The organism is Mesorhizobium sp. M0306 (assembly GCF_040321655.1).
Taxonomy (GTDB): Bacteria; Pseudomonadota; Alphaproteobacteria; order Rhizobiales; family Rhizobiaceae; genus Mesorhizobium.
On the sequence record NZ_JAMYRY010000002.1, the window covers coordinates 55,867 to 109,734 of the forward strand.

Annotated in this window: 58 protein-coding genes and 1 pseudogene (2 of these 59 cut by a window edge); 29 read left to right on the forward strand and 30 right to left on the reverse strand. The window is 62.6% G+C overall.

Annotated elements, in window-relative coordinates:
• A protein-coding gene (locus NKI95_RS05155) for a P1 family peptidase (RefSeq protein ID WP_352715208.1) crosses the window boundary here: on the forward strand, nt 1–470 show its 3' end. The gene continues 550 nt to the left of window position 1, outside the view; only the last 470 of its 1,020 coding nucleotides appear in the window; its start codon lies beyond the left edge, outside the window; the stop codon is at nt 468–470.
• Between the two features lie 47 nt (nt 471–517).
• Here the strand turns inward: NKI95_RS05155 and NKI95_RS05160 are convergent, their stop codons facing one another.
• Entirely contained in the window at nt 518–772 is a 255-nt protein-coding gene (locus tag NKI95_RS05160) for a DUF2171 domain-containing protein (RefSeq protein ID WP_023674734.1), read from the reverse strand.
• 247 nt (nt 773–1,019) lie between these two features.
• Between NKI95_RS05160 and NKI95_RS05165 the strand changes: the two genes are divergently transcribed.
• Genes NKI95_RS05165 through NKI95_RS05180 form a run of 4 tightly spaced genes read left to right on the forward strand, consistent with a single transcriptional unit; the run spans nt 1,020 to nt 4,196 of the window.
• Complete coding sequence (locus tag NKI95_RS05165; protein WP_352714673.1) at nt 1,020–1,745, forward strand: DUF2259 domain-containing protein; 726 nt, start codon at nt 1,020–1,022, stop codon at nt 1,743–1,745.
• Between the two features lie 11 nt (nt 1,746–1,756).
• Nucleotides 1,757–2,257 (forward strand): hypothetical protein, encoded by a 501-nt coding sequence (locus NKI95_RS05170; protein WP_352714675.1) that lies wholly within the window; start codon nt 1,757–1,759, stop codon nt 2,255–2,257.
• Between the two features lie 59 nt (nt 2,258–2,316).
• Nucleotides 2,317–3,624 (forward strand): adenylosuccinate lyase, encoded by a 1,308-nt coding sequence (purB, locus tag NKI95_RS05175; RefSeq protein ID WP_352714677.1) that lies wholly within the window; start codon nt 2,317–2,319, stop codon nt 3,622–3,624.
• Complete coding sequence (locus tag NKI95_RS05180; RefSeq protein WP_352714679.1) at nt 3,624–4,196, forward strand: RBBP9/YdeN family alpha/beta hydrolase; 573 nt, start codon at nt 3,624–3,626, stop codon at nt 4,194–4,196. Before purB ends, NKI95_RS05180 begins: the two co-directional genes overlap by 1 nt.
• 1 nt (nt 4,197) lies before the next feature.
• On the opposite strand, the gene NKI95_RS05185 is transcribed toward NKI95_RS05180, so the two are convergent.
• On the reverse strand, nt 4,198–5,010 hold the full coding sequence (locus tag NKI95_RS05185; RefSeq protein WP_352714681.1) for a VOC family protein: 813 nt from the start codon (nt 5,008–5,010) through the stop codon (nt 4,198–4,200).
• A 271-nt stretch (nt 5,011–5,281) separates the two neighbouring features.
• On the opposite strand from NKI95_RS05185, the gene NKI95_RS05190 reads away from it, so the two are divergent.
• A complete protein-coding gene (locus tag NKI95_RS05190; protein WP_352715211.1) occupies nt 5,282–5,830 on the forward strand; it encodes an RBBP9/YdeN family alpha/beta hydrolase in 549 nt (182 codons plus the stop codon).
• Here the strand turns inward: NKI95_RS05190 and NKI95_RS05195 are convergent.
• Nucleotides 5,827–6,600 (reverse strand): HpcH/HpaI aldolase family protein, encoded by a 774-nt coding sequence (locus tag NKI95_RS05195; RefSeq protein WP_352714683.1) that lies wholly within the window; start codon nt 6,598–6,600, stop codon nt 5,827–5,829. The genes NKI95_RS05190 and NKI95_RS05195 overlap by 4 nt on opposite strands.
• A 120-nt stretch (nt 6,601–6,720) precedes the next feature.
• Nucleotides 6,721–7,041: a DUF1476 domain-containing protein gene (locus NKI95_RS05200; RefSeq protein ID WP_023674726.1), complete on the reverse strand. Its 321-nt coding sequence runs from the start codon at nt 7,039–7,041 to the stop codon at nt 6,721–6,723.
• Between the two features lie 270 nt (nt 7,042–7,311).
• Between NKI95_RS05200 and purC the strand changes: the two genes are divergently transcribed.
• Genes purC through NKI95_RS05235 form a run of 7 tightly spaced genes read left to right on the forward strand, consistent with a single transcriptional unit; the run spans nt 7,312 to nt 11,089 of the window.
• The gene (gene purC / locus NKI95_RS05205) at nt 7,312–8,106 is read left to right on the forward strand and encodes a phosphoribosylaminoimidazolesuccinocarboxamide synthase (RefSeq protein ID WP_023674725.1); all 795 of its coding nucleotides are present in this window, start codon (nt 7,312–7,314) and stop codon (nt 8,104–8,106) included.
• Nucleotides 8,107–8,146: 40 nt separating this feature from the next.
• Nucleotides 8,147–8,389 (forward strand): phosphoribosylformylglycinamidine synthase subunit PurS, encoded by a 243-nt coding sequence (gene purS, locus NKI95_RS05210; RefSeq protein ID WP_292659850.1) that lies wholly within the window; start codon nt 8,147–8,149, stop codon nt 8,387–8,389.
• 18 nt (nt 8,390–8,407) lie between these two features.
• Nucleotides 8,408–8,662 (forward strand): hypothetical protein, encoded by a 255-nt coding sequence (locus tag NKI95_RS05215; protein WP_352467267.1) that lies wholly within the window; start codon nt 8,408–8,410, stop codon nt 8,660–8,662.
• The gene (gene purQ / locus NKI95_RS05220; RefSeq protein WP_352714685.1) at nt 8,659–9,327 is read left to right on the forward strand and encodes a phosphoribosylformylglycinamidine synthase subunit PurQ; all 669 of its coding nucleotides are present in this window, start codon (nt 8,659–8,661) and stop codon (nt 9,325–9,327) included. Before NKI95_RS05215 ends, purQ begins: the two co-directional genes overlap by 4 nt.
• Before the next feature lie 31 nt (nt 9,328–9,358).
• Nucleotides 9,359–10,024: a glutathione S-transferase family protein gene (locus NKI95_RS05225; protein ID WP_352714687.1), complete on the forward strand. Its 666-nt coding sequence runs from the start codon at nt 9,359–9,361 to the stop codon at nt 10,022–10,024.
• Nucleotides 10,025–10,026: 2 nt separating this feature from the next.
• On the forward strand, nt 10,027–10,437 hold the full coding sequence (locus NKI95_RS05230; RefSeq protein WP_352714689.1) for a hypothetical protein: 411 nt from the start codon (nt 10,027–10,029) through the stop codon (nt 10,435–10,437).
• A 4-nt stretch (nt 10,438–10,441) separates the two neighbouring features.
• Nucleotides 10,442–11,089, forward strand: coding sequence for a Pr6Pr family membrane protein (locus NKI95_RS05235; RefSeq protein ID WP_352714691.1), 648 nt, complete (start codon nt 10,442–10,444; stop codon nt 11,087–11,089).
• A 249-nt stretch (nt 11,090–11,338) separates the two neighbouring features.
• Here NKI95_RS05235 and NKI95_RS05240 read toward each other — a convergent pair whose 3' ends face one another.
• The 3 genes from NKI95_RS05240 to NKI95_RS05250 all read right to left on the reverse strand — a co-directional run bounded on the left by NKI95_RS05240 (nt 11,339) and on the right by NKI95_RS05250 (nt 12,248).
• Entirely contained in the window at nt 11,339–11,521 is a 183-nt protein-coding gene (locus NKI95_RS05240; RefSeq protein WP_352714693.1) for a hypothetical protein, read from the reverse strand.
• Nucleotides 11,514–11,765 (reverse strand): type II toxin-antitoxin system prevent-host-death family antitoxin, encoded by a 252-nt coding sequence (locus tag NKI95_RS05245; protein ID WP_352662547.1) that lies wholly within the window; start codon nt 11,763–11,765, stop codon nt 11,514–11,516. The genes NKI95_RS05240 and NKI95_RS05245 overlap by 8 nt, the downstream gene beginning before the upstream one ends.
• 165 nt (nt 11,766–11,930) lie before the next feature.
• Nucleotides 11,931–12,248 carry a DUF1127 domain-containing protein gene (locus tag NKI95_RS05250; protein ID WP_502909109.1) on the reverse strand — a complete coding sequence of 106 codons (318 nt, stop codon included), beginning with the start codon at nt 12,246–12,248 and terminating at the stop codon, nt 11,931–11,933.
• 27 nt (nt 12,249–12,275) lie between these two features.
• Between NKI95_RS05250 and NKI95_RS05255 the strand changes: the two genes are divergently transcribed.
• The 3 genes from NKI95_RS05255 (at nt 12,276) to NKI95_RS05265 (ending at nt 16,395) form a co-directional block, all read left to right on the forward strand.
• Entirely contained in the window at nt 12,276–13,688 is a 1,413-nt protein-coding gene (locus NKI95_RS05255) for an aminotransferase-like domain-containing protein (RefSeq protein WP_352714696.1), read from the forward strand.
• A gap of 149 nt (nt 13,689–13,837) precedes the next feature.
• Nucleotides 13,838–16,075, forward strand: a complete 2,238-nt coding sequence (gene purL, locus NKI95_RS05260; protein ID WP_352715214.1) for a phosphoribosylformylglycinamidine synthase subunit PurL — start codon at nt 13,838–13,840, stop codon at nt 16,073–16,075.
• A gap of 86 nt (nt 16,076–16,161) precedes the next feature.
• A complete protein-coding gene (locus NKI95_RS05265; protein WP_023798252.1) occupies nt 16,162–16,395 on the forward strand; it encodes a BolA/IbaG family iron-sulfur metabolism protein in 234 nt (77 codons plus the stop codon).
• Between the two features lie 12 nt (nt 16,396–16,407).
• On the opposite strand, the gene NKI95_RS05270 is transcribed toward NKI95_RS05265, so the two are convergent.
• On the reverse strand, nt 16,408–17,214 hold the full coding sequence (locus tag NKI95_RS05270) for a phosphodiester glycosidase family protein (RefSeq protein WP_352714698.1): 807 nt from the start codon (nt 17,212–17,214) through the stop codon (nt 16,408–16,410).
• 162 nt (nt 17,215–17,376) lie between these two features.
• On the opposite strand from NKI95_RS05270, the gene grxD reads away from it, so the two are divergent.
• Together grxD and NKI95_RS05280 are read left to right on the forward strand one after the other, a co-directional pair.
• Nucleotides 17,377–17,712, forward strand: coding sequence for a Grx4 family monothiol glutaredoxin (grxD, locus tag NKI95_RS05275; protein ID WP_023674712.1), 336 nt, complete (start codon nt 17,377–17,379; stop codon nt 17,710–17,712).
• Between the two features lie 207 nt (nt 17,713–17,919).
• The gene (locus NKI95_RS05280; protein ID WP_502908380.1) at nt 17,920–19,119 is read left to right on the forward strand and encodes a multidrug effflux MFS transporter; all 1,200 of its coding nucleotides are present in this window, start codon (nt 17,920–17,922) and stop codon (nt 19,117–19,119) included.
• A gap of 19 nt (nt 19,120–19,138) precedes the next feature.
• Here the strand turns inward: NKI95_RS05280 and NKI95_RS34410 are convergent, their stop codons facing one another.
• From NKI95_RS34410 to rpsD, 4 genes are all read right to left on the reverse strand, one after another.
• A complete protein-coding gene (locus NKI95_RS34410) occupies nt 19,139–19,711 on the reverse strand; it encodes a UCP034077 family protein (RefSeq protein ID WP_502909110.1) in 573 nt (190 codons plus the stop codon).
• The gene (locus NKI95_RS05290; RefSeq protein ID WP_352714704.1) at nt 19,596–20,423 is read right to left on the reverse strand and encodes an inositol monophosphatase family protein; all 828 of its coding nucleotides are present in this window, start codon (nt 20,421–20,423) and stop codon (nt 19,596–19,598) included. Before NKI95_RS05290 ends, NKI95_RS34410 begins: the two co-directional genes overlap by 116 nt.
• The gene (gene ttcA / locus NKI95_RS05295; RefSeq protein ID WP_352714705.1) at nt 20,413–21,300 is read right to left on the reverse strand and encodes a tRNA 2-thiocytidine(32) synthetase TtcA; all 888 of its coding nucleotides are present in this window, start codon (nt 21,298–21,300) and stop codon (nt 20,413–20,415) included. The genes NKI95_RS05290 and ttcA overlap by 11 nt, the downstream gene beginning before the upstream one ends.
• Before the next feature lie 154 nt (nt 21,301–21,454).
• Entirely contained in the window at nt 21,455–22,072 is a 618-nt protein-coding gene (gene rpsD / locus NKI95_RS05300; protein ID WP_023717376.1) for a 30S ribosomal protein S4, read from the reverse strand.
• 380 nt (nt 22,073–22,452) lie between these two features.
• On the opposite strand from rpsD, the gene NKI95_RS05305 reads away from it, so the two are divergent.
• Nucleotides 22,453–22,665 carry a hypothetical protein gene (locus NKI95_RS05305; RefSeq protein ID WP_352714707.1) on the forward strand — a complete coding sequence of 71 codons (213 nt, stop codon included), beginning with the start codon at nt 22,453–22,455 and terminating at the stop codon, nt 22,663–22,665.
• Nucleotides 22,666–22,756: 91 nt separating this feature from the next.
• Here NKI95_RS05305 and NKI95_RS05310 read toward each other — a convergent pair whose 3' ends face one another.
• The 4 genes from NKI95_RS05310 to NKI95_RS05325 all read right to left on the reverse strand — a co-directional run bounded on the left by NKI95_RS05310 (nt 22,757) and on the right by NKI95_RS05325 (nt 25,581).
• Nucleotides 22,757–22,945 carry a DUF3008 family protein gene (locus NKI95_RS05310; RefSeq protein ID WP_023674705.1) on the reverse strand — a complete coding sequence of 63 codons (189 nt, stop codon included), beginning with the start codon at nt 22,943–22,945 and terminating at the stop codon, nt 22,757–22,759.
• 76 nt (nt 22,946–23,021) lie between these two features.
• A complete protein-coding gene (murI, locus tag NKI95_RS05315; protein WP_352714709.1) occupies nt 23,022–23,834 on the reverse strand; it encodes a glutamate racemase in 813 nt (270 codons plus the stop codon).
• A 156-nt stretch (nt 23,835–23,990) separates the two neighbouring features.
• Nucleotides 23,991–24,635: a DUF805 domain-containing protein gene (locus NKI95_RS05320; protein ID WP_352714711.1), complete on the reverse strand. Its 645-nt coding sequence runs from the start codon at nt 24,633–24,635 to the stop codon at nt 23,991–23,993.
• 79 nt (nt 24,636–24,714) lie between these two features.
• Complete coding sequence (locus NKI95_RS05325; RefSeq protein WP_352714712.1) at nt 24,715–25,581, reverse strand: RNA methyltransferase; 867 nt, start codon at nt 25,579–25,581, stop codon at nt 24,715–24,717.
• 206 nt (nt 25,582–25,787) lie between these two features.
• Here NKI95_RS05325 and NKI95_RS05330 point away from each other — a divergent pair, with 206 nt between their 5' ends.
• Both NKI95_RS05330 and NKI95_RS05335 read left to right on the forward strand, forming a co-directional pair.
• Complete coding sequence (locus NKI95_RS05330; RefSeq protein ID WP_096445278.1) at nt 25,788–26,999, forward strand: NADP-dependent isocitrate dehydrogenase; 1,212 nt, start codon at nt 25,788–25,790, stop codon at nt 26,997–26,999.
• A 9-nt stretch (nt 27,000–27,008) separates the two neighbouring features.
• Nucleotides 27,009–27,634, forward strand: a pseudogene (locus NKI95_RS05335) (glutathione S-transferase family protein).
• Between the two features lie 278 nt (nt 27,635–27,912).
• On the opposite strand, the gene NKI95_RS05340 reads toward NKI95_RS05335, so the two are convergent.
• The 3 genes from NKI95_RS05340 to recA form a co-directional block, all read right to left on the reverse strand.
• Nucleotides 27,913–28,707 (reverse strand): PhzF family phenazine biosynthesis protein, encoded by a 795-nt coding sequence (locus NKI95_RS05340; RefSeq protein ID WP_352714714.1) that lies wholly within the window; start codon nt 28,705–28,707, stop codon nt 27,913–27,915.
• Between the two features lie 64 nt (nt 28,708–28,771).
• Nucleotides 28,772–31,438 carry an alanine--tRNA ligase gene (gene alaS, locus NKI95_RS05345; RefSeq protein ID WP_352715217.1) on the reverse strand — a complete coding sequence of 889 codons (2,667 nt, stop codon included), beginning with the start codon at nt 31,436–31,438 and terminating at the stop codon, nt 28,772–28,774.
• A 259-nt stretch (nt 31,439–31,697) separates the two neighbouring features.
• A complete protein-coding gene (recA, locus tag NKI95_RS05350; RefSeq protein WP_023717366.1) occupies nt 31,698–32,795 on the reverse strand; it encodes a recombinase RecA in 1,098 nt (365 codons plus the stop codon).
• 278 nt (nt 32,796–33,073) lie between these two features.
• Between recA and NKI95_RS05355 the strand changes: the two genes are divergently transcribed.
• Entirely contained in the window at nt 33,074–34,006 is a 933-nt protein-coding gene (locus NKI95_RS05355) for a PfkB family carbohydrate kinase (RefSeq protein WP_352714716.1), read from the forward strand.
• 34 nt (nt 34,007–34,040) lie between these two features.
• On the opposite strand, the gene NKI95_RS05360 is transcribed toward NKI95_RS05355, so the two are convergent.
• A complete protein-coding gene (locus NKI95_RS05360) occupies nt 34,041–34,364 on the reverse strand; it encodes a TfoX/Sxy family protein (protein ID WP_352714717.1) in 324 nt (107 codons plus the stop codon).
• Nucleotides 34,365–34,454: 90 nt separating this feature from the next.
• On the opposite strand from NKI95_RS05360, the gene NKI95_RS05365 reads away from it, so the two are divergent.
• Nucleotides 34,455–34,952 carry a GFA family protein gene (locus tag NKI95_RS05365; protein WP_352714718.1) on the forward strand — a complete coding sequence of 166 codons (498 nt, stop codon included), beginning with the start codon at nt 34,455–34,457 and terminating at the stop codon, nt 34,950–34,952.
• Nucleotides 34,953–35,187: 235 nt separating this feature from the next.
• On the opposite strand, the gene sufA is transcribed toward NKI95_RS05365, so the two are convergent.
• From sufA to NKI95_RS05400, 7 genes are all read right to left on the reverse strand, one after another.
• Nucleotides 35,188–35,568, reverse strand: a complete 381-nt coding sequence (gene sufA, locus NKI95_RS05370) for a Fe-S cluster assembly scaffold SufA (RefSeq protein ID WP_006206001.1) — start codon at nt 35,566–35,568, stop codon at nt 35,188–35,190.
• A gap of 110 nt (nt 35,569–35,678) precedes the next feature.
• A complete protein-coding gene (locus NKI95_RS05375; RefSeq protein ID WP_352714720.1) occupies nt 35,679–36,071 on the reverse strand; it encodes an SUF system Fe-S cluster assembly protein in 393 nt (130 codons plus the stop codon).
• Nucleotides 36,072–36,076: 5 nt separating this feature from the next.
• Entirely contained in the window at nt 36,077–37,318 is a 1,242-nt protein-coding gene (locus NKI95_RS05380; protein WP_352714722.1) for a cysteine desulfurase, read from the reverse strand.
• 101 nt (nt 37,319–37,419) lie between these two features.
• Nucleotides 37,420–38,688 (reverse strand): Fe-S cluster assembly protein SufD, encoded by a 1,269-nt coding sequence (gene sufD, locus NKI95_RS05385; RefSeq protein ID WP_352714724.1) that lies wholly within the window; start codon nt 38,686–38,688, stop codon nt 37,420–37,422.
• Between the two features lie 43 nt (nt 38,689–38,731).
• Nucleotides 38,732–39,487, reverse strand: coding sequence for a Fe-S cluster assembly ATPase SufC (gene sufC, locus NKI95_RS05390; protein WP_352528789.1), 756 nt, complete (start codon nt 39,485–39,487; stop codon nt 38,732–38,734).
• A 30-nt stretch (nt 39,488–39,517) separates the two neighbouring features.
• Complete coding sequence (gene sufB, locus NKI95_RS05395; RefSeq protein WP_352714726.1) at nt 39,518–41,035, reverse strand: Fe-S cluster assembly protein SufB; 1,518 nt, start codon at nt 41,033–41,035, stop codon at nt 39,518–39,520.
• Nucleotides 41,036–41,222: 187 nt separating this feature from the next.
• Nucleotides 41,223–42,386: a cysteine desulfurase family protein gene (locus NKI95_RS05400; protein WP_352714728.1), complete on the reverse strand. Its 1,164-nt coding sequence runs from the start codon at nt 42,384–42,386 to the stop codon at nt 41,223–41,225.
• A 273-nt stretch (nt 42,387–42,659) separates the two neighbouring features.
• Here NKI95_RS05400 and NKI95_RS05405 point away from each other — a divergent pair, with 273 nt between their 5' ends.
• The gene (locus NKI95_RS05405; RefSeq protein ID WP_023674683.1) at nt 42,660–43,334 is read left to right on the forward strand and encodes an alpha/beta hydrolase; all 675 of its coding nucleotides are present in this window, start codon (nt 42,660–42,662) and stop codon (nt 43,332–43,334) included.
• A gap of 13 nt (nt 43,335–43,347) precedes the next feature.
• Nucleotides 43,348–43,998 (forward strand): FMN-binding negative transcriptional regulator, encoded by a 651-nt coding sequence (locus NKI95_RS05410; protein ID WP_352714730.1) that lies wholly within the window; start codon nt 43,348–43,350, stop codon nt 43,996–43,998.
• Between the two features lie 41 nt (nt 43,999–44,039).
• Here the strand turns inward: NKI95_RS05410 and NKI95_RS05415 are convergent, their stop codons facing one another.
• A complete protein-coding gene (locus tag NKI95_RS05415; RefSeq protein WP_023717355.1) occupies nt 44,040–44,372 on the reverse strand; it encodes a lipid-A-disaccharide synthase N-terminal domain-containing protein in 333 nt (110 codons plus the stop codon).
• Entirely contained in the window at nt 44,365–45,093 is a 729-nt protein-coding gene (locus NKI95_RS05420) for a glycosyltransferase family 2 protein (protein WP_352714732.1), read from the reverse strand. The genes NKI95_RS05415 and NKI95_RS05420 overlap by 8 nt, the downstream gene beginning before the upstream one ends.
• A gap of 344 nt (nt 45,094–45,437) precedes the next feature.
• On the opposite strand from NKI95_RS05420, the gene tyrS reads away from it, so the two are divergent.
• The gene (gene tyrS / locus NKI95_RS05425) at nt 45,438–46,703 is read left to right on the forward strand and encodes a tyrosine--tRNA ligase (RefSeq protein ID WP_352714734.1); all 1,266 of its coding nucleotides are present in this window, start codon (nt 45,438–45,440) and stop codon (nt 46,701–46,703) included.
• Between the two features lie 377 nt (nt 46,704–47,080).
• Here tyrS and NKI95_RS05430 read toward each other — a convergent pair whose 3' ends face one another.
• Nucleotides 47,081–50,458 (reverse strand): hypothetical protein, encoded by a 3,378-nt coding sequence (locus NKI95_RS05430; RefSeq protein WP_352714736.1) that lies wholly within the window; start codon nt 50,456–50,458, stop codon nt 47,081–47,083.
• A 96-nt stretch (nt 50,459–50,554) separates the two neighbouring features.
• Here NKI95_RS05430 and NKI95_RS05435 point away from each other — a divergent pair, with 96 nt between their 5' ends.
• From NKI95_RS05435 to NKI95_RS05445, 3 genes are all read left to right on the forward strand, one after another.
• On the forward strand, nt 50,555–51,022 hold the full coding sequence (locus NKI95_RS05435) for a peroxiredoxin (protein WP_352714738.1): 468 nt from the start codon (nt 50,555–50,557) through the stop codon (nt 51,020–51,022).
• 115 nt (nt 51,023–51,137) lie between these two features.
• A complete protein-coding gene (locus tag NKI95_RS05440) occupies nt 51,138–52,418 on the forward strand; it encodes a M23 family metallopeptidase (protein WP_352714739.1) in 1,281 nt (426 codons plus the stop codon).
• A gap of 221 nt (nt 52,419–52,639) precedes the next feature.
• A protein-coding gene (locus NKI95_RS05445) for an FAD-binding oxidoreductase (protein WP_352714740.1) crosses the window boundary here: on the forward strand, nt 52,640–53,868 show its 5' portion. Its footprint extends 208 nt past the window's final position; the window shows 1,229 of its 1,437 coding nt (coding positions 1–1,229); its start codon is at nt 52,640–52,642; its stop codon lies beyond the right edge, outside the window.

Consider the following 53,868-nt stretch of genomic DNA (forward strand, 5'->3'; position numbering starts at 1 on the left):
ACCCAACCGGCTCGGTGACGGTCGCCGGGACCCGCCATTTCTGGGCGGCGCCGTTCGAGATCGGCGACGAGTTCGGCGGCTTAGGCTATCCCCACCCGATGCCTGACGATGCCAGAAAGATCCTGCTGAAGTTCCGTGACAGGCATGCCGGAGAGCAGGCGGAAACCGGCGCCAACACGACCATTGCCGTGATCGCCACCGATGCGGTACTCACCAAGGCCGCCGCCAAACGCCTGGCGATATCAGCGCATGACGGCTTTGTCCGTGCCATCTGGCCGACGCACACGCCCGCAGACGGCGATCTGGTCTTCGCGCTGGCAACGGGCAAGAGCGGCATCGAGCTCGCACCCAACGATGCCATCGATCTCTACGCCGCGGCCGGCGCCACGATGGCGCGGGCCATCAGCCGCGGCGTCTTTGCCGCGACGCCGGCCGAGGGCGATCTGTTCCCGGTCTGGTCGTCGCGCTGACCGCGCCACGCTCATTCGGGTGAGCCGTAATCAGACTGGACTTATGATCAGGTGGGTTCGGATTTTTCTTCTTCGAACGTGACCGCAACATCCGAGTTTGCTGAGAGCCGCACCTTCTGGCCCTCGACCTCGGCGACAAGGCTGAGAGGAATGAAGTGGTGATGGCCCCTGTGAGCGCCCTCGCCGCTGTCGCGCTTGGTCAGCTTGATACGATCTCCGTCAACCTTGTCGACGGTACCGACATGGACGCCGTCGGCGCCGATCACTTCCATACGTTCGCGAATCTTGGCTGCATCTGTCATGGGGGTCTCCCTTATAGCGCCGCGCGTCCTTTTGAACGCGCAAAGGACGCTCTAAACATTTTTAATCAATGCACCGTGCCTTCCGAAAATCGATCCTGATTTTCGGAAGGCACGATGCGGTGAAGCTGCCGACAATAACAAACGACGGCCGGATTGGATGCATCGACTTTGTGTTTCAGTCAGCACGATCTTTTGACGGCATCGTGATAGGAATTTAACGGCGTCGACCGCCTGAATGGAAAGCCCCATGCGAAATCTTGCCCTGTTTGCCGTCTGCCTGCTTGCCCCGCTTGCAACCTTGGCCGCCGCCCACGCAGGCGATGTCGCCGAGCTTGAGATCCTCGGCTTCAGCCGTGATGGCGGGGTCTTTGCCTTCGAGGAATACGGCGTCCAGGACGGATCGGGATTTCCCTATGCGAACCGCTATTATATCGACACGGCCGACGACAGTTTCCTGAAGGGTTCGCCGATCCATGTCCGGCTCGACGACGAGAATGCCGCGGTGGACGCAGCGCGGCTGCAGGCCCGGCAAAAGGGCGAAGCGATCGTCAGTCAGGCGGAACTGACGGCAAATCGCGGCATCACCGCCGGCCTCAACCCGGTGACCGAGCTTTCTGCCGATCCCTTCCGGATGGTGGTCAATCCGCGCCCGATCTTTTCGCCGGTCGACGATCCGCTTGAGTTCCGGCTCGACCAGATCGGCATGAATGACACCGAACGCTGCCAGAGCCAGGGCGAGATCAATGGCTTTCGCCTGCTGCGCATCGAGGCGAAGGACGGCGGCCAGACGAGGATTATCCACGAGGACAAATCGATCCCGCAAAGCAGAGGCTGTCCGAATGGCTACCAGATCGGCGCGGTTCAGACATTTTCGCTGGATAGCCTCAGCGCCTATGCCGTGCTGATCGCGGTGCGCCAATACGGCTTCGAAGGGCCGGACTATCGCTGGATCGCGGTAACCGGTCGCCTTTGACGTTCCCCGCCATGCGCTATAGCGCTCTGCGCCGTCTCCGCCGCGCTCTGCCGTCGCTGCGCGCCGCATTTGCCGGTGCCTTGCTGTGGGCCACAGCGATGGGCGCCAGCGCGCTGCTCAATCTGCTGCAGTACGATTGGGAGACCCCGGCAAAGATCCGCTTCGTCTCGCTGCTTTATGCTGCCGGCGGTGCGCTCGCTTTCCCGATTGGGCTGTTCCTGGCGCGGCTCGTCTCGCTCGGACGCCACTGGGAGATCGCCCTCGCCGCCGCCTTCGTCTGCCTTCTCGCAGCGACGATCGCCTGCACCGGCGGCCTCTTTGGGCTGCAATACCGCTCCTACTATGTCCAATGGCATGCGCCCGTGTTCACCATCACCTGGGTTTTCCAGTTCGTGTTCACGATGTTGACGGCACTCTATCAGTTCGTCGTCCTCGGCATCCGGCTGTATTTTCCGCTCGGTTTCATTGCGCTCGCTGTCGCCAGTGTCTGGTTTGCACGCCAGCAACGTTGAGCATTTTGCCTGCCTCTGTTAGGACGCGGGCAAATGCTCTCGCAAGTCAGGACCGACTGATGATCCCTCGCTACTCCCGGCCGGAAATGGTGGCCATCTGGTCGCCCGAAACCCGGTTCCGCATCTGGTTCGAGATCGAGGCCTACGCGTGCGACGCATTGGCGGAGCTCGGCGTCATCCCGAAGGAGGCCGCCAAGACCATCTGGCAGAAAGGCGGGGCGGCGAAGTTCGATGTCGAGGCGATCGACGAGATCGAGCGCGTCACCAAGCACGATGTCATCGCCTTTCTCACCCATCTTGCCGAATTCGTCGGGCCGGATGCCCGCTTCATCCACCAGGGCATGACATCCTCCGACGTTCTCGACACCTGTTTTGCCGTGCAGCTCACCCGCGCCAGCGACATCCTGCTGGCCGACATTGACGGGCTGCTTGCGGCGCTCAAGCGCCGCGCCTTCGAGCACAAGGACACGATCACAATCGGCCGCAGCCATGGCATCCATGCCGAGCCGACCACCTTCGGCGTCAAGCTGGCGCAGGCCTATGCCGAATTCTCGCGTTGCCGCGAGAGGCTGGTGCACGCACGCGAGGACATCGCCACCTGTGCCATCTCCGGTGCGGTCGGCACCTTCGCCAATATCGACCCCTATGTCGAAGAATATGTGGCCAAGAAACTCGGACTGAAACCGGAGCCGGTGTCGACGCAGGTGATCCCGCGCGACCGCCATGCGATGTTCTTCGCCACTCTCGGCGTCATCGCCTCGTCGATCGAGCGGCTGGCGATCGAGGTGCGCCATCTGCAGCGCACCGAGGTGCTCGAGGCAGAAGAGTACTTTTCACCCGGACAGAAGGGTTCGTCGGCGATGCCGCACAAGCGCAACCCGGTGCTGACCGAGAACCTCACCGGCCTTGCCCGCATGGTGCGCTCCTTCGCATTGCCGGCAATGGAGAATGTGGCGCTCTGGCACGAGCGCGACATCTCGCATTCCTCGGTCGAGCGCATGATCGGGCCCGACGCGACGGTGACGCTCGATTTCGCGCTCTCACGGCTGACCAGCGTTGTCGATAAACTGCTCGTCTACCCCGACAACATGCTGAAGAACATGAACAAATTCCGCGGCCTTGTGCATTCGCAGCGCGTGCTGCTAGCGCTGACGCAAGCCGGCGTTTCGCGCGAGGACGCCTACCGGCTGGTGCAGCGCAATGCGATGAAGGTATGGGAGCAAGGCGCTGATTTTCTTGAGGAACTTCTGGCCGACAAGGACGTTGTCGCAGCCTTGCCCGAGGCCGAGATCCGCGAGAAATTCGACTTGGGCTATCATACCAAGCACGTCGATACGATCTTCAGCCGAGTGTTTGGAGAAGCCTGATGATTTCGGCGGCCGGAGATTTCGATTTCCTTGCCCTGCCCGGGCGCGGCAATTCCGGGCCAGATCATTGGATGTCGCATTGGTGCCGGGTGTTCCCCAATTCGAGCCGCGTGCTGCAGGCTGAGTGGGACCGGCCGAAGCCTGAAGACTGGATCGGCCAGGTAGATGCCGCGGTGGCCGCCGCACCGCGCCGCATCGTGCTGCTTGCGCATTCGCTAGCGGTGGCGACGGCGGTGAAGTGGGCTGCTAGCGCCAGTCAAAGCCAACTCGACAAGGTCGCGGCGGCATTCCTGGTTGCCGCGACCAATGTCGAGGATGCCGATCCCTCATTCGACGCGGTGCGCCCGTTCGCGCCGATGCCGCTGAAGCGCCTGCCCTTCCCGACATTGGTGGTGGCGAGCCGCAGCGACCCACGCGTCACCTTCGACAAGGCGACCGTTTTTGCCGCCGCCTGGGGCGCGGATATCGCCGATGCCGGCGATCTTGGCCATATGGGGAACGAGGCCGGCCTCGGCTTATGGCCAGCGGGCCTGCTCATGCTTGGCCGCTTGCTCGAAAAAGCAAACCTCTAACCTACGCCTTACCGGGAACCGTCCTTATCACCGTGCCCCAGGGATCCTCGCGGGTGGTCTCGCTTGCGGCATTGTCCGAACGCATCTCGACCCAGGCCAGGCCGGAGCGGGCGGGATCGCGGCGACCGGCGCCCGCGCTCTGCCACGCATTTGCGCCAATGTGGTGATGATAGCCGCCGGACGACAGGAATACCGCCGCGCCACCGTACTTTGCCACCGTGTCGAAACCGAACTCCTGATGCCACCATGCTTCGGCTTCTTCCGGCCTGCCAACCCGCAAATGGACGTGGCCGATAATGCTGTTTTCCGGCGCGCCCTGCCAGCCGGTGTCGCCGGCCGGCACCTCGGCAACGACCGACGGAATGTTCAGCCGCTCCGTCGCCATCGCTATCTTGTCGCCGTTCCATTTCCAATCCTGCGGGCGGCGGTCGGCATAGATCTCGATGCCGTTGCCTTCCGGGTCGGTAAGATAAAGCGCCTCGCTGACCAGATGATCGGATGCACCCTCGATGCCGATCTTGCCGGCGATGGCGTGGTTGATCCAGCGGCCGAGATCGGCACGGCTGGGTAGCAGGAAGGCGGTGTGGAAAAGACCGGCGCTGCGCGGGTCATCGGGTTTCGCGGCCGGATCCGCTTCGATGTCGAGCAAAGGGCGATTGACTGCGCCGAGCGTAATCGTGCCGCCGGCGCGGCTCAGTTCCTGCAAACCGACGACTTTGCGATAGTAGGCAGCGAGATTTTCTGCATCGCGCGCCCGCAAGCCGACGCGGGCAACGCTGACCGGGGTCGTCGCGGCAAAAGGCAGTTCGCTCATCAAAGTGCTCCGTTCAGGCGGCGCTCGACAAGCTTCCAACAGAGGAACCCGGCGCCATCAATCATTCTACGCCGTGTCCGTGCCAAAATCTCGGAACAGCCATTCTTTCCCGGCGACAGATCGTCGATCGCGATCGTTCACACAAGAGCGCAAGAAGCGAACATGGTGTTCACAATAGCGATCAGAACCGGGTTCGTGAGAGGCCGTTTGCGTGTCGCTGTTGAGTTCATACCCGGTTGCACCCGACAGCGCCTCTCGCTACATGCGCGCCATGAAAGTCAGGGAAGCAGATATTCTCATCGTGCCGGGCTACACCAATTCCGGCCCCGATCATTGGCAGAGCCGCTGGCAGTCGAAACTGTCGACAGCGCGCCGCGTCGAACAGACGGAATGGTCGAAGCCGGTGCGCGAGGATTGGACGGCCGGTGTCGCCAAGGCGGTTAACGAGGCCGAGCGGCCGGTCGTCATCGTCGCTCATTCGCTTGGCGTCGCAGCGGTCATCCAGGCCTTGCCTCGGTTTGAGCGGCCGGTCGCCGGCGCTTTTTTCGTGGCGCCGCCCGATGTCGCCAATCCAAAGATAAAGCCCAGGCACCTGATGACCTTCGGCCCCTATCCGCGCGACCCGCTGCCGTTTCCGTCGGTGGTGATCGCCAGCCGCAACGACCCGTTCTGCGCCTTCGGCGTCGCCGAGGACATTGCCGCGGCTTGGGGGTCGCTGTTCATCGACGCCGGCGATGCCGGCCATCTCAACGCAGATTCCGGCTTTGGCCCTTGGCCCGAAGGCTCGATGACGTTCGCGAAATTCCTGACGGATCTTTAGGAAGCGATCGAATCCCTGACGCTGTTCAGCAGGGTCTTTGCCCCAAGCGAAATCAGCGAATGCTCGGAACCCATCGCCAGCAGCCGGTAACCCATCGACACCACGCGACCGGCGATGGCCGGTTCCATCACATAGATCGCCGCATGCTTGCCGGCTTTGCGGGTGCGCTCGGCGATCGAGGCGACGGTCTCCATCATGCTCTCCAGCGTCGAACTGACGGTGGTGCCCTTCGACCAGGCGATCGAGAAATCCGAAGGGCCCAGGAAGATACCGTCGATGCCCGGCGTGTCGAGGATGCCATCGAGTGCATCAAGCGCGGCGCGCGTTTCGACCATGGCGAACGCCATGGTGCGCTGGTTGCTGTCGCGCAGCCAGTCGGCATAATCGCCCTTGCCATGGCGCGGAAAGGCATAGGTGGGGCCCCAGGAGCGCTCGCCTAGCGGCGGGTATTTCATGGCGGCGGCAAACAGCTTTGCGTCCGCCACCGAATTCACCATCGGGGCGATCACCGCCTCGGCGCCGAAGTCAAGCGCACGGCTGGCCATGTCGAAGCGGCCGACCGGAATGCGCACCAAAGCCGGCTTGTTGGCGGCCAGCACCGGCACAAGCCCGCGCAGCACGCTGTCCTCGTGATGGCCACCATGCTGCATGTCGAGCGTAACCGCGTCGAACCCTTGTCTGGCCAGTATCTCGACCGTCAAGGCATCCGGCACGCCGGACCATGCAGTGAACAGCGTCTCGTCGGCCGCAAGGCGTGACTTCAGGGACATTGGCGATTTCCTCTTTGGTTGCAGCAATTCAGCCGGAAATGACCGCAAAGGCAAAGAAAAACCGCCCGGCTAGGCCGGGCGGTCGATTGGTCCAGAATGCGATCGGAACGAGCGGAAGGATCAGGTGTTCTTGATCTGCTCGATCGCCTGCGCCATCAATTCATCCATGGTGCGGCGGATCTGATGGTCCGACTGGTCGATGCCGGCTGCATCGAAATCCTTGCGTATCTTGCGGAAAACGTCGTGATCGCCTGCTTCCTCGATGTCGCTGACGACCACTTCCCTGGCATAGGCGTCGGCATCGGCGCCTGACTTGCCGAGCTTTTCGGCAGCCCACAGGCCGAGCGCTCTGTTGCGGCGTGCCGCAGCCTTGAACCGAAGTTCCTCGTCGAATGCGAATTTGCGCTCAAAGCCCTCTTCGCGGTCTTTCATGCTGCTCATGGCATCCCTCCGTGAAATCCGATTCGTTGTGCCAATATGTGTTGCCGGAGCACAAACCAAAAGGGCGCCGGCCGGTCAATATGCTACATTGCTTGCTGCGCTGCGGCATTTCGGTCCCCGAAAGCGGTTGATTGAAAGGATTTGCCGATTGAGCAAACAGTGCGATTGGGATAGACACCGGCATTGAACCCCACCGTCGCCATCTTATTTTAGGCAGACGGACAGGAACTGGTCGCTTGCCGCCTGCCCGCAAATCCAGAGAAAAATCAGATGAAAAATCGCCGCCGCATTTATGAAGGCAAGGCCAAGATCCTTTATGAGGGACCGGAGCCTGGCACGCTGATCCAGTTCTTCAAGGACGACGCCACCGCTTTCAACAAGAAGAAGCATGAAATCGTTGATGGTAAAGGCGTGCTCAACAACCGCATTTCCGAGCACATTTTCAACCACCTCAACCGGATGGGCATTCCGACCCACTTCATCCGCCGGCTCAACATGCGCGAGCAGCTGATCAAGGAAGTCGAGATCATCCCACTCGAAGTGGTGGTGCGCAACGTCGCCGCCGGCTCGCTGGCCAAACGTCTCGGCATCGAGGAAGGCACCGTGCTGCCGCGCTCGATCATCGAATTCTATTACAAGGCCGATGCGCTCGACGATCCGATGGTCTCGGAAGAGCACATCACCGCCTTCGGCTGGGCGAGCCCGCAGGAGATCGACGACGTCATGGCGCTGGCCATCCGCGTCAACGACTTCCTTTCCGGTCTGTTCATGGGTGTCGGCATCCAGCTCGTCGACTTCAAGATCGAATGCGGCCGCCTGTTCGAAGGCGACATGATGCGCATCGTCGTCGCCGACGAGATCTCGCCGGATTCCTGCCGGCTGTGGGACGTGGCGACCCAGGACAAGCTCGACAAGGACCGCTTCCGCCGCGACATGGGCGGGCTCGTTGAAGCCTATCAGGAAGTTGCCCGCCGCCTCGGCATCATGAACGAGAACGAGCCGCCGCGCCCTGCCGGACCGGTGCTCGTCGCTTCGACCGACGGTGTCAAAGGCAAGCCGCACTGACGGCTTACCCGCTCAACAGGTGAACAGGAGCATGTCCAGCGTGATCAAGGCCCGCATTACCGTAACCCTCAAGAACGGCGTGCTCGACCCACAAGGCAAGGCAATCGAGCATGCGCTTTCCGGAATGGGTTTCGGCGGCGTCGGCCAGGTGCGGCAAGGCAAGGTTTTCGATATCGAGCTTGCCGAGGGCGACAGGGCCAAGGCCGAGGCGGATCTGAAAGCCATGTGCGACAAGCTTCTGGCGAATACGGTGATTGAGAATTATAGTGTGGCCATTACCTGAGGTTGTGCCCGAGGGTAGATGACCGAGATCAATGGAAGCCTGATTTTTGAAGTCCTCAAATCCATTCAGTTGCGGCTGGACACGATGGATTTGACACTTGGCGAGGTAAAGTCCGAGTTGGGTTCGATCCGTGGTCATCTCGTCGCCACCGAGGGCGATGTGAAGAACATTTACGGCGTGCTGGCGCGGCAGGACGATCGCCTCGAACATATCGAACGCCGCCTAGAATTGCGCGAACTCGCCGAAGCCCAGAGGCCCTACGAACCAAAATGAAATCAGCCGTCGTCCTGCTCCCCGGCCTTAATCGCGACCGTGACATGATCGCGGCGCTGACCAAGATTTCCGGCACGCCGCCGGTCACCGTCTGGCAGACCGACACTGAAATCCCCGATGTCGACCTGATCGCCATTCCCGGCGGCTTTTCCTTTGGCGATTATCTGCGCTGCGGCGCTATTGCCGCGCGCATGCCGGTGATGCGGGCTGTCGCCGAAAAAGCGGCCAAGGGCGTCACGGTCATCGGCGTCTGCAACGGCTTCCAGATCCTGGTCGAGGCCGGCCTGCTGCCGGGCGCACTGATGCGCAACACCTCGCTGAAATTCGTCTGCCGGCAAGTCAAGCTGCAGATCGCCAATGCCAACACGATGTTCACCAGCCGGTATCAGCCGGGCCAGGTCATCCGCGCGCCGGTGGCGCATCATGACGGCAATTATTTTGCCGATGCCAAAACGCTGGCCCGCCTCGAAGGCGAAGGCCAGGTGGTGTTCCGCTACGCGGAAGGCACCAATCCCAACGGCTCGATCAACGACATTGCCGGCATCCTCAACGGCCGTGGCAATGTGCTCGGCCTGATGCCGCATCCCGAGAACCTGATCGAAGCGGCGCATGGCGGCAGCGACGGCCGGGCGCTGTTCGAAAGCGCGCTGGGCATCGCCGCTTGATGCATTCAATTTTCCTCCTGGAGCGACGGCCATGAAACTCTATTCGCGACCGCTGTCGCCCTATTCGTCGATCGTGCGGGCCCTGGCCTACATCAAGAACGTGCCGCTCAAGCTCATTGCACCGCCGCCGGGGTTTCCCATCCCCGAGGCATTTCGCGCCATCTCGCCGCTCAACAGGATTCCGGTGCTGATCACCGGCTCGGGCGAAACGATCGTCGAATCGGTGGTCATTGCCGAATATCTGGAGGAGCGCTTTCCCGAGCCCGCACTGCTGCCCAACGATTCGAAGGACCGGGCGCTGGTGCGCATGTTCGCCCGCATCACCGACCTCGACGTGCTCGCGCCGATGATGAAGCTGTTCGAGCTCTATTTCGTGCCGCAGCGCAACGAGGCGGAGATCAAGGCACAGTTCGCCCGATTGCATCACGGGCTTGCGGCAATCGAGGCCCGCATGGCGCATGGCCCGTTCGCGCTCGGCGACGATATCTCCTTTGCCGATGCCTGGCTGACGCCGACCCGCTTCGTCTTCAACAATTTCAGGGCGACGATCGGCCGCCCCGATTTGCTTGAGGCCTATCCGAAATTCGATGCCTACGAGCAAATCGCCTTGCAGCATCCGGCGCTGTCGCGCGTCTGGGGTGAGATGACAGACGGTCTGAAGATCTTTCTGTCCGAACTCGAGATGGGCGCCGCGTGAACATGAGACCGACGACCACGCGCCTCGCCCTCGCCGCTGCCGCCGGTCTTGTACTCGCCTCCTGCCAGTCTGGCCCGAAGAGTACGCCGGCGCCGGCGGGCAAGAGCGCGTCACTGCTTGCCATGGAACAGGTGGCGATCGCAGCCCACAAATGCTGGATCGCCAGCAAGGACCCTGCCTTCAAATCTTATCAGATGGCCAACGAACTGAATTCGTTCAGCGGCACGCCGCGCTTCCTGCTGGTGCCGGCCAAACATTATGGCGGAAAGCCGCTGCTGGTCGTGCAGGCGCAAGGCAGTTCGAGCCGCGTCGACGTGTTCGGCCCATTGATGGCGGAACCGCTCGGCACGCGCATCGGCTCGGACATTGCCCGCTGGCAGGCGGGCAATCCGGCCTGCGGCGCTGCTGCCTAGCCCAATGGGTCGGTTGCTGCAGATCACTGGTCTGGTCGTCGGCCTGGCCGGGCTCGTCCTGCAGCTCTGCATCACCGTCCCGGCGTCAATGGAAGCCGGCCGCGGTTTTGTCGGCTCGCTGGTCTTCTATTTCAGCTTCTTCACCATCCTGACCAACATCGGCGCGGTGCTCGTCCATGCCTCGTTGCTGTCGTCGACGGGTTATGCCTGGTTTCCGGCCTTTGCCGCGCCACGGATGCGGGCGGGCGTAGCCGTCGCCATAACCCTGGTCCTCATCGTTTATGCAACGGTCCTGGCGCAGCTTTGGCAGCCGCAAGGATTGTTCCTGCTCTGCGACGTTCTCCTGCACTATGTGACGCCGCTGTTGTTCGTGCTGTGGTGGCTTGTGGCGGGCGCCGACGGCTCGACGCGATGGCGCGACATCTCCTGGTGGATGATCTATCCGATCGCCTATCTGGCCTACGCATTGCTGCGGGCGCCGATCGCCGGCGAAGTGCCCTACCCGTTCCTCGACGTCTCCAAACACAGTGCGGCCAGCGTCGCGGTCTCAGCTCTGGCCATCACCGGGCTTTTTCTGATGCTGTGCATTGTGGCGGTGCTTGTGGACCACGGTGTCACGCGGATCAGGGCGGAACGCGTCCGTCCGCGATGACGCTCTCCCGCCCTGGTCGCCTTTAGCGTCTTGGCACGGTTCGCGCGGCGCCCTGCACGGATCGCCGCAGCAGCTTCACCGGCGATCCGTGACATGAACTTGCGCGTGAATTGGCCAAGCGGCTTGGCATCCTCGAGCGCCCAGCTCGTCGCGAGATCATCGGTGTTGAATTCATCGACGATAACCCAGGCTGGCGTATAGAGCGTGGCGCGACGGGCCTCCGTCTCAGGAATCTCGACATAGTATGCGTCAGGGCGTGGCGGGCTGACTTGTGATCGGAATGAGCAGGGCCTGCTTGCGGCCATTCTTACCGGCAACGATCAGCATCACGCAAGTCGGCCGCGCCTTGCGTCCGCTCTCCTCGCCGCGGTCATATTTCCTTGCCCAAAGATAGGAGTAGAGAATGATCTGTCCGTGACCAAGCTCAGTCATCCCGGACATCATCTCGCGCGATTGCGTCGAGGCCGGCTAGAAGCTCGTCGCGTTCCTCGGCCGACAGATCCTCAACGCGGTGTGCCCGCTGAGCGCTGCGGCCGGTGATGCGGTCGAACTGCTCCGCCGTCAGGAGCACGAACTTTCGTTTGCCGCGCTTGGTGATGTCGACGGGACCACGGAACGCAGCCTCGACGACCTCGCCGGATTTATTGCCGAGATCTGTGAGCGTGAAACTCGCCATAGTCATCTCCTTCACACCCCGAAAATAGATGAAACAGCTGTTTTCAGCAATATCCCTATTTCATCGGATAGCGTCTAGCGAGACCTGAAGGCGAGAGGACGATCGCATCTCAGCCGTGATGAACCGTAGCTCTCAACGCCGAATGACGACCTCGTCCAAGGACTTTCAGTCCCAGAACGGCCTGAGGCCTTCACGATGGGCATCGCAACGCGTAATGCCGATGTCCTTGAGCTGGTCGTCGGTCATCTCGAGCAGGACCAGCCGGCTGCGCCGACGATCCATTAGCCTGCCGAGCCACCTCGCGAAGGATCCGAGCGTACGCACCAGCCGACTAACATAGGTTGGCCGGCCTAACGGAGGTGCCACCTGCATCTGCAATTCAGCCGTAACGGAGCGGATTGTCTCAATTGTAGCCATTTTCTTTCTGCCAAAACTTCGGATTGTACCCGTCTCGCCGCCGATCTGATATGTATTGACTCCCATGTCGGTGCAATGTAAAAAATTGTCACCATGACAACTTGGCTTCCAGATCTTACCGTCGGTACTGGCCCGCTCTATCAGCGGCTTGCCGATTCCATCGAGACGGACATCGACCGCGGCCTGATCGGTGCAGGGGCAAAGCTGCCGCCGCAGCGTGATCTGGCATACGACATCGGCACGACCGTCGGCACCGTCGGCAGGGCCTATCAATTGCTGCGCGAGCGGGGATTGGTGAGCGGCGAGGTCGGCCGCGGAACCTATGTTCTCGCTCAACAGTCGGAGAGCGCAAAGCCGGAGTTCCTGGGGCCGGTCGAACAAGGCACGCGCTATATGGATGCGCCCGGCGACAAGCTGCGCTTCGATAGCACGGCCGCACCGGATGTCGGCCAGGGTGCCATCGTCGCCGACGTGTTGACACGCACGGCGCAAGACCATCCGCATGAGATTTCAAGCTATACTCGTGATTTCCCGGACCGCTGGTTCGAAGCCGGCAGGCGCTGGCTGTCGCGCAATTCCTTTCGCCCGGCCGCAGATGCAATCGTTCCCACGCTCGGCACCCACGCCGCGGTGATGGCAACCATTGCGGGGCTCACCGCCCCCGGCGACTATGTCGTCTTCGAGCACCTCACCTATTCACAGATTTCCCGCAGCGCCGGCCTGATCGGTCGCCGGACCGCATTGGTGGCGGCTGACGACGGGGGCATCGATCCCCAGGATTTCGAGCGCGTCTGCGCACAAAAGCATCCGAAGATGATGTTTTTGATGCCGACGGCCAAGAACCCAACGCTGATAACGCTGTCGGCATCGCGCCGCGAGGCAATCGCGCGTGTCGCCCGTCAATATAACGTCGTCCTGATCGAGGACGACCTCTATGGCGGATTGACCGACGACCCAACGCCTTTAATGGCCGAATATGCTCCCGAACGGACCATCGTTGCCGGCGGCCTGTCGAAATCGGTTGCGGCGGGTGTTCGCGGCGGTTGGCTCGCTTGCCCGCCGGCCTATCGTCACCGCATCCGGGTTGCCCACAAGATGATGACGGGCGGCTTGCCCTTTCTGCTGGCGGAGGTGGGCTGCCGGCTGGTGCTGTCCGGTCAGGCCGCCGAGATGCGCAAGCGCAGCATTGCCGAGATCGGTGCGCGCATCGCGATCGTGCGCGAGACACTCGACGGCTTCGACTTCAAGGCGCTGGACAATGTGCCGTTCGTCTGGCTCACTTTGCCCGACCCATGGCTTTCCGGCACTTTCAAACAGGCTTGCCTCGAACATGGCGTGCTCATCGACGACGAGGACGAGTTCAAGGCCGGGCGTTCCGAACAGGCCTTTCACGGCGTGCGGTTTGGCATCTCGCAGCCGCGACAGCGGGACGATATTGCGCACGGCGTCGCGGTGATCCGGCGGCTTCTGGACGAAGGCCGCGCCGGCTACGACAGCTTTTCCTGAACCGGCTTGAAACCGGCGGGTCGAGTGGCGATCTTCCGCTACTTGCGGCAAGCTGTTGCTTTCCGTCGTTTTAGTCATCCGACGGGGTGTATCGGCTGCAAAGCTTGCGATAAGACGGGACTCGATCCCAAGGACACAAATTGCCGATCATGACCATTTCCAATTCCGTGCCGATCACTCCGGAACTCATTGCAGCGCACGGGCTGAAGCCCGACGAGTACCAGCGCATCCTCGACCTGGTCGGGCGCGAGCCGAGCTTTACCGAACTCGGTATTTTTTCCGCCATGTGGAACGAGCATTGTTCCTATAAATCCTCGAAGAAATGGCTGCGCACGCTGCCGACCACCGGGCCGCAAGTCATCCAGGGCCCGGGCGAGAATGCCGGCGTGGTCGACATCGGCGATGGCGACTGCGTCGTCTTCAAGATGGAGAGCCATAACCATCCCTCCTACATCGAGCCTTATCAGGGAGCGGCGACCGGCGTCGGCGGCATCCTGCGCGATGTCTTCACCATGGGCGCGCGGCCGATCGCGGCGATGAACGCGCTGCGCTTCGGTGCGCCGGACCATCCCAAAACCAGGCACCTCGTTGCCGGCGTCGTTTCCGGCGTCGGTGGCTATGGCAATTCCTTCGGCGTGCCGACGGTCGGCGGCGAGGTCAATTTCGACGGCCGCTACAATGGCAATATCCTGGTCAATGCGTTTGCCGCGGGCCTCGCGAAGACGGACGCAATCTTTCTGTCCGAGGCCAAGGGCGTCGGCCTTCCGGTCGTCTATCTCGGCGCCAAGACGGGGCGCGATGGTGTCGGCGGCGCCACCATGGCCTCGGCTGAGTTCGACGACAAAATCGACGAGAAGCGGCCCACCGTGCAGGTTGGCGATCCGTTCACCGAAAAATGCCTGCTCGAAGCCTGCCTCGAACTGATGGCGTCCGGCGCAGTTATCGCCATCCAGGACATGGGTGCCGCCGGCCTCACCTGTTCGGCAGTCGAAATGGGCGCCAAAGGCGACCTCGGCATCGAGCTCGATCTCGACAAGGTGCCGGTGCGTGAAGAGCGCATGAGCGCCTATGAGATGATGCTTTCGGAGAGCCAGGAGCGCATGCTGATGGTGCTGCGCCCCGAAAAGGAAAAGCAGGCCGAGGCGATTTTCCACAAATGGGGCCTCGACTTTGCCATCGTCGGCAAGACCACCGACGATCTGCGCTTCCGCGTGCTGCACCAGGGCGACGAGGTCGCCAACCTGCCGATCAAGGATCTCGGCGACCAGGCGCCGGAATATGACCGTCCCTGGGTCGAGCCGAACAAGCCGGCGCCATTGGCTGGCGATACACCGCAAGCCGATGTGGCCGACGCACTGCTCAAGCTGCTGGGCGGACCGGACCTTTCCTCGCGCCGCTGGGTGTGGGAGCAGTACGATACGCTGATCCAGGGCAATTCGCTGCAGCTTCCCGGCGGCGACGCCGGTGTCGTGCGCGTCGACGGCCACCCGACCAAGGCGCTCGCCTTCTCCTCCGACGTGACGCCGCGCTATTGCGAAGCCGACCCCTACGAGGGCGGCAAGCAGGCGGTTGCGGAATGCTGGCGCAATCTGACAGCCACTGGCGCACTGCCGCTCGCGGCCACCGACAACCTAAATTTCGGCAATCCGGAACGGCCGGAGATCATGGGTCAGTTGGTCGGCGCGGTGAAAGGTATTGGCGATGCCTGCAGGGCGCTCGGCTTCCCGATCGTCTCCGGCAACGTCTCGCTCTACAATGAGACCAACGGACAAGGCATCCTGCCGACGCCAACCATCGGCGGCGTCGGGCTGATTGCCGACTGGTCGAAAATGGTGCGCATCGGCTTTGCCGCCGAAGGCCAGATGATCGTGCTGGTCGGCGCGCCGACGATGTGGGGCACGCATCTTGGCCAATCGGTCTATATGCGCGACATCCATGGCCGCGCCGACGGCCCGCCGCCGCCGGTCGATCTCGACCACGAGAAGCGGGTCGGCGACCATGTGCGGGCGCTGATCGGCTCCGGTGTCGTTACCGCGGCGCATGACGTTTCCGATGGCGGCATCGCGGTGGCGCTGGCCGAGATGGCGATGGCCTCCGGCATCGGCGCGACCATCCCCGGCCTGATCGGTACAGATCCGGTCCCGGTCTGGTTCGGCGAGGATCAGGGCCGCTATCTGCTGACGCTGTCGATCGACCCGCAGAGCGAGGCTTGGGACGCCATTCGCGAACAGCAAAGCAAGCTCGGCATTTTTGCACCGTGGATCGGCTCGACAGGCGGCAGCGAATTGAAGCTGGGCGAGGCACGTGCGATACCGGTCGGCGAATTGACCGCCGCCCACGAATCCTGGTTCCCTCGCTTCATGGCAAATGAGGTCGTGGACCCGTGATGTGATCGAGCGGGGCCCTTTCGCTGTGGTTCATCCGCCATTTCGACCATATCTATGAGATCACGACCTGAACAAGGAATCCTCACATGGCAATGGACGCCCATGATATCGAACGGCTGATCAAGGAAGGCATTCCGGACGCCAAGGTGACGATTCGCGACCTGGCCGGCGACGGCGACCATTATGCGGCCGAGGTGGTGGCCGAAAGCTTTCGCGGCAAAAGCCGCGTCCAGCAGCACCAGATGGTCTATGACGCGCTGAAGGGCAATATGGGCGGCGTGCTGCACGCGCTTGCCCTGCAGACCAGCGTGCCTGAGTGAGCTCTCTTGCAGTTACCGACTCGCGATCTTCTTACCGGTCACGGCAATGATCGGCCCGGCAGGATAGTTTCCACCAACAATCATCCTCTCGCCGTTCGACAGCGCCGAAACGACCCCGTCGAGGAAAAGCGCGTTGGGGCAGTCGAGCCCATCGCGAAACAGCCGTGCGAAGCTGCCGAGGCTGACTTCAGAGCGCGAGATCGCCAGCACGACGGTGTTTTCGTCACGCATACCGACGGCATTGCGGATATAGCGCGATGTGCCGTTCTGCTCGAAGCGAGGATGAAGCCGGTCGTCGATCACCAGCATCGGGCCGGATTGCGTGGCGAACATCACGTCCGGCCTGGCGGCGGCATAGGCGCTTGTCTCCATGACAGCCGCCTTGCCGTCCTTGCGGACCAGGAACACGCCATTCGGTTTCAGGAAGAAATTGCCTTCGCTGCCGGCGACGTTGATCGGCGCCTTCTCCCGGCCGTCTTCGACGAGAAGGCCGACTGGGGTCAGGTCTTGGTGATACATGCCGGCGTTCATGGCGAGCAGCACCGGGCGGCCCTGATCCGCCATCGCCTTGTCGAATTTGTCCAGCGAGCCGAAAGCCTTGCCGTCGAGGCCTGTGTGGAACACACCGACGTCATAGCGGCGCAGATCGATTTCGCAGACGACATAGGCGACCGCCTCGAAGCTCGCGTCGCGGCACGGCGCCGGCAATTCACCGCCGACGACAAGCGGTGGCTGTCTCGGCGACCTGGCCCACCAAATCAAGGCCAGTGCGGCGAGCAGAACGGCGAGGAGGAACCCGGCGAGATATCGTCTTTTCATCACGCCTCGGGAAAGATGGTGGCCAACGGCTTGGCCCAAGATCAGACGTTCCTTTGCGCCATTTGCATGGCAAGGCGGCAAACATCTTGTTTCGCGCAACCCATGGGTTTATTTGAAGGGTAATGTTCGAGCCTGACTCCCACAGGCATGAAAGGGTATTCCATGAGCGGCATCAACGACTACATTGACAATGAAGTGAAGGGCAACGACGTCGTTCTCTTCATGAAGGGCACGCCCGGCTTTCCGCAATGCGGATTTTCCGGCCAGGTCGTGCAGATCCTCGACTACATCGGCGCCGACTATAAGGGGGTCGACGTGCTGACGTCGGCCGAACTGCGGCAAGGTATCAAGGACTATTCCAACTGGCCGACCATCCCGCAGCTCTACGTCAAGGGCGAATTCGTCGGCGGCTGCGACATCATCCGCGAGATGTTCCAGGCGGGCGAATTGCAGACCTTCCTCGTCGAAAAGGGCGTCAGCGTCAAAGGCGCCGCCTGACTTCTGTTTCTGCGTATGAGCTTCCGACTGCGATTTTCGGGGGTCATGCGCTAAGCGCCGGGGCAGCCCCACCTTGGCAAAAAGTTCTGCCCGATGTCGGGGCAATCAACGAATGGATGCGTCGGTCAGCCGGCGCATTTTCGTTTGAGGATCGGACTGGCCGTGGATCAGCAAGCACAAGCGCAGCAAAAGGCAAGCACCTTGCCTATTCCGCGCTGGGAATTCATTGCGCTGTGCGCGGCGCTGATGGCGCTCAATTCGCTGGCCATCGATATCATGCTGCCGGCACTGCAGCAGATCGGCGCCTCGCTTGGCGTCGCAAATGAAAACCACCGGCAATATGTGGTCACCGCCTATATCCTTGGCTTTGGCGGCGGACAGCTGTTCTTCGGGCCGATCTCGGACCGCTTCGGGCGCCGCGCGCCTCTTGTCGCAGGGCTGGTGATCTACGTCGTGGCGGCCGGCGGTGCGGCAATCGCCCCGTCATTCGCCACGCTTCTGCTATGCCGGGCGGTGCAAGGCATCGGCGCGGCGGCGACGCGCGTCATTGCCGTCTCGATCGTGCGCGATACGTTCGACGGAAGGCGTATGGCCGAAGTCATGTCCTTGATCTTCATGGTGTTCATGGCCATCCCGGTGGTGGCGCCCGGTATCGGCCAGTTCATCATGCTGTTTGCGACCTGGCACGTGATCTTCGTCACCATGGCAGCCGGCGCACTGATCGTGTCCGCCTGGTCGCTGCTGCGCCTGCCCGAGACGCTACACCCCGAATATCGCCGGCCGCTGACGCTGTCATCCATCATCGGCGGCTTCCGCATCGTTCTCACCAACCGCATCGCGCTCTGCTACGCCTTCGCCAGCACCTTCATCTTCGGCGCCATGTTCGGCTTCATCGCCTCGGCCCAGCAGATCTATGTCAGCGTGTTCGATGTCGGCGAGATGTTCCCGGTCATCTTCGCGGGGGTTGCCGGCGTGCTTGCTTTTTCGAACTACCTCAACGCGCGTCTCGTCGGCCGCATCGGCATGCGCCGTCTGTCGCAAAGCGCGCTGCTGCTGTTTCTGGCCATCAGCTTTGCCTGGCTGGTCGTTTCCATCGAAATGAAGATGCCGCTCTGGCTCTTCATTACCTTCTTTGCCTGCGCCATGGTCCCGTTCGGCGCGCTCGGCGCGAACTTCAACGCGCTCGCCATGGAGCCGCTGGGTCACCTGGCCGGCACTGCATCGTCGATCCTCGGGTTCATGCAGACATTTCTTGGCGGCATCCTCGGCACGCTGATCGGCCAAGCCTTCAACGGCACGGTGACGCCGCTGGCCGCCGGGTTCTGCAGCGTGTCGGTGGCGGCGCTGCTGATGATCCTCCTGGCCGAGCGCGGCAGACTATTCCAGCCGCATAACCCGCCGGTTTAATGCACATTGCCGGGCGCGCCTAGGATGCACCCTCACTGACCGCGGTGAAGCGAGGGAACAGCGTACGTCCTGCGATTGCTCCACCCATGCTGTCCGAAACGGGCAATGGAAGAGCCTTGTCGAGCGCCTCGAGGACGGAAGCCACGAAGGCCCGGTTGAGCGAGCCATCGTCCCCTAGATGGGAGTAAGTGGCGCGCGGCTTGCCAATAAGCGTGCCGTTTCGGCGAATTGAGAACTGCAGCGTCAGGGTCATGCCCGCGGTTCCGGGCGGCGGCTTCCAACAGGCGACGATCGCGGAGAACATCTCGTCTATGGTGTCGACGGGGTCGGGACTGCGACATGCGCGTTCCCCAGATCTTGCTTCATTGACACCGGCAACCAAGGCAAGGGCAAAGGCCGTTGCAACAATTGCGGACCGAGGTTTCATTCGAGGTCTCCGGTTTCGCACAAGATTGGACAACTTTGGCAGTGAATAGTTATTCCGCCCAGAGCTCGCGGCGCAGCTCTCGCCAGCTTTCCCGGTCCGGCGCGACCAGCAGGCCACCTCCGACATGCGATGGCAGATAGGCGCTGCCGTCGAAGCGCGCGGCATGGCCGCCGGCCTCCGCATGGATCAGCACGCCGGCCAGGTGGTCCCAGGGCATCAGCTTGTTGTAGACGACGAAATGGCCGTGGCCGCTGGCCAGCAGGCGGTATTCGTGGGCGGCGCAGCGATAGTTGAACTGCGATAGCGACTTGGTCTGGTTGCGCGCCAAACGTGAGCGGTCCGGCTCGGGCACATAGTGCCAAGAGACCGCACCGGTCATTTCCGACATCGGCGCGGGTTTGGCGACATGAACCTTTTCCAGATTGCCATGGGCATGGCGGATATGGCTGCCGGCGCCGCGAACGCCGATCAGCCAGTCCTTGCCGACCGGATCGTGGATGATGCCGGCGACCGTCTCGCCCTTGACCACGACGCCAAGCATGACGCCGAACAGCGGCACGCCGGAGGCGAAGTTGAAGGTGCCGTCGACCGGGTCGATGACGAAGGCGAGTTCAGCATCGCCAAGACCGTCGAGCAGCGTCGGGTCGTCGGAGCAGGCCTCCTCGCCGACAATCATTGCGTGGGGATAACGCTGGCGCAGCCTGGCGGTGATGAGCCGTTCGGCATTCACGTCGGCCTCGGTCACAAGATCGGCGGCCGAGGTCTTGCGACGGACGTCGCCCTCACTCAACCGGCGAAAGCGCGGCATGATCTCGGCGACGGCGGCGTCCGACAGAAGGTCGGCAAGCCAGTCGATCGCGCTATCGTCAAATGTCATCGGGACGCCTGGTGGTGAGGGTTTCGTTGAGGGCGGCGAAATCGAACAGCGTCCTGTCGAGCAGATGCGAGCGCCGCACATTGCTCATGGCGCGGATCATCGTATCCTTGCGGCCGGGCATGCGTTTCTCGATGTCGTCGAGCATCGCCTTCATGACGTTGCGCTGCAGGCCTTCCTGGCTACCGCACAGATCGCACGGAATGATCGGGAACTTCATGGCGCCGGCGAATTTCTCGAGATCGGCTTCCGCGCAATAGGCGAGCGGCCGCAGCACCATGACATCGCCTTCGTCGTTGAGCAGCTTCGGCGGCATGGCGGCGAGGCGCCCGCCATGGAATAGGTTCATGAAGAAGGTTTCCAGTATGTCCTCGCGGTGGTGGCCGAGCACCAGCGCCGAGCAGCCCTCCTCGCGGGCAATGCGATAGAGATGGCCGCGCCGCAGCCGCGAGCACAGCGAGCAATAGGTGCTGCCTTCGGGCAGCTTGTCGGTGACCACCGAATAGGTGTCCTGATATTCGATGCGATGCGGAATGGCATGGCTGTCGAGATAGTCGGGCAATATGTGCTTGGGAAAGTTCGGCTGGCCCTGGTCGAGATTGCAGGCCAACAGCTCGACCGGCAGCAGCCCGCGCCATTTGAGATCAAGCAGCACGGCAAGCAAGCCGTAGGAATCCTTGCCGCCCGACAGAGCGACCAGCCAACGGTCGCCGGGCCTCACCATGGAGAAATCGTCGATCGCCTGGCGTGCAAGCCGCAACAGCCGTTTGCGCAGCTTGTTGAACTCGACGGAGGACGGCACATCGGCAAACAGCGGATGAAAGCCGCCTTTGGCATCGGCGACCGGTTCAAGCGTTTCGGCGTCTGGCTGCATGTTCACGGCGCGTCGGCCCTAAAGTCCTGTTGCCGCCCGCAGTAGCGCATCGGACCGAAAATCGAAATCGATTTCGGAATCACGCCGCCGAAAAGGAACGAAAAAAGAAAAGGCCGCCTGGACGGGCGGCCTTCGGTTGTATCGCGACGAAACGCGCCGATCAGCGCGAATAGAATTCGACGACCAGGTTAGGTTCCATCTGCACGGCAAACGGAACGTCCGCCAGGCCGGGGATGCGCGTGAAGGCCGCGGTCATCTTGTTGTGGTCGGCCTCGATGTAATCGGGCACATCGCGCTCGGCCAGGCCCACCGATTCCAGCACGATGACCAGCTGCTTCGATTTCTCGCGCACTTCGATGACGTCGCCCGGCTTGCAGCGGTACGAGCCGATGTTGACGCGCTTGCCGTTGACGTTGACGTGGCCGTGATTGACGAACTGGCGCGCCGCAAAGATCGTCGGCACGAACTTGGCGCGATAGACGACCGCGTCGAGACGCGATTCGAGCAGGCCGATCAGGTTCTCCGAGGTGTCGCCCTTGCGGCGGTCCGCCTCTTCATAGACCTTGCGGAACTGCTTCTCCGAAACGTCGCCATAGTGGCCCTTCAGCTTCTGCTTGGCGCGCAGCTGTAGGCCGAAATCGGAAAGCTTGCCCTTGCGGCGCTGGCCATGCTGGCCGGGGCCGTATTCACGCTTGTTGACCGGGGACTTCGGGCGGCCCCAGATGTTTTCGCCAAGACGGCGGTCGATCTTGTACTTCGCGGATTCGCGCTTGCTCATCGCATTCCCTTTCAAAACAACACACCCGGAACCTCATGGTCCGGGTGAAGGAAACGCGCCCTCCTCTGGCCTCCGTTTTCGAGACCTGACAGGGTTTTCCACGCAACGCGACGGAAAACCCACGGGACACGTCATTTGAAACAAGACACAAGGAAAGTAAAACCGGCTTCCCAAACGTCTTGCACACATAAAGAAAACCACCGGGCATTGCGGCCCGGTGTTGGTGGGCTGGTTAAACGGAGATTTAACCGCTGTCAAGCTTCCGGCTGGCGCGAATCGCCGAACCGGATAGTGTTATGGTTGTAGAACGTGCCGGATGTGGCGGCAGGTTGCGCCAGCGGCATCAGGAAGGGACTGAAGTCAGAGGAGCTGGAATTCGCATGAAGAAGTTCTTCCTTACGTTGGTAGGAGCCGCGGTGATGGCCGGCACGATGGCGGTCGCGCCCGAGCCGGCGCAGGCCCGGCATTGGCATGGGCACAGACATCACCAGGTCTGCCGCATCGTTGTCAAGAAGAAGGTGGTGTGGCGCCACGGTTATCGCAAGGTCATCCGTTACAAAGTGCGGCGCTGCGGCTGGGGCTGGAACTGGTAATTTTTCGCCCTCGCCCGTTGAGACTTCATGGCCCGCGGCTCAGCCGCGGGCCTTTTATTGACCGGCATCCGCCGCCAGAATGGTCAGTCGATCAGTGTTTCGACTTCTTTTCCGGCAGGCCCTTGCGCTTGGTCTCGGCGAATTCCTCGAGCTGTTTTTCGCTCATGGATTTATACATTCCCTTCGACGCGCCTTTGAGCGCGCCCTTCTTGGTCTCGCCGCGCTTGGCTGACAATGCCGCGCCGGCCGCTTTCTGCTGGGCTTTTGAGGTGGCTGGCATGATGGTTTCTCCCGTTTCCGATGAGAGGAAAACGCATTGTCTGGTGCGATGTTCCCAAAGCGACAATTGCCTGCGGTCAGGATATGGCCAGGCCAAATCCCTGCATCAGCCGGCGCGTCGGAAAATCGGCGCTGTTCGAGGTGAAGAATGCAAGGTCGGCGCCTTCCGGCAGTGCCTCTCTGCGATAGCCAGCCTCGGTATCGGCAAGCAGCGACAGCGCCCGGCGTGCGATCGCCTCGGCCGGGTCGAGCCAGTCGACCGGCCAAGGTGCTGTCTTGCGCATGCGGTTGGCCAAAAAAGGATAATGAGTGCAGGCAAGCACGACGATGTCGGTGCGTAGCCCGTCATGCTCGACGAAGCACGGCGCGATCTCGGCGCGCACGGCCTCCTCGTCGACAAAACCATCGCGCATATAGGCTTCGGCCAATCCAGCCAGCCTGTCGCTGCCGACCAGGCGGACATGGCATTTCTGCGCCCATTTGCTGATCAGATCGCGCGTGTACTGGCGCTTGACGGTGCCGGGCGTCGCCAGCACCGAAACCAGGCCTGAGCGCGTGCGTTCCGCCGCCGGCTTGATGGCCGGCACGGTGCCGACGAAAGGGTGGCCGGGAAACCTCTCGCGCAAGGCATCGATGACCAGTGTCGAGGCGGTGTTACAGGCGATGACCGAAATGGCCGGCGAAAACCGGTCGAGCAGCCTGGCGAACAACTCCAGGATATGTGTTCTCAGCGCCGGCTCCTCCCAGGCGCCGAAGGGGAACGCCGCGTTGTCGGCGACATAGATGAAGCGGCGGTCAGGCATCAGGACGCGCGCCTCACGCAGCACGGTGAGGCCGCCAATGCCGGAATCGAACATCAGGATCGGACGGGCGCTCGATGGATTGGTCATTGTCATTGAGTCACTAGGGGCTGGGAATCACTAAGGACTGGGAATCACAAACGAGATCACGAGAGAAGGCCGGCCCATGCATTTTGCTTCGGCCAATGATGCATTATCCCGGCCGCTTCTATGTGGAACCATCGTGGCCTTGATGCGGCGAGCCGGTTACACAAGGCCCCGCTTGCCGAAGCCGCCGGCCCGCGGCCGGCCGGTTGCCGGAGATGCAGGTTGAGATGCAGGGCGGTTCGACGGCACCGGTGCGGCGCGCATGGCGTAGGGCGGAGCCAGGGCCGTCACGCCGGCGGCTGACCCTGAATGGGGCGCCGCGGTACCGCGCAGCGGCCCGGGCGGGTCGAAATCGTCGAAACTCAGGGATGACGCCATATCCGAAGAGCCACCGCCCGCCGGCTTGGCCGCCAAGATGACGGCCCACAGCCCGACGAGAGCGAGTCCCAGCAGGTTAAGGCTGGAATGCGAATCTTCGCCGTCGAATTTTACGACAAGAACAGTGCCGGCCTGCAGAATCGCAAACAGGGTCGAGAACACGATATACGACCAAAGGATCCAACCCGACCCTTGCGCGTCGCGGCTTCGACGCCAGGCGAAATTCGCGCGGAACAGAACGATCACCAGCGAGGTAACGAGAACGGCCGCGGCCAGCCCTTCCCTGGAAGGTCCCGGCTTCGAATTGGCCAAACCCTCGATGCCGATGGTCAGCACGACGCACAGCACAAAGGTCACGATTTCCGCAACCAGCAGAGCCACGGAATAGAAGAAAAAGCGAAGACGACCGATATCCGAGCTAAACATCCGAGGATCCATCGTTTTGAAAACCATGGATCAAACCAAATAAAATTCGGTTACTGGTAAGACAGCTGCATTCGCAAGCCTAGTCTTTGTCTTTCGCCTTGCCGGCGCGTGCCGCCGCTGCCGGAAGCCGCCTTGGATCGTCGCCGGGCGATCCGTCGCCGCGCGGCATGGCCGGCGAGAACCTGTCCAGCGATGATATTATTCCGCGCAGCACCTTGAGCTCCGGCTCGGCAAAGCCGGGGCGGGTCAGCACGGCGCGCAAATTGTCGACCATCTTCGGCTTCTTCGCTGCCGGGCGGAAATAGCCGCGCGCCTCCAGTGCACCTTCCAGATACGCAAACAGGCCGTGCAATTCTTCCTTGGCAGCCGGCAGCATTTCGGGGCCGGAGAAGTTGGTCCTGGTCTCGTCTTCCAGGCCGGACTTCATCCATTCATAGGACATCAGCAGGGCCGCCTGGGCGATGTTGAGCGAGGAGAAGGCTGGATCGACTGGGAAGGTGACGATCTCGTCGGCGAGGCCGACCTCGTCATTATAGAGGCCGAAGCGCTCGCGGCCGAACAGGATGCCGGTGCGCTGGCCGGCCCGCTGCCGCGCCCGCAGCGTCCTGCCCGCCTCGACCGGACCGCGCACCGGCTTGAAATTGTCGCGCGCGCGCGCCGTGGTGGCGAAGACGAAGTTCAAATCGCCGACTGCCGAGGCGAGGTCATCGAACACCACGACGGCATCGATGACGTGGTCGGCGCGGCTTGCGGCGGCACGCGCCTTCTCGCTCGGCCAGCCGTCGCGCGGATTGACGAGCCGCAGCTCGGCAAGGCCGAAATTGGCCATGGCGCGTGCAACCATGCCGATATTCTCGCCGAGCTGCGGCTCGACCAGGATGATCGCCGGTCCGGACGCAGGAGTTCCGGAGGCAAGAGGGTTGTCGGGATCCTGGGTGGCGGTCATGATTGTCAACGAACTGCTGTTTGCGGCATTTCGCAGTCCCCTGCCACATTCGGCGGCGAAAATGAAGCTTTCGCAAGGAATGCAGTCCCTGCGGAGCGGTTCGCCGTTTGCGCGGCCAAAAAGCCTTTGATATACGGGCCGCATCCCAGGGCCGGCAGCCGTGCGGGCAAGGCCGTTCCGTTCCCCAAAAGCGAGGCATTCTTTCCATGGCGAAGATCAAGGTGGCGAACCCGGTCGTCGAACTCGACGGCGACGAGATGACCCGCATCATCTGGCAGTTCATCAAGGACAAGCTGATCCACCCTTATCTCGACCTCAAGCTCGAATATTACGACCTCGGCATCGAGCACCGCGACGCCACCAACGACCAGGTGACCATCGATTCGGCCAACGCCATCAAGAAATACGGCGTCGGCGTGAAATGCGCGACGATCACGCCCGACGAGCAGCGCGTCGAGGAATTCAAGCTGAAGAAGATGTGGAAGTCGCCGAACGGCACCATCCGCAACATCCTCGGCGGCACCATCTTTCGCGAGCCGATCATCATGAAGAACGTGCCGCGGCTGGTGCCCGGCTGGACCAAGCCGATCATCGTCGGCCGCCACGCCTTCGGCGACCAGTACCGCGCCACCGACTTCCGCTTTCCCGGCAAGGGCAAGCTGACGATCAAATTCGTCGGCGAGGATGGCCAGGTGATCGAGCACGATGTGTTCGACGCACCCGGCGCCGGCGTCGCCATGGCCATGTACAATCTCGACGAGTCGATCCGCGAATTCGCCCGCGCCTCGCTGAACTACGGCCTGCTGCGTAATTACCCCGTCTACCTCTCGACCAAGAACACGATCCTCAAGGCCTATGACGGCCGCTTCAAGGACATCTTCCAGGAGGTCTACGAGGCGGAGTTCGAAGCAGAATTCAAAGCGAAGAAGCTCTGGTACGAGCACCGGCTGATCGACGACATGGTGGCCTCCAGCCTGAAATGGTCGGGTGGATATGTCTGGGCTTGCAAGAATTATGACGGCGACGTGCAGTCCGACACGGTGGCGCAAGGCTTCGGCTCGCTCGGCCTGATGACCTCGGTGCTTATGACGCCGGACGGCAAGACCGTCGAGGCGGAAGCCGCGCACGGCACCGTCACCCGCCACTATCGCCAGCACCAGAAGGGCGAGGAGACCTCGACCAATTCGATCGCCTCGATCTTCGCCTGGACGCGCGGCCTCGCGCACCGCGCCAAGCTCGACGACAATGCCGAACTGAAGCGCTTTGCCGAGACCCTGGAAAAGGTCTGCATCCAGACGGTCGAGTCCGGCTTCATGACCAAGGACCTGTCGCTGCTGATCGGCCCCGACCAGCCCTGGCTTTCGACCACCGGCTTCCTCGACAAGATCGACGAGAATTTGCAGAAGGCGATGGCCTGAGCCTGCGACATGGGCAAGCCCGTCGTCTACGGTGCGGACTACAGCGTCTATGTGCGCATCGTGCGGCTGGTGCTCGAGGAAAGGGCGTCGGCTACGAGCTGGTGCCCGTCGACATCTTTGCCGCGGACGGCATTCCCGGCTGGTACTTCGAGCACCAGCCGTTCGGCCGCATCCCGGCCTTCGAGCATGATGGCTTTCGCCTCTACGAGACCGGCGCGATTGCCCGTTATGTCGACGAAGCCTTTGACGGCCCGGCGCTGCAGCCGGTCGAAGCCCGGCCTCGAGCACGCATGAACCAGATCACCGGCATGCTCGACGCCTACGCCTACAAGGCCATGGTCTGGGATGTCGCCGTCGAGCGGCTGGAAAAAACGCCGCCCGACGAAGCCGTGATCGCCAACGGGTTGAGGCAGGCGAGAACGGCATTGCAGGCGCTGTCTTCGCTGAAAGCCGAAGGGCTTTGGCTGTTGGGGACGGACCTGACGCTGGCCGACCTGCACGCCGCGCCAATCATCGGCTATTTCGTCAAGGTGGCCGAGGGGCGAAAACTGCTGGCCGAGTTTGCCGATATTCGGGATTGGTATGCGCGCATCGCCGGACGCGAGAGTTTTGCGAAGACCGAAAAGGCAGAATGAGGAGACAAGCGTTCGGCAACAGGCCCTCTGGTGATTAGCGAAAGCCGAAGTGACATCCAATCTCCCCCCTTGCGGGGAGACGTCCGGCAGGACAGAGGGGGGTGTGAAGGATCGCCAACCTTCGACTGATCCTTTCCAACTGGGAACGGCCTGAGAACATGGCTCCGATTGGGCTGGCAAGTCGGAGGGACAGCACCCCCCTCTGCCCTGCCGGGCATCTCCCCCGCAAGGGGGGAGATCGACAGCTTCGCCGAAGGCGACCCACTGCGAAATACCGCTCATTCGGGAAGGTAAATCTCCGCCTTCATGAAGGTCTTCGCACGGCCTGTGATCAGCACGCGATCTCCGGCCAGTTCGCATTGCAAATGCCCGCCGCGCTGCGAGCATTGGAATGCCGACAGACGCGTCTTGGCGAGTTTTTCAGACCAATAAGGCACCAGCGTCGCATGAATGGAGCCGGTTACCGGATCCTCGGGAATGCCCGCCCAGGGCACGAAATAACGCGAGACGAAATCGTGGGCTCGCCCAGCCGCGGTAATGACCAGGCCGAGAGGATGAAAGGTTCCGATCCTGAGCAGATCGGGAACAAAAGATCGCACGGTTGTCTCGTCGGCAAGCTCGACAAACAGGTTCTCGAAATTGCGGAAGCTCGCAACCGGCCGCTGAGGCAATATCGCTTGCAACGCCGAGTTCAGCTCTTCCTCGATGGGCTGCGGCGGAAAACACGGCAGATCGAGCTGATAGGTCTCTTCCCGCCGGGAAACCCGCAGTTCGCCCACCCGGGTGGCGAAGGCCATTTCGCCCTGACCATTGTATTCCGTAGTCAGCACATGGGCGGCCGCAAGAGTGGCATGGCCGCAAAAGTCGACTTCATGGACCGGCGTGAACCAGCGCAAATCCCAACCTTTGCCATTCGGCCGCACGAACGCCGTTTCAGCAAGATTGTTTTCGTTGGCAATGGCCTGCATTACCTCCTCCGACAGCCACTCCTCCAGAAGGAGAACGGCGGCAGGGTTGCCCTGGAAGGCCCGTTCGGCAAAGGCATCGACCTGATACATCGTCAGCGTCGGCATATCGGCCCTCAAAGATATCCGCTGGGCGGCGCGCCATTTAGGCCGTGCCGCCCCCGGTGCAGGTTCACGCCGCTTCGAGAGCCGCTTTCACCGCAGCGATCGCGTCTTCGGCCTTCGAGCCGTCCGGGCCGCCGGCCTGAGCCATATCGGGTCGCCCGCCGCCGCCCTGCCCGCCCAATGCCGCGGACGCGACGCGCACCAGATCGATGGCGCTGAAGCGGCCGGTCAGATCATCGGTGACGGCGACGACGACGCTCGCCTTGTTGTCCTCGCCGGCGCCGACAAAGACGACGACGCCGGAGCCGAGCGACTTCTTGCCGGCATCGGCCAGCGGCTTCAAATCCTTTGGCGAGATGCCCGATACCGCCTTGCCGAGAAAACCGACACCGGCAATGGTTTCGTTTTCCGCAGGCACACCGGCAGGCGAGCGATCGCCGAGCGCCAGCTTCTTGCGCGCCTCGGTCAGCTCCTTTTCGAGCTTCTTGCGCTCGTCGAGCAGCGCCTCGACGCGGGCCGGCACATCGGCCGGCGAAATCTTCAGCGCGGCAGCGGCTGCCTTCAGCCGCTTGTCCTGTTCGTCGAGATGCTTTCTGGCGGCTTCGCCGGTCAACGCCTCGATGCGGCGCACGCCGGCAGCGACCGCACTGTCGGACACGATGCGCACCAGACCGATATCGCCGGTCGCCCTGACATGGGTGCCGCCGCATAGTTCGACCGAATAAGGCCGGTTGGCCTTGGCGCCATGCAAGCCCGTGCCCATCGAAACGACGCGCACTTCATCGCCATATTTCTCGCCAAACAGCGCCATGGCGCCTTCGGCGATGGCGTCGTCGACGGACATCAGCCGCGTGGTCACTGGGCCGTTCTGAACGACGATCTCGTTTGCCATGCGCTCGACCTCTTCGAGCTCGTCCGGCGAGATCGGTTTGTTGTGGGAGATGTCGAAGCGCAGACGCTCGGGCGCGACCAGCGAGCCCTTCTGCGCGACATGGGTACCCAGCACCTCGCGCAGCGCCTCATGGATCAGATGCGTGGCGGAATGGTTCGCGCGCAGCCCGGAGCGGCGCGCGTGGTCTACCTTCAGCTCGACGGTCGCGCCCGTCTTGACGGTGCCGTTGGCCACCTTGCCGAGATGGACGAAAAGCCCATCGGCCTTCTTTTGGGTATCGGATATCTCGATCGAGAACCCGTCGCCTGAAATGACGCCGGTATCGCCCATCTGGCCACCGGATTCGCCATAGAACGGCGTCTGGTTGACAACCACGGCAACGGCGTCACCTTTGCCGGCGCTGTCGACGGTCTTGCCGTCCCTGACCAGCGCCTGGATGAGGCCTTCCGCCTGCTCGGTCTCATAACCCAGGAATTCGGTGGCGCCGGTCTTGTCGCGCACCGCGAACCACACCGTCTCGGTTGCGGCTTCACCGGAACCAGCCCAGCTTTTGCGCGCCTCCGCCTTCTGCCGCTCCATTGCCTCGGTGAAGCCGGCAAGGTTGACCGAGATGTTGCGCTGGCGCAGCGCGTCCTGCGTCAGATCGAGCGGAAAGCCGTAGGTGTCGTAGAGCTTGAACGCTGTCTCGCCATCCAGCATGTCGCCGGAGGCCAGCCTTTCCGTCGCCTCCGAAAGCAAGCCCAAGCCGCGCACCAGCGTCTTGCGGAAACGGGTTTCCTCAAGCTTCAGCGTCTCGGTGATCATCTGTTCGCCGCGCACCAGTTCCGGGTAGGCTTGGCCCATCTCGCGGACCAGCGCCGGCACCACGCGCCACATCAGCGGATCGCGGGCGCCGAGCAACTGCGCATGGCGCATGGCGCGGCGCATGATGCGACGAAGCACGTAGCCGCGGCCTTCGTTGGATGGCAGCACGCCGTCGGCCACCAGGAAGCAGGACGAACGCAAATGGTCGGCGATGACGCGGAACGATGCGACGGTGTCCGCATCCGGACCTTTGCCAAGCGCCGACGACGCAGCGTCGATCAGGTGGCGGAACAGGTCGGTTTCGAAGACGCTTTCAACCCCTTGCAGGATGGAGGCCATGCGCTCGAGGCCCATGCCTGTGTCGATCGACGGACGCGGCAGGTCGACGCGCTCGTCCTTCGTCACCTGTTCATACTGCATGAACACCAGGTTCCAGAATTCGAGGAAACGGTCGCCATCCTCCTCGGGGCTGCCGGGAGGGCCGCCCCAGATATGCTCGCCACGGTCGATGAATATCTCCGAACACGGCCCGCAAGGTCCGGTGTCGCCCATTGCCCAGAAATTGTCCGAAGTCGCGATGCGGATGATGCGATCGTCGGAAAAGCCGGCGATCTTCTTCCAATACGAGGCCGCCTCGTCGTCGGTGTGGTAGACTGTGACCAGCAGTTTGTCCTTCTTCAGGCCGAACTCCCTGGTGATCAGGTTCCAGGCAAGCTCTATGGCCCGCTCCTTGAAATAGTCGCCGAAGGAGAAGTTGCCGAGCATCTCGAAGAAGGTCAGGTGGCGCGCAGTGTAGCCGACATTGTCGAGGTCGTTGTGCTTGCCGCCGGCGCGAACACTCTTCTGGGCAGTCGTGGCGCGCGAATAGGGCCGCTTCTCCAGACCGGTGAAAACGTTCTTGAACTGCACCATGCCGGCATTGGTGAACATCAGCGTCGGGTCATTGCGCGGCACCAGTGGGCTCGACGCGACGACCTCGTGACCTTCCTTGCGAAAATAGTCGAGAAATGCCGACCGGATCTCGTTGACGCCACTCATGAATACTGCCTTTTCGAGAGAACCGCCGGCTGCCGGCGGAAAATAGACATGGCCTTTTAGCGGTCGCACCGCAGCCTGTCCAGAAACACCAAATGGGCTCAAATCCCGGCTTTCACCAGCGCTTTGAAATGCGTCTGACTCGCCGTCAAACGCGAACCGCCGGCACGGGGCCGGCGGTTCGAAACGCATCGATTACGCAAACTCAAAATCAAAACATCAAATCGAAACCTGGCTGACGCTCCGCGAGGCGTCGCTTGCCCTACATCGCCCCGGCGTCGTCCTCGAAACCGTCGTCGCTGCTTTCGGAGCCGCCGTTTTCAAGGAATTTCTCAGCGATCAGCCCGGCATTCTGCCTCAGCGCCAGCTCGATCTCGCGCGCCGTGTCGGGATTGTCGCGCAGGAACAGTTTTGCGTTTTCGCGGCCCTGGCCGAGACGCTGCGAATTGTAGGAGAACCAGGCGCCCGACTTTTCGACCACGCCCGCCTTGACGCCGAGATCGACCAGCTCGCCGGTCTTGGAGACGCCCTCGCCATACATGATGTCGAACTCGACCACCTTGAAGGGCGGCGCCAGCTTGTTCTTGACGACCTTGACGCGGGTCTGGTTGCCGACGACCTCGTCGCGATCCTTGACCGAGCCGATGCGCCGGATGTCGAGGCGGACCGAAGCATAGAATTTCAGCGCATTGCCGCCGGTCGTCGTCTCGGGCGACCCGAACATGACGCCGATCTTCATGCGGATCTGGTTGATGAAGATGACCATGGTGTTGGAGCGCGAGATCGAGGCGGTGAGCTTGCGCAGCGCCTGGCTCATCAGGCGGGCCTGCAGGCCGGGCAGCGAATCGCCCATCTCGCCTTCGATTTCCGCCCGCGGCGTCAGCGCCGCCACCGAATCGACCACCAGCACGTCGATGGCGCCGGAGCGCACCAGCGTGTCGCAGATCTCCAGCGCCTGCTCGCCGGTATCGGGCTGCGAGATCAGCAGGTTTTCAAGATCGACGCCGAGCTTGCGGGCATAGACCGGGTCGAGCGCATGCTCGGCATCGACGAAGGCGCAGATGCCGCCCTTCTTCTGGGCTTCGGCCACTGTGTGCAGCGCCAGCGTCGTCTTGCCCGAGCTTTCCGGCCCGTAGATCTCGACGATGCGGCCGCGCGGCAGGCCGCCGACGCCAAGCGCGATATCCAGCCCAAGCGAGCCGGTCGGCACCGTTTCGATCTCGACAACCTGCTCGTTCGCGCCGAGCCGCATGATCGAGCCCTTGCCGAAGGCACGCTCGATTTGCGACAGCGCCGCATCCAGAGCCTTTGATTTGTCCACCGCTTTGTCCTCTACAAGCCGCAAAGAATTCTGAGCCATGATACATCACCCCGTGGTCGTCAATGGAGGCCGGACAATCCCGCAATCCCTTAAAAGAATGTACCTCATTTGTTCTCATTTGTCAATGAGCACCAAGGGCTTGAAAAATAATGGATATCCATATTTGTTCTATTTTTGTTTCGCAATTTTGCTTCCGGATATATCCCGCCTCGCATGCTGCGCCGTTGCCGTCACCATCCGAATCGGACCCGCGATTGCAGGGTTCCGCCCGGCGACCTAGTCTCCTCCCGGGCAACAGCTAAGGGCATTTTGCCGGCATGATGAAATCCCCGACGATCCTGGCCGTGGGCGGCGCCTATATCGAGCGGCGCGGCCGGGTTGCCGGCGCCTTCGTGCCAGCCGCCTTGAACCCCGGCACGATGCACGAGCATGTTGGTGGCGCCGTCTTCAACGCCTTGCGCTGGGCGATGCGGCGCGGCGTCTCGGCCTCGTTGCTATCGGTGCGCGGCGGCGATGCCCTTGGCGACACGGTTTTACGCGCCGTCACCGAGGCCGGCATTGTCGACCTGTCGGCGGTGTTCCTCGACCGGGCAACGCCAAGCCATACGATCCTGATCGATAGCGACGGCCGGCTGATCGCCGGCCTTGCCGATATGGTGCTCTACGAACTGGCGCTTCCCAAGCAGATCCGCCGCGCCAAGGTGCGTGACGCCATCGGTTCGGCCGACGCGGTGCTGTGCGATGCCAACCTGCCGTCGACCGCGCTGGAGCGGCTGGCGGCACTCGCCGCCGGCAAGCCGGTGTTTGCGCTTGCAGTCTCGCCCAGCAAAGCGGCGCGGCTGACGCCGGTGCTTGATCTTCTGGCGATGGCGTTCATGAACCGGCACGAGGCCGGCGTGCTCGCCGGCGCCGACATCGATGCTGGCGATCAAGGTATCGTCGACGGCCTGAGACGCGCCGGCCTGAAGAGCGGCGTGGTCACTGCCGGCGACGGACCGGTGCTCGGTTTCGACCAATTGGGCGCGTTCTCGATCTCGCCACCGCCGTTACAAAAGCGGACCGATGCGGCCGGCGCCGGCGACGCATTGGCCGGCGCGACGATCGCCGCCCTGCTGCGCGGCCTGACGCTGCGCGTAGCACTACGTGAAGGCGTTGCCGCCGCGATGCTCGTCGTCGAGAGCGCCGCCTTCACCAGCGCTGGCTTTGCCGAAGCGCTGGCGCTCGTGCCCGAGGCGCGGGACCTGGCGTGAAATGCGGCCCAGAATTGCCGAAGCATGGCGCAGCCTATTTGCCGGCGCGCCGTCCTGCCTCGTAGGCGCGGCGCGCCCAGATCGCCATCTCGTCGGGATCGTCGAATGCGCTGTCGGGAACGCTCCAATAGGGCATCGACACGAGCTTGCCGTGGCGCGAGCCGGTATAAGTCCATTGCCGGCAGCCGGCCGCTTCGAAATCCGGGGCGCTTTCGGCGTCGGCCTTCAGCATCAATTCGCCACGGATGACGATGGCGACAATGACGCCGTCGAAATAGATGCCCTTGCCGCCGAACAGCTTGCGGATGCTGACCGGGCCGACGCCTTCGAAAAGCTCTTCTATGCGCTCGTTGTCCATGCGGCGATCATGTCACCCGGATTTCCCCTTGTCATCGACGCAACCGGCACCATCCTGACAAGTTCAGAATCAATTTCGTCGGAGTTTTTCATGCCGCTTCTGCTCAAGGGGTCCTGCCGGTGCAATGCCGTGCGTTTCGAGGTGGAAAGCCACACGCCGGTGCCGTTCATGCTGTGCTACTGCTCGATCTGCCGCAAGCAGCAGGGCGGCGGCGGTTTTGCCATCAATCTCGGCGCCGATTACGAGACGCTGAAAATCCAGGGCAAGCGCCATCTCGGCGTCTACCGCGCCGAGATCGAGGACGACGAGCACCCGCAACGCGAAACCTCGACGGGCGAGCGGAACTTCTGCACGAAATGCGGGACGGCACTCTGGCTCTACGATCCAACCTGGCCGGAGCTGGTGCATCCCTTCGCCTCGGCGATCGACACCGACCTGCCAAAGCCGCCGGAGAAGGTGCATCTGATGCTGAAATACAAGGCGAACTGGGTCGAGCCCGACATCGGCGAGGGCGACAAGGTTTTCGATGTCTACCCGGAGGAATCGATCGCCGACTGGCACAAGCGAACGGGGATGTGGGTGGATTAGCGTTCTTCTCCCCGTTTGCGGCAGAGCTATCGCATATGGGCAAGCGCCCCCTCACCCGGATTGCCAACCGAATTGCGAAGGGCAATTCGGGGCAATCCGACCTCTCGCCGAGGGGAGAGGAAGTCGCCAGCGCTGGCGCCAGCCTCTTCTCCCCATCGGGGAGAAGGTGGCCCGAAGGGCCGGATGAGGGGGCTCCCCGTATGCGATTGCCGCCGGGAACGGCGAAGGAAAAGCCTCAGGCCGAAGCGCGTGCTTCGGCCAGTGCCTTCAGATCAGCCGGCTTCAGCTCGACCGATTCGCCGCAGCCGCAGGCCGAGCTCTGGTTCGGGTTGCGGAAGGTGAAGCCGGTGCGCAACGTCGTCTGCTCGAAGTCCATCTCGGTGCCGAACAGGAAAAGTGCCGCCTCAGGTGCGACATAGACGTGGGCGCCATCACGCTCGATATGGTCGTCCTTGGTGTTGGGTTCGGTCACCAGATCGACCGTATATTCCATGCCGGCGCAGCCGCCCTTCTTGATACCAAGGCGAATGCCATGCGCATTCTCACGGGTCGCGACGATCTCGCGCACCCGGTCGGCGGCCTTTTCGGTCATCGTGATGACGGCGAAGCGTCCCATTTTTTCCTTCTCCATTGCGCGCAGGTTCAAGGCCTGCCGAATGATTCCTCACCTAAAATGGTGAAGTTTTGTACCCGGCGCAAGTGCGCCAGCCTCTGGCTGGTCGGATGCTAGTACCACCCAACCGCCACCTGCGCCTCTTCCGACATGCGGTCGGGCGACCAGGGCGGGTCGAAGGTCATGTTGACCTCGACGCCGGAGACGCCCTCGACGGCGCCGACGGCGTTTTCGACCCAGCCGGGCATTTCGCCGGCCACCGGGCAGCCCGGCGCGGTCAGCGTCATGTCGATCTTGACCGAGCGGTCGTCCTCGATGTCGATCTTGTACACGAGGCCGAGCTCATAGATGTCGGCCGGGATTTCGGGGTCATAGACCGTCTTCAGCGCCGAGACGATGTCATCGGTCAGCCGCGCCAGTTCATCGGCGGGAATCGTTGATCCGGAAACCGCCGCATTGCTCATCGTTTCCGAAGCGGTCTCGGCGGTGTGGCTGGCATCGTCCATGATCGTCACCCGAAGAACTTTCGCGCCTTTTCCAGCGCATCGGCCAAAGCATCGACTTCGGCCCTGGTATTATACATGCCGAACGACGCCCTGCATGTGGATGTTACGCCGAAGCGTTTCAACAGCGGCTGGGCGCAATGCGTGCCGGCGCGGACCGCCACGCCCTGCCGGTCGATGACCATCGACACGTCATGGGCGTGGATGCCCTGCAGCTCGAACGAGATGATGGCGCCCTTGCCCGGCGCATCGCCGAAGATGCGCAGCGAATTGATGGCGCGCAGTTTTTGATGCGCATAATCCTTCAGATCGGCCTCATGCGCGGCGATGCGCTCGCGGCCGATCTTTTCCATGTATTCCAGCGCAGCACCAAGCCCGATCGCCTGGACGATCGGCGGCGTGCCGGCCTCGAAACGGTGCGGCGGATCGTTGTAGGTGACGATGTCTTGCGTCACCTCCTCGATCATCTCGCCGCCGCCCATGAACGGGCGCATGCGCTCCAGAATATCCTTCTTGCCGTAGAGCACACCGATGCCCGACGGGCCATAAACCTTGTGGCCTGTGAAGACGAAGAAATCGCAGTCGAGATCCTGCACGTCGATCGGCATATGCACGGCGCTCTGGCTGCCGTCGACCAGCACCGGAATGCCGCGCGCGTGCGCAATGCGCACGATCTCCTTGATCGGCGTCACCGTGCCCAGCGCATTCGACATATGGGTGATGGCGACCAGCCTGGTGCGGTCGGTCAGCCGCTTCTCGAATTCCTCGATGTGGAAGACGCCGAGATCGTCGACCGGCACCCAGACCAGTTTCGCGCCCTGCCGTTCGCGGATGAAATGCCACGGCACGATGTTGGAATGATGCTCCATGATCGACAGGACAATTTCATCGCCCTCGCCGATGTTCGGCATGCCGAAACCATAGGCGACCGTGTTGATCGCCGCCGTGGTGTTCGAGGTGAAGACGATGTTGTCGGTGCTTGGCGCGTTGAGAAATCTCTGCACTATCTTCCGCGCGTTCTCATAAGCGTCGGTCGCGGCATTCGACAGGAAATGCAGGCCGCGATGGACGTTGGCATATTCCTGGGAATAGGCGTGCTGGATAGCGTCGAGCACGGCCTGCGGCTTCTGCGCCGAGGCGCCATTGTCGAGATAGACGAGAGGTTTTCCGTAGACTTGCCGCGACAGGATCGGGAAGTCGCGGCGGATCGCCTCGACGTCATAGGGGATGTTTTCGACTTTCTGGTCCATTACAAGCTCTCTCGAGGCACCGCCTCATTCCGTCCAGCACCCCTCATCCGACCGAACTTCGCTCGGCCACCTTCTCCCACAAGGGGAGAAGGGAAGGCGCTCTACCCGTGCGCCACGAACCAGTTGTCGAGCCTCGCCTCCAGCGCCTCGACGATGGCCTCGTCGTCCAGTTCCTCGATCACTTCGGCGACGAAGGCCTTGACCAGCAAGCCGCGCGCGGTCTTCTCGTCGATGCCGCGCGCCATCAGGTAGAACAGATGGCTGCGGTCGATCTCGGTGACGGTCGCGCCATGGCCGCAGACGACGTCGTCGGCAAAGATTTCGAGCTCCGGCTTGGTCGAGAACTCGCCGTCGTCCGACAGAAGCAGCGTGTTGCAGGCCATCTTGGCGTTGGTCTTCTGCGCATATTGGTGGGCGTTGATGCGGCCCTGGAAGACGCCGCGCGCTCTGCCGGTCACCACGTTGCGGATGACTTCGGTCGAGGCGGTATGCGGCACGGCGTGGTCGAGCACCATGGTGACGTCCGTATGGGTGTCGCCGGCCAAGAGATTGATGCCGCGCAGCGTGAAGTCGGCGCCCTCGCCGGTCGTCTTCACAACGACCTCCTGGCGCACCAGCTTGCCGCCGGCATTCATGACGAACAGCGTCAGTTTCGAATTCTTGCCGAGATGCGCCTTGAACTGGGCGAGATGCGTCGCCGTATCCGGCTGCTCCTGCACGACCAGCCATGTCACTTCGGCGCCTTCGCCAAGCAGCAGCTGGCTGACCGAACTGACCAGCGCCGCCCCCTCGCCTGCCTGGCGTTCGACGACGACAGCGTTGGCGCCGGCACCGACGCGGACGGCCAGGCGTACATGCGTCTGTCCACCGGCCTGCAAATTCTGCAATTCGACCGGCTTGTCCAGTTGGGTACCTTCGGCGATGTCGACGAAATAGCCGTCGGCGACAAAGGCGGTGTTCAGCGCGCCTATGGCATCGTCGCTGCCATAGGAATCCAGCCCAGGCGCTGCGCTGCCGTCGGTCAGCTTCTCCGATAGGCGCTGCACGACAACGCCTTCGATATCGGGCAGTTTCGTACTCGAAACGCCGTTCAGCACCGGCAAAACGCTGGAGCCCTCGACGATCGGCGCAATGGCTTTCGCGACCGCTGCCGGATCGAAGTCCGGCACCGAGGTCAGCAGCCGGCGCAGGTCCGTATAATGCCAGGATTCGATGCGCCGCGTCGGCAGGCCACTCTTGATCGCCTCGATGGCGTCGTCGCGCTTCAGCATCACCGCACCGTCGCCGGGCAGCAGCGACAGCCGCTCGCCAAAGGCGTCGATCAGCGCCGTTTCGGCTAATGTTCGCTGGGGTGTCGTGTGCATATTCATCAGTATCGCCTTGTTTGGCTTGCCTTCCGGGCCTGCTGGCATCTCACGCGGCTTGCCCGATCACGCCGGCATAGCCATTGGCCTCGAGGTCGAGCGCCAGCGACTTGTCGCCCGACTTGATCACCTGGCCCCTGTAGAGCACGTGCACCGTATCAGGCACGATGTATTGGAGCAGGCGCTGGTAGTGGGTGATGACGACGATGGCCCGGTCCGGCGAGCGCAGCGTGTTGACGCCGTCCGCGACGATCTTCAACGCGTCGATGTCGAGCCCGGAATCGGTCTCGTCGAGGACACACAGCTTCGGCTCAAGCAGCTTCATCTGAAGAATCTCGGCGCGCTTCTTCTCGCCGCCGGAAAAGCCGACATTGAGCGGCCGCTTCAGCATCGCCATGTCCATGTTGAGCGAGGCCGCCGCTTCCTTCACGCGCTTGAGGAATTCCGGGATCTTTAGCGGTTCCTGGCCGCGCGCCTTGCGCTGCTCGTTCATCGCCACTTTCAGGAATTCCATCGTCGCGACGCCCGGTATCTCCATCGGGTACTGGAAGGCGAGGAAAATGCCCGCCGTGGCGCGCTCGGCCGGATCCATGTCGAGGATCGACTGGCCGTTGTAGAGGATGTCGCCCTCTGTGACCTCATAGTCCTCGCGGCCGGCGAGGATGTAGGACAGCGTCGATTTTCCCGAGCCGTTCGGCCCCATGATCGCGGCAACCTCGCCGGCCCTGACCGTCAGGTTCAGGCCGCGAATGATCTCGGTGCCGTCATCGACGATACGGGCATGGAGGTTTCTGATTTCAAGCATTCTTATTCTTTCCTGAAAATTCTTTATCGGTCAGCCGACCGAGCCCTCGAGGCTAATCCCGATCAGCTTCTGCGCCTCGACCGCGAACTCCATCGGCAGTTGCTGGATGACGTCCTTGACGAAGCCGTTGACGATCAGCGCGATCGCCTCTTCTTCCGGAATACCGCGCTGCATGACGTAGAACTTCTGGTCCTCGGAAATCTTCGAGGTGGTCGCTTCATGCTCGAACTGCGCGGTCGAGTTCTTGGCTTCCATGTAGGGTACAGTGTGTGCGCCGCACTGATCGCCGATCAGCAGGGAGTCGCAGTTGGTGAAGTTGCGGGCGTTGGTCGCCTTGCGGTGTGCCGAGACCTGGCCGCGATAGGTGTTCTGCGAGAAGCCGGCGGCAATGCCCTTGGAGATGATGCGGCTCGACGTGTTCTTGCCGAGATGGATCATCTTGGTGCCGCTATCGACCTGCTGGTAGCCGTTCGAGACGGCGATCGAATAGAACTCGCCGCTGGAATCATCGCCGCGCAGGATGCAGCTCGGATATTTCCAGGTGATAGCCGAGCCGGTCTCGACCTGCGTCCACGAAATCTTCGAACGATTGCCGCGGCAGTCGCCGCGCTTGGTGACGAAATTATAGATGCCGCCCTTGCCTTCGGCGTCGCCGGGATACCAGTTCTGCACCGTCGAATATTTGATCTCGGCATCGTCGAGCGCGATCAGTTCGACCACCGCGGCATGAAGCTGGTTCTCGTCGCGCTGCGGCGCCGTGCAGCCTTCGAGATAGGAGACGTAAGCCCCCTCCTCGGCGATGATCAGCGTGCGCTCGAACTGGCCGGTGTTCTTTTCGTTCATGCGGAAATAGGTCGACAGTTCCATCGGGCAGCGCACGCCCTTGGGCACGAAGACGAAGGAACCGTCGGTGAACACGGCCGAATTCAGCGTCGCGTAGAAATTGTCGGAGGTCGGCACGACCGAACCGAGATATTTCTTCACCAGCTCCGGATGCTCGCGGATCGCTTCCGAGATCGAGCAGAAGATGACGCCGGCCTGCGCCAGCTCCTTCTTGAAAGTGGTGACGACGGAGACCGAATCGAACACTGCATCGACGGCGACGCGGCCGGACTTGTAGACGTTGTCGCTGGCTTCCTCGAGCTCCGAGGCATCGGTCTTCTGCACGCCGGCGAGGATTTCCTGTTCCCTGAGCGGAATGCCGAGCTTCTCATAGACCTTCAGCAGTTCGGGATCGACGTCGCTGAGCGAAGTCGGCCCGGGCGTGCTCTTGGGTGCCGCGTAATAGTAGAGGTCCTGGAAATCGATTTTCGGATAGTGGACGCGCGCCCACTTCGGCTCGTCCAGCGTCACCCAGCGGCGATAGGCTTCCAGGCGCCATTCCAGCATCCAGGACGGCTCGTCCTTCTTCGCCGAAATGAAGCGGATAATGTCTTCGCTCAGGCCCTTGGGGGCCTTGTCCATCGCGATTTCGGTCTGGAATCCGTATTTATACTGGTCGACATCGATCTTTCGAACTCGATCGATCGTCTCCTGCACAGCAGGCATCAGCGTTCTCCATCCACGCCGGGGTCAAGGCCCGGCAGTTTTCAAACTATGGCACCGCAAGCGAGCACCCTTGGGCATCCGAGGCGGCGTAAGTTTCATATAGTGCGTTCATGCCGGAAATTCACCCGGCCAAATGCGAACGCACGGCTCTACCAGGCCGCAAGGCCCAAATGTTCCGTTGCCGCGCTCAAGCGGCCTTTTCCCTGTTTGCCCGCCGCGCGACGATCGTCGCCAGCGCCGAACGAAACAGCTCGATATCCTCGGCGCATGTCGCGTGGCCGATGGACACGCGCAGCGCGCCAAAGCCGTCGCCATAACCCATGGCTTTCAGCACGTGACTCGGCCCGACTTTGCCCGACGAACAGGCCGATCCAGCCGACAGCGCCACGCCGGCCAGGTCGAAAGCGATCTGCGCCGTCTCGGCCTTGATGCCGGGAATAGCGAAGAACGTGGCGTTGGCAAGCCTCGGAGCGCCGGTCCCGAAGATTTCGGCGTCTGGCACCTGCGTTTTCACGATCGCCTCGACTTCGTCGCGGCGCTGCCGCACCGCATCGATCGTTTGCAACCCGGCAAGCGCCTCGCGCGCCGCCGCGCCAAACCCGGCAATTGCCGCCAGGTTTTCGGTGCCGCCGCGATGGCCTTTCTCCTGGCCGCCGCCGCTGACCAGCGGTTTCGGCATCATCAAGCCCGACGCTGCGACAATGGCGCCGACGCCCTTGGGGCCGCCGATCTTGTGCGAGGAGAGAATCAAATAGTCTGCGTAACCCGCTGACATATCGAGCGGAATGCGGCCGGCCGCCTGCACCGCATCGACAACCAGGATGCCACCCGCCGCCTTGACGATTTCGGCAATGCGGCCAATCGGCTGGATCACGCCGGTCTCGTTGTTGGCGGCGTGGATGGTCACCAGCGGCAAACCGTCAGCCTTGTCATGCGCACTAAGTGCTGACGCCAAGGCGTCGAGCCTGACGATGCCGTCGGCATCGACGCCGATCCGCGTTACCTGCCCCGCGGGGAAGCGCCCGCCATTCAGCAGGCAGGGATGGTCAGCCTCGGACACGTAAAGCCGGCTCATGCGGACGGCGCCGCGCCCCATCTGCCAGTCCGGCGTCAGCAGCGTCGAGGCCGCTTCCGTCGCGCCGGAGGTGAATACGACATGCTCGGCTTTGGCGCTGACCAGTCGCGCCACGTCGCGCCTGGCGTCTTCGATCAGCCGCCGCGCCGCGCGGCCCTCGGCATGGACCGAGGACGGGTTGGCGGCGATGTCGAGCGCAGCGACCACGGCCGCGCGCGCCGAGGCAAGCAGCGGCACGCTGGCGTTGTAGTCGAGATAGGCGCGTGCTCCGGCCATTTCCGTCCAACTGGTCCCTTCAAAAGCCGTTCCGCGAAGATAGCGCGTTATTTCCTTGAAATTGCAAGGCAAGACGTCCTATTTACGCGGCTTGCGGCGCGGGTGGCCGAGCCACAGCTTTTGGCCGCCCAGTTTTGAACAATTCTAAACTAGCTTCTAGAAAGACGCTCGCCCTGCGTCAAGGCCCTAGGGAAGACTGGGGCCTAGGGAAGACTGGGGCCAGAGGAAGAGTTGTTCCGGGCGCCGCGCAATTTATACCAAGTGGAGTATTTCATGCCTGAGGTCATTTTCACCGGTCCCGCCGGCCGTCTGGAGGGTCGCTATCAGCCCTCGAAGGAAAAGAGCGCGCCGATTGCCATCGTCCTGCACCCGCACCCCCAGTTCGGCGGGACGATGAACAACAAGATCGTCTACGACCTCTTCTACATGTTCCAGAAGCGCAATTTCACCACGCTGCGCTTCAATTTCCGCGGCATCGGCCGCAGCCAGGGCGAGTTCGACCACGGCACCGGCGAGTTGTCCGACGCCGCTGCGGCGCTCGACTGGGTGCAGTCGCTGCATCCGGATTCCAAGAGTTGCTGGGTTGCCGGCTATTCGTTCGGCTCGTGGATCGGCATGCAGCTTCTCATGCGCCGGCCCGAGATCGAGGGCTTTATCTCGGTCGCGCCCCAGCCCAATACCTATGATTTCTCGTTCCTGGCGCCATGCCCGTCGTCCGGCCTGATCATCCATGGCGATGCCGACAAGGTCGCGCCGCCCAAGGACGTGCAGGGCCTGGTCGACAAGCTGCACACGCAAAAGGGCATTACCATCACCCAGAAGACCTTGCCCGGCGCCAACCATTTCTTTGCCAACCATGCCGAGCTTCTGATCGAGGAATGCGCGGACTATCTCGATCGCCGGCTGGCCGGGGAACTGTCCGACCCACGGCCTAAGCGGCTGAGATAATCGGGGAACGGCGATGTACCAACCACCTCACTTCCAGGAAACACGGCAGGACGTCCTGCATGGGCTGATCCGGGCGCATCCGCTTGGGCTGCTGGTGTCGAACGGCACCGAGGGGCCGGTCGCCAACGCAATTCCCTTTCTTCTAGACGCGGGTGTGCCGCCGAATGGCAGGCTGCGCGCACATCTGGCGAAAGCCAATCCGCAATGGCGGCTTTTGGCCGACAATCCCCTGGCGCCGGTGCTGGTCGTCTTCCAGGGCGCCGACGCCTATGTGACGCCGTCCTGGTATGAGACCAAGCGTGAAACCGGCAAGGTGGTACCGACCTGGAACTACGCCATCGTCCAGGTGCGCGGCATCGTCACGGTGATCGAAGACCAGGATTGGCTGGCCGAGCAGATTTCCGATCTGACGATGTCGCAGGAGGGCAGCCGCTCGGCGCCATGGGCGGTGACCGACGCGCCGGCGCCCTTCATTCAGTCGCAGATCAAGGGCATTGTCGGCCTGGAGATCGCCATCACCGAAATCAGCGGCAAATGGAAAGTCAGCCAGAACCGCCCGGCTGCCGACCGCGTCGGTGTCGCCGAGGGGCTCGAGAGCGAGACTGCCAACTCGGCCGACATGGTCCAGCTGGTAAGGTCCTACGGCGGGCTGGACGGCAAGTAATCTGGATTGCTTGCTCGACCGGTTCCAGGGCGGTCGCGGGCTCAATCGACCTTGGTCATCGCCGCCTTGCGCTCGTTGGCGATCAGCCAGAGATTGCGGATATAGATCAACAGGCCCATGGCCTGACCGGCGATGAACACCGGATCCTGACGCTGGATGGCGTAGACCAGCAGCAGGCCGCCGCCGAACAGCGAAAAGAACCAGAACGCGATCGGCACGACGCTGCGCTTGGCCTTTTCCGACGCCACCCACTGCACCAGAAAACGCATGGTGAAGAAGAACTGGGCGACGAAGCCGAGCAGAACCCAGGCATCGAATTGCTTGACGAAAACATCGTGAAGCCAGGTCGCCAATTCCTGAAGCACGTTACCCATGCCTGATTTCCTCTACTTTGGGCATTCTGCGGCGCCTGCGGCGCAGCCACCAGACGCCGGCAAGATCGAGCACGCCCTGAAGGCCGCGATCGAAGATGCCGTAATTCGATTTGCCGTAACGGCGGGAACGGTCGACGACGTCGCAATGGACGACGCGGTAGCCCTCCTGGATGACCAGCGCCGGAACAAAGCGGTGGGTGCCGTCGAAGAACGGCAATTTCCGCAAAATGTCGGTGTGGATCGCCTTGAGGCCGCAGCCGGTATCCCGCGTCTCGTCGTGCAGGATGGCTTTTCTCAGCCCGTTGGCGAAACGCGACGCCAGTTGCTTGATCTTGCTGTCGCGGCGCTTCAGACGCTGTCCCTGCGCCGCCCCGACGTCGGGACCAGCCTGCCGCAATGCGTCGATCAACACTGGGATGTAGCCGGGGTCGTTCTGGCCGTCGCCATCGATGGTGGCGACGATATCGCCGCGCGCCGCCCACGCGCCCGACCGCACCGAGAGCGACTGGCCGGCGGATTTTTCATGCCTGAGATGGCGCAGCGGAAACCGGCGAAGCGCTGCTTCTGCGGCAAGCACCGAAGGCGTATCGTCTGTCGAGCCGTCGTCGACGACAATGACCTCGAAGTCCCGCCCGGCCATGGCAGTGCCGATCTCGTCGAGCAGAAGCGGCAGGTTCGCCGCCTCGTTCCGGCAAGGAATGACGATGGATATCTCCGGCATCTCGACTCTGTCACAGGATATGGCATTCGATCGATGCCGCGCGGTCCAGAGGAAGAGTCCCGCTGGCGCGGCGCCTCATTACGCCAGCCGAAACAATGACGCAAGCAGGCCGCGCCGGAAGCGAAGGGCAATCGCTTCAGGTTTGGATTGCCTCTCACGTTACCGTTCCAGGGAGAGCTGGTTGTCTCGCGACGTGCGGCTCTCCCTTCTCCCCTTGTTGTGCGAGAAGGGAAGAGGGCGCGCCAAAACCGGATTCCACTTTTGCTGATCGCGCTTGAGTGCTAAACGCCGGCCTTCACGCATACCCGGGCCGCGTTCGGCCGGAAGCCTTCCAGGAAAGAAAAATGTCCGCCTTCAAATCCGACTTCCTGCGCACGATGAGCGAGCGCGGTTTCATCCACCAGACCTCGGACGATGCCGCCCTCGACCAGCTTTTCGCCACGGAAACGGTGAGCGCCTATATCGGCTTCGACGCCACAGCGAGAAGCCTGCATGCCGGGTCGCTGATCCAGATCATGATGCTTTACTGGCTGCAGCAGACCGGCCACCGGCCAATCGCGCTGATGGGCGGCGGCACCTCGATGATCGGCGATCCGTCGTTCAAGGACGAGGCGCGCAAGCTTTTGACGCCGCAGGACATCGAGGACAATCTCGCCGGCATCCGCCGCAACTTCACGCCCTACCTCAAATTCGGCAGCGGCCCGAACGACGCCGTCATGATCAACAATGCCGACTGGCTGATGGATATCAACTACGTCAATTTCCTGCGCGATGTCGGCCGGCATTTTTCGGTCAACCGCATGCTGGCCTTCGATTCGGTCAAGCTCCGGCTGGATCGCGAGCAGTCGCTGTCGTTCCTCGAATTCAACTACATGATCCTGCAGGCCTACGACTTCGTCGAGCTCTACAAGCGCCTTGGCTGCCGGCTGCAGATGGGCGGCTCCGACCAGTGGGGCAACATCGTCAATGGCATCGATCTCGGCCATCGCATGGAAGGCGCGCAGCTCTATGCGCTGACGACGCCGCTGCTCACCACCTCCTCCGGCGCCAAGATGGGCAAGTCGGCCTCGGGCGCGGTCTGGCTCGATGCGGAAATGTTGAGCCCCTACGAGTTCTGGCAATATTGGCGCAACACCGAGGATGCCGATGTCGGCCGTTTCCTGAAGCTCTACACGACCCTGCCGCTCGCTGAGATCGCGCGCCTCGAACGGCTCGGCGGCTCGGAGATCAACGAAGCCAAGAAGATTCTCGCCACCGAAATCACCGCCATGCTGCATGGCCGCGAGGCGGCGGAGGAGGTAGCCAAGACAGCAGAAGCGCTTTTCGAAAGAGGTCAGTCAACCGAGTCATTGCCGACAGTAACAATCGACAAAGGAGAGGATGACAGATGGCAATTTGGCAGGTCGAATGCTGCAATTGCGGTCGCGTCCGGGCTTGTGTCATCTAACTCGGAAGCTCGGCGCAAGATGGCGGAAGGTGCTCTACGCATCAATGACAGGGTCGTCACCGATCCGAACGAAATTGTCTTGTGGACCGACCTGTACGAAAACACCGGAGCATTCAAAGTTCAACTGGGGAAGAAGAAGGTCGTTCTGGTGCGGCCGATCTAACGCCTGCTGAGGCTCAGGTGAAACCTAGCCGGGGACGGGCGCAAGCAATGGATCGCTGCATTCCTCGGCCACTGTAACGGCATGGATCCTAGGGTCTCCGCGACGTCGCTTCGCGCCTGCTCCGCCCTAGGATGACGAAGGCATGGTGGCTCAAGGCTAGTCGCGGATGTCGGAGAGCGAGGCGGTCGCGTGGCGGCCGATGGCAAAAGCAACCTTCGAGATTGGCTGAAACCACCCCTCGCTTCGTCATCCTAGGGCGGAGCAGGAGCGAAGCGACGTCGCGGAGACCCTAGGATCCATGCCGTTCCCTCTAGGCGCCGCTACGCTGAACAGCACCTCACCGGGCCTTTTCGCCTCACCCGCCTACCCTACCCGCCTCAGCGATACTCGAAGATCGACCGGAATATCCCGGGCGCGATTACCGATAGCGGATTGACGTCGAGGATTGGCTTGTTGGCGTTGCCCCTGAGTCTGTAGGTGACGCCGATCAGGCCGCGGTCGCGGCCGTTGCCGAGCAGCGCGCCGATCAGCGGCAGTTCGCCGAAGATGCGGTTTACGCCGTAGGCCGGCATGAACGTGCCGGTCATGTCCATGTTGTTGTTCTGGTCGTAGAGCGTGCCCTGGAAGGTGGTGCCGATGCGCGAGCCGCGCAGCACGCCGTTGCGCAGCTTGAGATAGCCGCTGCCCTTGTCGATCTCGCTGAAACCGCGCTCGAACTTCACCCTCGACGTGTCGAGATTGCCTTTGACCGCCTCGTTGAGGCTGCGGCTGTCGCCGGCCGGCGTCGTCGACACGATCGAGGCGAGCTTCGGCTCGTTGACGACAACGAAGTCCTTGGCATCGACCTGGCCTTTCATCGGCCCGTCGCCGGCCCCGGTGAGCGCCAGCGTAATCGAGCCGCCTTCCATATGCTCGTAGATGTTGAGGAAGCGCAGTATGGCGCCGGCGTCGGCCGACTTCATGTTGAGCGTTCGCAGGCCGCCGCCGGTCGTGTTGCTGACGGTGATCGCGGCTCCCGAACTTGCCGTGGCGCTCACCTTGAGCCCGTTCACCCGGGAGCCGGAGGCGCTGTAGTCGAGTTTCAGATTCGACAGCACCTCGTCGTGGAAGCCGGTCAGGGAGCTGACGTCGGCGCTGACCGAGATCGCATCGACGCCGGTGGTCTTGGTGGCGGTATCGACATCGGACGTGAATTGCTTGATCAGCGAGCGTGCGTCCAGCGCGCTGCCGCTGACCTCGACCGCATAGGCCTTGCCCGACCGCTTCACCGAGACGGCGACGTCGTCGCCCCTGTTCAACGTGACCTTGCTGAACCGGGCCGAGGACAAGGCGCCGTTGACCAGCACCGCGCTGCCGTCGATGGAGAAGGTCTTGCCGTCGAGTTCGAAATTGGACAGCGTCGTGGTGTCGCCGGTCTTCGCCATGGCGAAGGTGACCTTGGCGGGGATGCCGGGCCCCTTGCTCCAGCCGGCCCAGGGAATGTCCAGCCTGGCATTGGTCAGGTCCGCCGACACGTTCTGGTTGCCGGTGCCGCTCTTGTCGATCGCCACCTTGATGGTTCCGGAAAGCAGCGTCGACAGGCCAGGCATGGCGGTGGCGCGCGTCTTGTCGTCGAGCACCAGCACCACTTTACGACTGCGCGGCGGGCCGCCATCCCTGAGCGGCTCGATCAGATCGAGCTCGGCCGGAATGCCGTTGAGCAGTGCCTTGGCCGAGATCACCGCCCGGTCGGGCGCGACCGTGATCGAGCCGTCGGCATGGCTGACCGTCTGGCCCTCGAACGGCTTGCCCAGCGACAGGTCCTTGTAGTCGAGCGCCACCAGCCAATCGAGTTTGGAAGAGTCGACACCGGACTGCAGCGGGATATCGGCCTTGACGTGGCCGGTCACCGTGCCGGACAGGTCGTCCGGCAGCAGGCCGACATGGCGCATGGCGTTGATCGGGTCAAACGATGCCAGTTCGGCGATTGCCGGCGCCTCGCCGGCGACATCGATATCGAGCGCGCCGATCACCGGCGGATGGTTCGCCGCCTTGACGGTGAGCGTGCCGTTGCTCGCCGCCACGGTGCGGCCGCTCGGCATATAGACGCTGCCCGAGGACAACGCGACGTCGACGTCGTTGCCGTGGAAGCCGACGACGCCGACGGCATCGCGGATCGGCGGAATGCGGCCGGCCGTGTCGAAGCGCGATCCTTCGACCTGGAATCGGCCGAACACTTCATCGGCGGAAAGCGGCACGCCGTTGCCGAGCCGTCCGGGTACGACCTGGAACTGCAGGCTGCCATCGACGACGCGGCCGCCGAACAGGTTCTTAAGCACCCACAACCTGGCGTTACGCGCCGAAAACCATGGCCATAATTGCTTGACGTGCGAGACCGGCATGTCGTGGACATTGAGCGCGACCGATATGCCCGGCGCCTGGTTGGCGACGAATGAAACCGAAGCCGTGCCCAGCACTTCGCTGCCCGGTCCGGACCGGACGCCGATCTGCTCGGCGACCAGCTTTTGGCTCGTCGGCTGGTAGACGCCGGCGATACGGGCAATGAAGCCGAGTGCCGGCTCCGGCGAATCCGAAGGCGCCAGGGTCGAACCGTCGCTGGTCAGGTCGTAACGATAGGATGGCTCCTCGCCCGCTGTGCCGGTAGCCGGCTTCGGCCCGATCGAACCGGCGAAATCGAAGGTCGAGCGGCCGGTTTTCACCAGCAATCCGTCGACCTGGATCTTGTTCGAGCCGGCGACGAGCGTTGCATCGAGATCGATGTCGGCCGGAAGCAGGCCGCGCGAACCGAGATCGAGCACCGATCCGGTCAGCGACAGGGCAGCAGTCAGCCGCGAACCGTTGTCGCCGGCCCCTTCCGATCCCGCCAGCTTCAAGGCGATCGCGCCCAATTTGCCACCTGCTGCCGCAGCGTCGGCATCCGCCGCCAGGATACTGGCGTCCAGCGTGGTGATGCGTCGCGTCGCCGGATCGCGGGTGGCGGAAGCGGCGATGGTAAGCGCCCTGCCGTCGACATCGGCGTCGGATGAAAACTCCATGCTTCCCGGTCCCGACTGCGAGACGGAGGCGTCGGCGATGGTGACCGACTTGACCGATCCGGTCTCGGGCAGTGCCAGCTCGACATTGCGCAGATCGATCTGGCGCATCGAATCCTCGCGCACCGCATCGAGCGCGCGGTTGAGATTGGCGAAGACGGCGGCGGAAAGTTTTTCCGGATCGATGAGGCCGTCCTGGTTGCGCAGCCCGGCCGTCCAGTCGCCGCCGGACGGCATCGCCGCCATGACGATGTGCGCGTCGGAAATCCGGGCGCTGGTCAGCCGTACCTCGCCCGAAAGCAGCGGGATCAGTCGGATGCCGAAGCGGACCCGGCCGGCATCGGCCATCGGTTTTCCGTCGGCGGTCTTGAGGCTAACGTCGCTGACCTGCAGCGCAATGAAGCTCGACCCGTCAAGCGTCAGCCGGGCCGGCCCGACGGCAACGTCGACATCGAAGCCAGCCAATTTCTCGATTGCCGTTTCGGCTTCCGCGCGAAGCCGCTCCGAGCCGAAGCCGGACACGCCGATCGCATAGACGCCGGCGGCAGCCAGCAGCACAAGGGCGACTAGGCCGGCAAACAGCCGCGCCATCAAACGAACGCCGCGACCGATCGACGCCTGGCCGAGCGGCGGGACGCGGCACGCGGACGGAAAGGTTCCCAGGTCGGTGATCTCGTCACGCCTGAACCTGATCTTCTCGTGCTGCGGTAGCTCCTGATCCACGCAATCTTCCGTTGAAACGAATTCGATCGTGGACGAATCCCCGCTCGACATTATATCGATGCAGCCTGGCGCGTAACCTCAAACAAGGGCATCGGTATGGCTGACCTCGACGTGGGCGATGTTGCGCCGCAATTCGATCTTCCGCGCGACGGCGGCGGTTCACTCAATCTCGCCGCACTGCTGGGAAAGTCCATCGTACTCTATTTCTACCCACAGGACGACACCACAAGCTGCACCAACGAGGCGATCGGTTTTTCGCAGTTGAAGCCGGAGTTCGAAAAGGCCGGCGCCGTCGTCATCGGGCTGTCGCCGGACAGCGTCAAGAAACACGACAAATTCAAGGCGAAATACGATCTGAGCATCGACCTTGTCGCCGACGAAGAGCGCAAGGTGATCGAGGCTTACCATTTGTGGGTGGAAAAGAAGCTCTACGGCCGCACCTATATGGGCGTCGAGCGGGCGACGTTCCTGATTGGCCGGGACGGACGCATCGCCAGGATCTGGCGCAACGTCCGCGTCAAGGGGCACGCCGAAGACGTGCTGGAGGCGGTTCGCGCAATTTGAGAGCTGCGGCAGGCCGCTGCAATTCGATACCCGTTTTGCGCGAAGACAAAACTTTGTTAACCCTAATAATGTGTAATCAGGCTCGTCGTTGGTGTCGTAACGAAAGCTTGGTCCCGTGAACGTAGCCAGTCAGTCAGCGGTCTTCGGCAGACGCAAAGAGCCCCACACGGTCATCATCGCCCGGGGCGACCAGATAAGGCATTTCACCATACGCCCGTGGCTGGCTGCATTTTGCGGCTCGGCGCTGGCGGCGGTCGTCATTGGCTACCTGCTGGCGACCTCTTATCTGGTGCTGCGCGACGATCTGATCGGCGCCACGACGGCGCGGCAGGCGCGTATGCAGCAGGCCTACGAAGACCGCATCTCGGCACTGCGCAGCCAGGTCGACCGTATCACCAGCCGCCAGCTTCTCGATCAGCAACTGATGGAAACCAAGGTCAGCGAGCTGCTGGAACGGCAGAGCCAGCTCAGCCTGCGTCACGGCCGCCTCGGCCCGATCCTCGAACGAGCCGAAAATGAGGTCGCAACGCCGCCCGTGCCGACGGCAAAGCCGGACGAACACGCCGACGCGATCGGCAGCATCCAGCCGATGGCCTATTCCGTCGCCAGCCTTGCTGCCCCCCCTGCCAGCAACGACACGAGGCCGTTCTCGCTGTGGTCGACCCGCGCCGATCCGCTGCCGACCGAAAGTGCGGCCGACCGGGCAGACAAGCTCTTCGTTTCGATCAACAACTCGCTGAAGGCCATCGAGAGCCAGCAGCTCACGCGCATCGCCACACTTGCCGACAATGCCTACAAGAGCGCCGACGCGATCTCGCAGGCGCTCGAGGCCGCCGGCCTGCCCGTCGATAGCGAATTCGAAAAGAGCGACGTCGGCGGCCCGCTGATACCGCTCGACAGCTCGTTGGTCTTCGACAGCAAAGTCAAGGAGTTGGACGAAGCGCTTGACGCGCTGGATCATCTTAAAAAGGAAGCGCGCCGGCTGCCGCTCGCCAACCCCGCCCCCGGCCATAGCGTCACCAGCCCGTTCGGCGTGCGCACCGACCCCATCCTCGGCACGGCCGCCTTGCATTCCGGCATGGATTTCAGGGCGCCGGTCGGTATGCCGGCCAAGGTCACGGCAGCCGGCGTGGTCGTCAAGGCCGGCTGGAACGGCGGCTACGGCCGCATGATCGAGGTCGACCACGGCAACGGTTTTGTAACGCGTTATGGGCATCTCAGCGAAATCGACGTCGCCGTCGGCCAGAAGCTCGATGCCGGAGACATCATCGGCAAGACCGGCAACAGCGGCCGCTCGACCGGCCCGCACCTGCACTACGAGGTCCGCCACAACGGCGAGGCCATAGACCCGCTACGGTTTCTGACCGTCGGCAAGAAGGTCGCGCAGTACCTCTAGGAGCCGGGCTGCACCTCAGACGACCCAGCAATTGAGCGGCATCGGGCCTGCGCAGCCAGACCAAGGCGCCTCGCATAAGTATCCTCGGGCGATCGCCCTTCGCTCCATTCTCCCGAGCAAACATTCGGCTCCAGCCCTTGAGGCTTGTGCCCACAGCGTTGACTCCGGCATAGTTGTAGGATGATATGTATAAGCCTATGCCTTGGCCCAACAGGCTTGTAATGACCGTTCATGGTATCCCGCCTGAAATTCTGAATGCCCTGGAGGGCGCCGTCGGACAAAGCGGCGTGGCTGCCGACGCTGCCGGCATGGCGAAATACCTCTTGGACTGGTCCGGGGATCATCGCGGCGGAGCCCTTGCGGTGCTGAAGCCTGCTTCCGTCAGCGAAGTCCAGGCCGTGGTGCGGCTCTGCGGTACGCTTGGGCTCGGAATCATCCCGCAGGGCGGGAACACAGGGCTGGTGGCGGGCGCGATCGACATCTACAGCCGTGGCGCGGTGGTCGTCAGTCTGGAGCGGTTGAACGGCATCCGTCTCGTCGACGCTGACAATTTCATCCTGCAGGCCGACGCCGGCTGCATCCTGCAGCGCATCAAGGACGCGGCAGAGGCACAGGATTGCCTGTTTCCGCTGGCGCTCGGCGCACAGGGAAGCTGCCAGATTGGCGGCAATGCGGCCAGCAATGCCGGCGGCACCAACGTGCTGCGCTATGGCATGGCGCGCGATCTCATCCTCGGCCTCGAAGTCGTCCTGCCCGATGGCGAGTTGTGGAGCGGCTTTTCCGGCCTGCGCAAGGACAATCGCGGCTACGACCTGAAGCAGCTCTTCATCGGCAGCGAAGGAACGCTCGGCATCATCACCGGCGTCGAGCTCAAGCTGTTTCCGAAACCGAGCCGGGTCGAGACCGCCTATCTCGGTCTCGCCTCGTTCGAAGCGGCCATCACCCTGTTCAGGCAGGCTCGCCGGGCCTCATCCGATCTGATTTCTGCCTTCGAGATCATTGGTTCGGAGTGCATCGACCTCGCGCGCTTGATCGACGCAGACGTCGTTTCGCCGGTCGAAGCTCCCGTCCACGTGGTGATGGAACTCTCCGCAAGTGCTGCGGTCGATCTGCGCTCCATGCTGGTCGATTTCGTGGCCGGCGCCATTGAGAGCGGTCTGGTTGCTGAGGCCGTGCTTGCTGAAAGCATCGCGCAGGCCAGGGCGTTCTGGGCCATCCGGGAGGGCTTGGTCGAGGGCCAGGCAAAGCGCGGCTACCATGTGCGCACCGACCTTGCGGTCAGGATATCGGACATCCCTGCCCTCATCGATCAGGCCCGCCAATTCGTGGCGCTGGAACATCCCGGTTGGCTGCCGCAGGCCTATGGCCATGCCGGCGACGGCAACATCCATTTCAACGTCCTGCCACCACCTGGGCTCGCCGAGGGTGAAGCTCGTGCCCAAGGCGCGGA

What these genes read in the sequence shown, in the direction of transcription:
- NKI95_RS05190 (WP_352715211.1), top strand. Translation starts at nt 5,282, where the DNA reads ATGAAAGTCAGGGAAGCAGATATTCTCATCGTGCCGGGCTACACCAAT.
- NKI95_RS05325 (WP_352714712.1), bottom strand. Translation starts at nt 25,581, where the DNA reads ATGACCGCCACCCAGGATCCCGACAACCCTCTTGCCTCCGGAACTCCT.
- NKI95_RS05170 (WP_352714675.1), top strand. Translation starts at nt 1,757, where the DNA reads ATGCGCTATAGCGCTCTGCGCCGTCTCCGCCGCGCTCTGCCGTCGCTG.
- NKI95_RS05340 (WP_352714714.1), bottom strand. Translation starts at nt 28,707, where the DNA reads ATGCCGACGCTGACGATGTATCAGGTCGATGCCTTTGCCGAACGGGCC.
- murI (WP_352714709.1), bottom strand. Translation starts at nt 23,834, where the DNA reads ATGACCAATCCATCGAGCGCCCGTCCGATCCTGATGTTCGATTCCGGC.
- NKI95_RS05180 (WP_352714679.1), top strand. Translation starts at nt 3,624, where the DNA reads ATGATTTCGGCGGCCGGAGATTTCGATTTCCTTGCCCTGCCCGGGCGC.
- NKI95_RS05265 (WP_023798252.1), top strand. Translation starts at nt 16,162, where the DNA reads ATGGCAATGGACGCCCATGATATCGAACGGCTGATCAAGGAAGGCATT.
- NKI95_RS05250 (WP_502909109.1), bottom strand. Translation starts at nt 12,248, where the DNA reads ATGGGAGTCAATACATATCAGATCGGCGGCGAGACGGGTACAATCCGA.
- purC (WP_023674725.1), top strand. Translation starts at nt 7,312, where the DNA reads ATGAAAAATCGCCGCCGCATTTATGAAGGCAAGGCCAAGATCCTTTAT.
- NKI95_RS05320 (WP_352714711.1), bottom strand. Translation starts at nt 24,635, where the DNA reads ATGTTTAGCTCGGATATCGGTCGTCTTCGCTTTTTCTTCTATTCCGTG.
- NKI95_RS05400 (WP_352714728.1), bottom strand. Translation starts at nt 42,386, where the DNA reads ATGGCCGGAGCACGCGCCTATCTCGACTACAACGCCAGCGTGCCGCTG.
- NKI95_RS05240 (WP_352714693.1), bottom strand. Translation starts at nt 11,521, where the DNA reads ATGACTGAGCTTGGTCACGGACAGATCATTCTCTACTCCTATCTTTGG.
- recA (WP_023717366.1), bottom strand. Translation starts at nt 32,795, where the DNA reads ATGGCTCAGAATTCTTTGCGGCTTGTAGAGGACAAAGCGGTGGACAAA.
- alaS (WP_352715217.1), bottom strand. Translation starts at nt 31,438, where the DNA reads ATGAGTGGCGTCAACGAGATCCGGTCGGCATTTCTCGACTATTTTCGC.
- NKI95_RS05160 (WP_023674734.1), bottom strand. Translation starts at nt 772, where the DNA reads ATGACAGATGCAGCCAAGATTCGCGAACGTATGGAAGTGATCGGCGCC.
- NKI95_RS05330 (WP_096445278.1), top strand. Translation starts at nt 25,788, where the DNA reads ATGGCGAAGATCAAGGTGGCGAACCCGGTCGTCGAACTCGACGGCGAC.
- sufD (WP_352714724.1), bottom strand. Translation starts at nt 38,688, where the DNA reads ATGAATATGCACACGACACCCCAGCGAACATTAGCCGAAACGGCGCTG.
- NKI95_RS05435 (WP_352714738.1), top strand. Translation starts at nt 50,555, where the DNA reads ATGGCTGACCTCGACGTGGGCGATGTTGCGCCGCAATTCGATCTTCCG.
- NKI95_RS05225 (WP_352714687.1), top strand. Translation starts at nt 9,359, where the DNA reads ATGAAACTCTATTCGCGACCGCTGTCGCCCTATTCGTCGATCGTGCGG.
- NKI95_RS05165 (WP_352714673.1), top strand. Translation starts at nt 1,020, where the DNA reads ATGCGAAATCTTGCCCTGTTTGCCGTCTGCCTGCTTGCCCCGCTTGCA.
- NKI95_RS05195 (WP_352714683.1), bottom strand. Translation starts at nt 6,600, where the DNA reads ATGTCCCTGAAGTCACGCCTTGCGGCCGACGAGACGCTGTTCACTGCA.
- purB (WP_352714677.1), top strand. Translation starts at nt 2,317, where the DNA reads ATGATCCCTCGCTACTCCCGGCCGGAAATGGTGGCCATCTGGTCGCCC.
- purQ (WP_352714685.1), top strand. Translation starts at nt 8,659, where the DNA reads ATGAAATCAGCCGTCGTCCTGCTCCCCGGCCTTAATCGCGACCGTGAC.
- NKI95_RS05365 (WP_352714718.1), top strand. Translation starts at nt 34,455, where the DNA reads ATGCCGCTTCTGCTCAAGGGGTCCTGCCGGTGCAATGCCGTGCGTTTC.
- NKI95_RS05305 (WP_352714707.1), top strand. Translation starts at nt 22,453, where the DNA reads ATGAAGAAGTTCTTCCTTACGTTGGTAGGAGCCGCGGTGATGGCCGGC.
- sufB (WP_352714726.1), bottom strand. Translation starts at nt 41,035, where the DNA reads ATGCCTGCTGTGCAGGAGACGATCGATCGAGTTCGAAAGATCGATGTC.
- NKI95_RS05185 (WP_352714681.1), bottom strand. Translation starts at nt 5,010, where the DNA reads ATGAGCGAACTGCCTTTTGCCGCGACGACCCCGGTCAGCGTTGCCCGC.
- NKI95_RS05270 (WP_352714698.1), bottom strand. Translation starts at nt 17,214, where the DNA reads ATGAAAAGACGATATCTCGCCGGGTTCCTCCTCGCCGTTCTGCTCGCC.
- NKI95_RS05245 (WP_352662547.1), bottom strand. Translation starts at nt 11,765, where the DNA reads ATGGCGAGTTTCACGCTCACAGATCTCGGCAATAAATCCGGCGAGGTC.
- NKI95_RS05410 (WP_352714730.1), top strand. Translation starts at nt 43,348, where the DNA reads ATGTACCAACCACCTCACTTCCAGGAAACACGGCAGGACGTCCTGCAT.
- NKI95_RS34410 (WP_502909110.1), bottom strand. Translation starts at nt 19,711, where the DNA reads ATGCCGCGCGCTTCGACGGCAGCGCCTATCTGCCATCGCATGTCGGAG.
- tyrS (WP_352714734.1), top strand. Translation starts at nt 45,438, where the DNA reads ATGTCCGCCTTCAAATCCGACTTCCTGCGCACGATGAGCGAGCGCGGT.
- NKI95_RS05200 (WP_023674726.1), bottom strand. Translation starts at nt 7,041, where the DNA reads ATGAGCAGCATGAAAGACCGCGAAGAGGGCTTTGAGCGCAAATTCGCA.
- NKI95_RS05235 (WP_352714691.1), top strand. Translation starts at nt 10,442, where the DNA reads ATGGGTCGGTTGCTGCAGATCACTGGTCTGGTCGTCGGCCTGGCCGGG.
- NKI95_RS05230 (WP_352714689.1), top strand. Translation starts at nt 10,027, where the DNA reads ATGAGACCGACGACCACGCGCCTCGCCCTCGCCGCTGCCGCCGGTCTT.
- NKI95_RS05215 (WP_352467267.1), top strand. Translation starts at nt 8,408, where the DNA reads ATGACCGAGATCAATGGAAGCCTGATTTTTGAAGTCCTCAAATCCATT.
- sufA (WP_006206001.1), bottom strand. Translation starts at nt 35,568, where the DNA reads ATGGGACGCTTCGCCGTCATCACGATGACCGAAAAGGCCGCCGACCGG.
- NKI95_RS05380 (WP_352714722.1), bottom strand. Translation starts at nt 37,318, where the DNA reads ATGGACCAGAAAGTCGAAAACATCCCCTATGACGTCGAGGCGATCCGC.
- NKI95_RS05360 (WP_352714717.1), bottom strand. Translation starts at nt 34,364, where the DNA reads ATGGACAACGAGCGCATAGAAGAGCTTTTCGAAGGCGTCGGCCCGGTC.
- rpsD (WP_023717376.1), bottom strand. Translation starts at nt 22,072, where the DNA reads ATGAGCAAGCGCGAATCCGCGAAGTACAAGATCGACCGCCGTCTTGGC.
- NKI95_RS05255 (WP_352714696.1), top strand. Translation starts at nt 12,276, where the DNA reads ATGACAACTTGGCTTCCAGATCTTACCGTCGGTACTGGCCCGCTCTAT.
- NKI95_RS05375 (WP_352714720.1), bottom strand. Translation starts at nt 36,071, where the DNA reads ATGGACGATGCCAGCCACACCGCCGAGACCGCTTCGGAAACGATGAGC.
- purL (WP_352715214.1), top strand. Translation starts at nt 13,838, where the DNA reads ATGACCATTTCCAATTCCGTGCCGATCACTCCGGAACTCATTGCAGCG.
- NKI95_RS05310 (WP_023674705.1), bottom strand. Translation starts at nt 22,945, where the DNA reads ATGCCAGCCACCTCAAAAGCCCAGCAGAAAGCGGCCGGCGCGGCATTG.
- NKI95_RS05415 (WP_023717355.1), bottom strand. Translation starts at nt 44,372, where the DNA reads ATGGGTAACGTGCTTCAGGAATTGGCGACCTGGCTTCACGATGTTTTC.
- NKI95_RS05405 (WP_023674683.1), top strand. Translation starts at nt 42,660, where the DNA reads ATGCCTGAGGTCATTTTCACCGGTCCCGCCGGCCGTCTGGAGGGTCGC.
- grxD (WP_023674712.1), top strand. Translation starts at nt 17,377, where the DNA reads ATGAGCGGCATCAACGACTACATTGACAATGAAGTGAAGGGCAACGAC.
- sufC (WP_352528789.1), bottom strand. Translation starts at nt 39,487, where the DNA reads ATGCTTGAAATCAGAAACCTCCATGCCCGTATCGTCGATGACGGCACC.
- NKI95_RS05355 (WP_352714716.1), top strand. Translation starts at nt 33,074, where the DNA reads ATGATGAAATCCCCGACGATCCTGGCCGTGGGCGGCGCCTATATCGAG.
- NKI95_RS05290 (WP_352714704.1), bottom strand. Translation starts at nt 20,423, where the DNA reads ATGACATTTGACGATAGCGCGATCGACTGGCTTGCCGACCTTCTGTCG.
- NKI95_RS05420 (WP_352714732.1), bottom strand. Translation starts at nt 45,093, where the DNA reads ATGCCGGAGATATCCATCGTCATTCCTTGCCGGAACGAGGCGGCGAAC.